Origin of the sequence: Comamonas sp. 4034, from assembly GCF_050434545.1 — a bacterium.
GTDB classification, from domain to species: domain Bacteria; phylum Pseudomonadota; class Gammaproteobacteria; order Burkholderiales; family Burkholderiaceae_C; genus Comamonas; species Comamonas odontotermitis.
In genome coordinates, this window is the sequence record NZ_JBNDIT010000005.1 from 1 (window position 1) to 57,671 (window position 57,671).

Annotated in this window: 41 protein-coding genes (1 of these 41 running past the window's edge); 22 read left to right on the plus strand and 19 right to left on the minus strand. The window is 60.8% G+C overall.

The features are described 5' to 3' along the window. The 7 genes from ABIE32_RS06825 to ABIE32_RS06855 all read left to right on the plus strand — a co-directional run. On the plus strand, positions 1–483 hold a 483-nt coding region (locus ABIE32_RS06825; RefSeq protein ID WP_429014886.1), incomplete at its 5' end, for a hypothetical protein. 244 nt (positions 484–727) lie between these two features. Then, complete coding sequence (locus tag ABIE32_RS06830; RefSeq protein ID WP_429014887.1) at positions 728–4,720, plus strand: Ig-like domain-containing protein; 3,993 nt, start codon at positions 728–730, stop codon at positions 4,718–4,720. A gap of 71 nt (positions 4,721–4,791) precedes the next feature. Further along, positions 4,792–9,009, plus strand: coding sequence for an RHS repeat-associated core domain-containing protein (locus tag ABIE32_RS06835; protein WP_429014889.1), 4,218 nt, complete (start codon positions 4,792–4,794; stop codon positions 9,007–9,009). Position 9,010: 1 nt separating this feature from the next. Then, positions 9,011–9,436: a hypothetical protein gene (locus ABIE32_RS06840; protein ID WP_429014891.1), complete on the plus strand. Its 426-nt coding sequence runs from the start codon at positions 9,011–9,013 to the stop codon at positions 9,434–9,436. Between the two features lie 688 nt (positions 9,437–10,124). Further along, positions 10,125–10,508 (plus strand): DUF7684 family protein, encoded by a 384-nt coding sequence (locus ABIE32_RS06845; protein ID WP_429014892.1) that lies wholly within the window; start codon positions 10,125–10,127, stop codon positions 10,506–10,508. Positions 10,509–10,839: 331 nt separating this feature from the next. After that, positions 10,840–11,598, plus strand: coding sequence for an RHS repeat-associated core domain-containing protein (locus tag ABIE32_RS06850; protein ID WP_429014893.1), 759 nt, complete (start codon positions 10,840–10,842; stop codon positions 11,596–11,598). Continuing rightward, on the plus strand, positions 11,595–12,062 hold the full coding sequence (locus ABIE32_RS06855) for a hypothetical protein (RefSeq protein ID WP_429014895.1): 468 nt from the start codon (positions 11,595–11,597) through the stop codon (positions 12,060–12,062). The genes ABIE32_RS06850 and ABIE32_RS06855 overlap by 4 nt, the downstream gene beginning before the upstream one ends. A 481-nt stretch (positions 12,063–12,543) precedes the next feature. Here the strand turns inward: ABIE32_RS06855 and ABIE32_RS06860 are convergent, their stop codons facing one another. Next, positions 12,544–13,053: a hypothetical protein gene (locus ABIE32_RS06860; protein WP_429014896.1), complete on the minus strand. Its 510-nt coding sequence runs from the start codon at positions 13,051–13,053 to the stop codon at positions 12,544–12,546. Between the two features lie 518 nt (positions 13,054–13,571). On the opposite strand from ABIE32_RS06860, the gene ABIE32_RS06865 reads away from it, so the two are divergent. The 10 genes from ABIE32_RS06865 (at position 13,572) to ABIE32_RS06910 (ending at position 27,821) form a co-directional block, all read left to right on the plus strand. After that, the gene (locus ABIE32_RS06865; protein WP_429014898.1) at positions 13,572–15,296 is read left to right on the plus strand and encodes a VRR-NUC domain-containing protein; all 1,725 of its coding nucleotides are present in this window, start codon (positions 13,572–13,574) and stop codon (positions 15,294–15,296) included. Further along, a complete protein-coding gene (locus ABIE32_RS06870) occupies positions 15,293–17,611 on the plus strand; it encodes an ATP-dependent DNA helicase (protein ID WP_429014900.1) in 2,319 nt (772 codons plus the stop codon). The genes ABIE32_RS06865 and ABIE32_RS06870 overlap by 4 nt, the downstream gene beginning before the upstream one ends. A gap of 373 nt (positions 17,612–17,984) precedes the next feature. Then, entirely contained in the window at positions 17,985–18,647 is a 663-nt protein-coding gene (locus ABIE32_RS06875) for a DUF2760 domain-containing protein (protein ID WP_429014902.1), read from the plus strand. Positions 18,648–18,649: 2 nt separating this feature from the next. Continuing rightward, positions 18,650–20,527, plus strand: a complete 1,878-nt coding sequence (locus ABIE32_RS06880) for an Hsp70 family protein (protein WP_429014903.1) — start codon at positions 18,650–18,652, stop codon at positions 20,525–20,527. A gap of 89 nt (positions 20,528–20,616) precedes the next feature. Next, the gene (locus ABIE32_RS06885) at positions 20,617–21,249 is read left to right on the plus strand and encodes an HNH endonuclease (RefSeq protein WP_429014905.1); all 633 of its coding nucleotides are present in this window, start codon (positions 20,617–20,619) and stop codon (positions 21,247–21,249) included. Between the two features lie 82 nt (positions 21,250–21,331). Next, positions 21,332–24,268, plus strand: a complete 2,937-nt coding sequence (locus tag ABIE32_RS06890; protein ID WP_429014907.1) for an Hsp70 family protein — start codon at positions 21,332–21,334, stop codon at positions 24,266–24,268. 100 nt (positions 24,269–24,368) lie between these two features. After that, positions 24,369–24,830, plus strand: coding sequence for a GNAT family N-acetyltransferase (locus tag ABIE32_RS06895; RefSeq protein ID WP_429014909.1), 462 nt, complete (start codon positions 24,369–24,371; stop codon positions 24,828–24,830). An 83-nt stretch (positions 24,831–24,913) separates the two neighbouring features. Further along, on the plus strand, positions 24,914–25,936 hold the full coding sequence (locus tag ABIE32_RS06900) for a Bug family tripartite tricarboxylate transporter substrate binding protein (RefSeq protein ID WP_429014910.1): 1,023 nt from the start codon (positions 24,914–24,916) through the stop codon (positions 25,934–25,936). Further along, positions 25,929–26,999, plus strand: a complete 1,071-nt coding sequence (locus ABIE32_RS06905) for a P1 family peptidase (protein WP_429014911.1) — start codon at positions 25,929–25,931, stop codon at positions 26,997–26,999. The genes ABIE32_RS06900 and ABIE32_RS06905 overlap by 8 nt, the downstream gene beginning before the upstream one ends. Before the next feature lie 3 nt (positions 27,000–27,002). Then, a complete protein-coding gene (locus tag ABIE32_RS06910; RefSeq protein WP_429014912.1) occupies positions 27,003–27,821 on the plus strand; it encodes a M55 family metallopeptidase in 819 nt (272 codons plus the stop codon). 42 nt (positions 27,822–27,863) lie between these two features. Here ABIE32_RS06910 and ABIE32_RS06915 read toward each other — a convergent pair whose 3' ends face one another. The 3 genes from ABIE32_RS06915 to cphA (ABIE32_RS06925) form a co-directional block, all read right to left on the minus strand. Then, positions 27,864–28,352, minus strand: a complete 489-nt coding sequence (locus ABIE32_RS06915; protein ID WP_429015131.1) for a CreA family protein — start codon at positions 28,350–28,352, stop codon at positions 27,864–27,866. A 133-nt stretch (positions 28,353–28,485) separates the two neighbouring features. Then, a complete protein-coding gene (gene cphA / locus ABIE32_RS06920; RefSeq protein WP_224150344.1) occupies positions 28,486–31,065 on the minus strand; it encodes a cyanophycin synthetase in 2,580 nt (859 codons plus the stop codon). Between the two features lie 95 nt (positions 31,066–31,160). Continuing rightward, positions 31,161–33,341, minus strand: coding sequence for a cyanophycin synthetase (gene cphA, locus ABIE32_RS06925; RefSeq protein WP_224150343.1), 2,181 nt, complete (start codon positions 33,339–33,341; stop codon positions 31,161–31,163). A 232-nt stretch (positions 33,342–33,573) separates the two neighbouring features. On the opposite strand from cphA (ABIE32_RS06925), the gene ABIE32_RS06930 reads away from it, so the two are divergent. From ABIE32_RS06930 to ABIE32_RS06945, 4 genes are all read left to right on the plus strand, one after another. Continuing rightward, positions 33,574–35,922, plus strand: a complete 2,349-nt coding sequence (locus ABIE32_RS06930) for an ABC transporter ATP-binding protein (RefSeq protein ID WP_429014913.1) — start codon at positions 33,574–33,576, stop codon at positions 35,920–35,922. A 24-nt stretch (positions 35,923–35,946) separates the two neighbouring features. Then, the gene (locus ABIE32_RS06935) at positions 35,947–36,444 is read left to right on the plus strand and encodes a DUF1854 domain-containing protein (RefSeq protein WP_224150341.1); all 498 of its coding nucleotides are present in this window, start codon (positions 35,947–35,949) and stop codon (positions 36,442–36,444) included. A gap of 119 nt (positions 36,445–36,563) precedes the next feature. Next, positions 36,564–37,124 (plus strand): hypothetical protein, encoded by a 561-nt coding sequence (locus ABIE32_RS06940; protein WP_429014916.1) that lies wholly within the window; start codon positions 36,564–36,566, stop codon positions 37,122–37,124. 226 nt (positions 37,125–37,350) lie between these two features. Next, a complete protein-coding gene (locus ABIE32_RS06945) occupies positions 37,351–39,471 on the plus strand; it encodes a TonB-dependent receptor domain-containing protein (protein ID WP_429014918.1) in 2,121 nt (706 codons plus the stop codon). Positions 39,472–39,590: 119 nt separating this feature from the next. Here the strand turns inward: ABIE32_RS06945 and ABIE32_RS06950 are convergent, their stop codons facing one another. The 7 genes from ABIE32_RS06950 to gcl all read right to left on the minus strand — a co-directional run bounded on the left by ABIE32_RS06950 (position 39,591) and on the right by gcl (position 47,151). Beyond that, complete coding sequence (locus ABIE32_RS06950) at positions 39,591–40,490, minus strand: 5'-nucleotidase (protein WP_224150338.1); 900 nt, start codon at positions 40,488–40,490, stop codon at positions 39,591–39,593. A gap of 69 nt (positions 40,491–40,559) precedes the next feature. Beyond that, entirely contained in the window at positions 40,560–41,777 is a 1,218-nt protein-coding gene (gene gspF, locus ABIE32_RS06955; RefSeq protein ID WP_429014920.1) for a type II secretion system inner membrane protein GspF, read from the minus strand. Between the two features lie 174 nt (positions 41,778–41,951). Next, entirely contained in the window at positions 41,952–42,605 is a 654-nt protein-coding gene (locus tag ABIE32_RS06960; protein WP_429014921.1) for a glutathione S-transferase family protein, read from the minus strand. 104 nt (positions 42,606–42,709) lie between these two features. Continuing rightward, positions 42,710–43,399: a helix-turn-helix transcriptional regulator gene (locus ABIE32_RS06965; RefSeq protein WP_429014922.1), complete on the minus strand. Its 690-nt coding sequence runs from the start codon at positions 43,397–43,399 to the stop codon at positions 42,710–42,712. A 159-nt stretch (positions 43,400–43,558) separates the two neighbouring features. Further along, positions 43,559–44,473: a 2-hydroxy-3-oxopropionate reductase gene (glxR, locus tag ABIE32_RS06970; RefSeq protein ID WP_429014923.1), complete on the minus strand. Its 915-nt coding sequence runs from the start codon at positions 44,471–44,473 to the stop codon at positions 43,559–43,561. A 54-nt stretch (positions 44,474–44,527) separates the two neighbouring features. Continuing rightward, positions 44,528–45,331, minus strand: coding sequence for a hydroxypyruvate isomerase (gene hyi, locus ABIE32_RS06975; RefSeq protein ID WP_429014924.1), 804 nt, complete (start codon positions 45,329–45,331; stop codon positions 44,528–44,530). 29 nt (positions 45,332–45,360) lie between these two features. Further along, complete coding sequence (gcl, locus tag ABIE32_RS06980) at positions 45,361–47,151, minus strand: glyoxylate carboligase (protein ID WP_224150332.1); 1,791 nt, start codon at positions 47,149–47,151, stop codon at positions 45,361–45,363. Positions 47,152–47,348: 197 nt separating this feature from the next. Between gcl and ABIE32_RS06985 the strand changes: the two genes are divergently transcribed. Next, entirely contained in the window at positions 47,349–48,266 is a 918-nt protein-coding gene (locus tag ABIE32_RS06985) for a LysR family transcriptional regulator (RefSeq protein ID WP_224150331.1), read from the plus strand. 71 nt (positions 48,267–48,337) lie between these two features. Here ABIE32_RS06985 and ABIE32_RS06990 read toward each other — a convergent pair whose 3' ends face one another. The 8 genes from ABIE32_RS06990 to ABIE32_RS07025 form a co-directional block, all read right to left on the minus strand. Beyond that, positions 48,338–49,672: a glycerate kinase type-2 family protein gene (locus ABIE32_RS06990; protein WP_429014925.1), complete on the minus strand. Its 1,335-nt coding sequence runs from the start codon at positions 49,670–49,672 to the stop codon at positions 48,338–48,340. 152 nt (positions 49,673–49,824) lie between these two features. After that, positions 49,825–50,382 (minus strand): hypothetical protein, encoded by a 558-nt coding sequence (locus ABIE32_RS06995; RefSeq protein ID WP_429014927.1) that lies wholly within the window; start codon positions 50,380–50,382, stop codon positions 49,825–49,827. A gap of 102 nt (positions 50,383–50,484) precedes the next feature. Further along, complete coding sequence (locus ABIE32_RS07000) at positions 50,485–51,495, minus strand: LLM class flavin-dependent oxidoreductase (protein WP_224150328.1); 1,011 nt, start codon at positions 51,493–51,495, stop codon at positions 50,485–50,487. Between the two features lie 65 nt (positions 51,496–51,560). Next, positions 51,561–52,745: an acetyl-CoA C-acyltransferase family protein gene (locus ABIE32_RS07005; RefSeq protein WP_429014929.1), complete on the minus strand. Its 1,185-nt coding sequence runs from the start codon at positions 52,743–52,745 to the stop codon at positions 51,561–51,563. Between the two features lie 36 nt (positions 52,746–52,781). Next, positions 52,782–53,564, minus strand: a complete 783-nt coding sequence (locus ABIE32_RS07010) for an enoyl-CoA hydratase/isomerase family protein (RefSeq protein ID WP_429014930.1) — start codon at positions 53,562–53,564, stop codon at positions 52,782–52,784. Positions 53,565–53,627: 63 nt separating this feature from the next. Next, complete coding sequence (locus ABIE32_RS07015; protein ID WP_429014931.1) at positions 53,628–55,451, minus strand: AMP-dependent synthetase/ligase; 1,824 nt, start codon at positions 55,449–55,451, stop codon at positions 53,628–53,630. Positions 55,452–55,620: 169 nt separating this feature from the next. Further along, positions 55,621–56,442, minus strand: coding sequence for an ABC transporter ATP-binding protein (locus ABIE32_RS07020; protein WP_429015133.1), 822 nt, complete (start codon positions 56,440–56,442; stop codon positions 55,621–55,623). Positions 56,443–56,613: 171 nt separating this feature from the next. Beyond that, positions 56,614–57,671: the 3' portion of an ABC transporter substrate-binding protein gene (locus ABIE32_RS07025; protein ID WP_429014932.1), read on the minus strand. 130 nt of this gene lie beyond the right edge of the window; 1,058 of the gene's 1,188 nt are visible here — the last part of the coding sequence; the start codon falls outside the window, past its right edge — the gene reads right to left on this strand; its stop codon occupies positions 56,614–56,616.

The window sequence follows — 57,671 nt, forward strand, 5'->3', positions numbered from 1 at the left end:
AACTTGCGCTGCGTAGCTGCTGAGGTGTGTAAGACACCGGCGACGGTGACAATTCCTGCGGGTCAAAGCAGCGTGAACTTTGTCGTGACGGGTGTGGACATCGGATCAACGCAGATTGAGGCAACCGGCAGCAGTCATGATGCAAGCTATCTCAATGCGGAGACGATCACGCCGACATTGCGCTTGCAAAATGTCCCTAGTGCAATAGCGGTGAGTAATAGCTATTCATCGATATATGTCGCCTCGGAGGTTCCCGGATCGTACTACTCCAGTAGCCAGGTACCAGCAGCGGCTCTTCCTATCACCTTCACCAGCTCCGTCCCATCAGTGGGCACGGTAACCAGCACGGTGAACTGGCCCGCTAATGCAGGCAATTCCAACTACGCGACCTTTACAGCCGTAGCCCCAGGCACCACCCAGATTACCGCAAGCAGTCCCGGCTTCACGCCAGCGACGAGCGGTACGATTACCGTCAACCCATAAGAAGGAGAAGACCATGCAACTCTCCCGAATCACCCAATCTTTCTCTCGCAGAGCGTGGTCGCCCGTCGCTCAACTTGCTAGGTCGACTTCCCAAGTCACCAGGCAGCACAGCAAAGCTGTTGCCGCTGTGGTGCTGGCTGGTACCGCACTAGCGGGCGGTGCAGTAGCGCTTGCCGCTGGCAACGCCAAACTCACCATCGCTGATGGCGTTGTTGTCAAATTCGGCGAAGGGGCAGGCATCAATGTGCGCGACCAGTTGCAAACTGGCTCCAACGTCATCTTTACCAGCCAGTTTGATGACACAGCGCTCGGCGCAACCAATCCACAATCGGAAGCACCGGAAGCGGGTGATTGGCTGGGCGTTCTCGTCGCAAAAGACGTGCCCACCACGGGGCTGAAAATCGATGGCCTTACCATTCGCTATGCAGGTGGTACCACAGGCTTGCCCAGCTATATGAACGGTGGGGCGGGCTTGGTTCTCAATGGCGGTGCCTACGGCTTCAACCGACTCCAGTTCTCCAGCAATACAGTTGGTATTCGCGTGATTGGTACTGGTAGCCCTTCCATTGCCAAAACTCGTCTTGTGCAAAATGGCGTAGGCCTGCTGGCAGAACAAGGCGCAACCCCGGTCATCTCGGAATCTGACATCTCGGCCAACACCCAGTTCGGTGTACGCAATACCAACCCTGCCAGCATTGTTCAGGCGCAAGGCAATTGGTGGGGCCATGCAAGTGGTCCCAAAGATGCGGTTGGCAACCCAGCGGGCCAGGGTAATGCCGTCAGCACGGGTGTGGACTACGGCAGCTACCTCACCGCAGAGCCAGTCCTCACCTGCACCATTGCGCCTACGCAAGGCTATATCACCCGGGTACGCAATATAGAGTTGAGCCTCGACTGCCCGCAAGCTGCGCAGTACCGGATCCAAGAATCCGAACAGTTCACCGATGCCCTTGCCTGGCAGAACATGGCGGGCAACCCCACCAAGGTAACTTACACCTTGTCCGCAGGTTCTGGCGACAAGATGCTGTATGTGCAGTTCCGCACTGCGCAAAACAAGATCAACCAATTTTCGCTGAGTCAACCCGTTGCCTATGCCCCAGAAGGCCCGGTCGTCCAGTTCACGCAGCCAGCTGCCAATGCTGTGCTTGAGCAAGACACCACCATTGCCGTGACCGCCACTGATGCAGAAGGTGTGCACGATGTGGAAATCCTCGTGGGAGACAACCGCTTGGCACTGCTCTCTGCTGCGCCATACCAGGCGCAATGGTCATTGGCCGGTGTGCCCAATGGCACCTATACCCTCAAAGCCAAAGCCACCAATACGGCGGGTCTGAACAACACAGTCACCCGCACTGTCCAGGTACAAAAGCAAGGCGGAAGTGGCCCAACCATCGCCACCAGCTTTGAGGGCCAACCACTGCAAGCCAATGCGGCAATTACCCAGCCGGGCCTCTTGGCCGTGACTGCGGAAAGTGCCGTGGGTGTGACCAATATCAAGGCTGCGGTCGATGGCGCGCCAATCTTTGATCGCAGCTATAGCAAGACCAGCCCAGTCACCTACAGCCAATTGGTGGATTTTGCCCAGCTTCCCAATGGCAATCACAAGTTCACCATTACTGCGACTGATGCGGACGGCATCGCTGCCGTGTTGGATATTCCCTTTACGCTCACCCTGAGCGCACCCGCAGCGCCTTCCATCACCCAGCCTGCTGCGGGTACCACTGTAGCCATTCCGCAACTGAGTGTGGCAGGGACTGCCATGCCCGGCTCTCAAGTGCAATTGTTCTTGAGTGGTCAAGCATCTGGCTCACCAGTTACTGCGGGTGCCAATGGCAGCTTTGGTGCAAGCATCACCTTGCCTGCAGAAGGGGTGCACCAAGTGGAAGCAACTGCCACCAACTCGCGTGGTACCAGCCCCAAGAGCGTTCCTGTTGGGATTACCTACACCAGCGCCGCGCCGACGGTGAGCTTTGTCGCACCTGCACCCAATGCCGTTCTCTCCAGCGCTACGACGGTCACCGTTGTGGCCTCTGCTCCCGCAGGTATTGCCAAGGTAGACATTTATGCGAATGACACCTTGATCGCATCGCCTGCACAAGCCCCTTATAGCGCGCAATGGGCCGCAAATACTGCGGCAGATGGCAGCTACACCTTGAAGGCGGTTGCAACCTCTTTGGCAGGTAAAACGGCGCAGGCGACCCGCGCTGTCTTGGTGCAAAACGCGCCCATCGCGCCGGAAGTTCCCAAAACGCCGTATACCGGTACCGTCAGCGGCATCACCCCTGCGGTCTCGTATGGCACCCAGCCCATCGTCATTACGGGGATGGCCGTGACTCGTGATACTGCGCAAGCCATCCCCAATGCTGCATTGCGCATGGTGCTCGATATTGCAGGTTTCAAACGCCGCATCAATATCGCCACCGATGCGAACGGCCAGTACCGCTATGAATTTGTGCCCGCGGCCAACGACAACGGCACCTATATTGTCTCTGTCATCCATCCAGAAGAGACGGTGACGGCAGAGCAAGGGCGCTTCACTATCAACCGCCTGAGCTTCGACATATCGGTCTACAACCTGACGGCAGCGCGCGACTTTGCATCAAGCATCACCGTGAATGCACGTGCCAGCGCAGGCACTGGGGCTACCGGTGTGCGTTGGGCTGTAGTACCGGCCAACCAGCCAAGCGGCAGCTTGCCGCCGGGTATCAGCATTGATGTTGGTCAATCTGTAAACATTGCCGCAGGGGCCTCTGTGCCTATGGTCATCAAGTTCACGGGCAGCTCCAGTGCTGGCGAGACGGGCACCGTCATCCTTACCGCCTTTGCGGCAGAGACGGGCGACACCCCACGCGGCACCTTCACCATCAACTACAAGCTGGTGCAGGCGCGCCCAGATCTGTTTGCCAAACCTACGTTCATTGAAACCGGTGTCCAACAAGAGAGCACCGTCACAGAAAGCGTCGTGATCGGCAACCGTGGCTTGGTGGCGGCGCAAAGCGTACAGGTCAAGCTGGTGGACAGCAATGGCAACCCGCCGCCAGCCTGGATGTTCCTTGCCAGCGGCAACCAGATCGGGGCCATTGATGTGGGCGGCGAAGTGCCGATCCAGGTGACGGCCAGCCCCGGTAAAACTGTCGCTGACGGTATCTACAACTTCAAGCTTTCCGTTACTGCCTCCAATAGTGGCGATGGCTCCATCCCCGTGTCGGTCGCCGTCACGCAAAGCGGGCAGGGTGGTGTCAGCTTCCATGTGACGGACATGTTTACGGAAACACTGAATACCCTAGGGCAACCTATTAAAGGCGTTGAGGGAGCACGCATTCGTTTGCAAAACGAGGCTGTACCTACAGATATCCGGACTATCACATCTGACGCTGAAGGACGTGCAATTGCTAGCGCAATTCCTCCGGGAACTTACCTCTATCGCGCATCTGGCCCAAGGCATACCGATAAAACAGGTCGCATCTTTGTGCGACCCGGTGTCACCATTACCGAGCAAATTCACCTCAAATATCAGACGATCAGTATCGACTTCAGCGTTAGTGAAACCACTATCCAGGATGTCTACAACATCAACCTCGAAGCCACCTTCCAGACCCAGGTGCCCGCCCCCGTTGTGCTTCTGGAACCGCTGTCGATCAATATCCCAGAGCTACAGGTCGGGGAAGAGCTGACAGGGGAATTGACTTTGACCAACTATGGATTAGTTCGGGCAGATAACGTCAAGTTCACTCCGCCTCAAAGTGATGAGTACTACAAGTACGAGTTTTTGGCGGATATTCCTAAGGCACTTGATGCAAAGAAGCGCATTGTAATTCCTTACAGAATCACGGCAATCAAGCTACATCCAAAGTTAATTGGATTTACAAAATCTCGAAATGACAATTGGACGAGCCTGGTACAAAAAAACGTGAGCGAGATTACAGCAACCAAAGCGGCAAGTTGCTCTAGCTATGCCAAATGGACAGAAGTAACGGGCGAATGGAAATGTGTCAATGGAGTCATGGAAGATTTCACCAGCACATCTACCTTCAGTCGCATGGTTGGAGGATCTTGTTCCGCTTCCAGCATTCCGTCACCGAGTGGCAGTGGCGGTTACGGTGGTGGTGGTTATGGCGGTTGGGGCGGAGGGTATGGGGGATGGGGTAGCGGCAGTGCAATGCCACTTACCCCAGCATGCACGCCGCACTGCGGAGGAAAGTGCTGCACATATGCGGGCCAAGGTGGCGGAGGGTAGGAAATAAGGGATTACATTGCGTGCCCGAAGAGTGGTTAAGTGTAAATAAAATATAAATATGAATGACCAATATGAAAAAATTACTTGCTAAAGCCCTGCGGATCCAATTGATTGTTGTGAGTGTTTGGTCGCTGAGCAGTATGCTCGCTCCGGCTTTGGGGCAAACATCGTCAGGTATTTCGATATATAGAGGCGCCTCTCAATTGGCTAGGCCGCCCTACACCTGCAACAGCTCCCAAGATCCAGAAAATGTTCCGCGCGTACGCTGGCCCAATGCGGAATACACGGAAACCAATATTGATCTCAAACTTAAGGTGCCGGGAGGCAGTGTTGATATTGCGCGCAGCTGGCAGCAAGGGCGTTGGTATTTGAACGCTGCGTGGGCGCCACTCGATTTTGAGTTCGATCCCTTGGGATCTGCTGTCAAAGTGATTGGCCGCGCTGGCGTATTGTATGAACGCACTGGTGGATCTGATGTCTATATTGCCAAGGCAGCGCAGCTTGAGCCTGTATATATCAAGAGTTCCGCGACTGGCTGGCAATGGTATGACCGGCTTGGTAACACTATCGATTACGACACAAAAGGCCGTATTGTAAGTTATTCTCGGCCTACCGGGCTTAAGGTCAAGTTTGCTTATGACAGCGCAAGTCAGGCTCGGATTCTAGATTCTGAAGGTACTACGCTTTACACCGTATCAATGTCTGATGGCGTTGCTACGGCGATTACAGACAGAGCTGGCCGCAGCGTTTCATACCAATGGTCTGGAACCAAAGATGCCAAGCGCTTAGATGCTGTCACTGATGCTCGCGGCAATATCTGGAAATACAAGTACGACGGAAATGGGCAGCTGACCAGTCGCACAGATCCTACAGGCGACATCACTACGATTAGCTACGCTCAGAGCATTCCAGCGCCCAAGGCTGCATTATCACTGGGCGCGGAAGGTTTCAAGATTGATCCTTCGACGGGCAGCACCCTTAAGCTCAAAGATGTGTGGAATGCCGCTCGTGTTGGCAATTTTGTTGATTGTTTGGGCACGATTACTGGTTCTGTGGAATGGATTCACAAGCTTCGGCTTTTCAAGGTCGTCATCACCGATAACAAGGGCAACTCCAAAACCTTCTATTACCCACCAGGCGTTGGTGTAGATATGGAAATGGGGAGCTCAGCCTACGATGCTTATGACAACCTGATTGCTCAGAGCTTGTGGGATGGCAAATACCAGCAGCGCTATACCAATGAGCGCGGCGAAATAACTACTACCAATTACAACTTCAACTACCAGCCCATCAGCATTGCTTATGCAGATGGCAGTGTAGAGAAAAATGATTACGAAGAGACCAAGGGTCTCAAGGTCAAAAACACCAACCAGCTTGGTGTCGTAACACAGTGGAAATACGACTCCAAGGGCTCGGTTATAGAGCAAATAGAGGCGTTGGGTACACCAGTTCAGCGTAAAACTGTCTGGGAATACGACCAGTGGGGCCAACCCACAAAGCACATGCTGGGTGAAGGCGCGGATGCAATTGTTTGGCAATATGCATACGACACATATGGCAATGTGGCCGAGATGACAGACCCGGTGGGTGACGTCTGGAGGTTTACGTACACCCCTGCTGGCGATGTAGCTACCGAAACAGACCCTTTAGGCCGCATCACCAAATACGAATATGACGCCGGCGGTAACCAAATCAAGGTTACCAGTCCTAAAGGCTATGAGGTTAAAACAGCTTACAACGGCATCAATCTGCCTTCAGAGCTAACGGATGCGCTGGGCCGTAAAAGCCAAATTGGCTATAACAATCAGGGGCAAATCACCAGTGTTACCAATGCCAAAGGCGAGGTTGCCAAGTACACCTTTAACGCTTTTGGTAACCCCACTTCAGAAACCACCCCTGCAGGCAACATCACCAAATTTGAGCACGATAAAAAAGGCCGTGTCACGGCAATCGTCGACCCGGCAGGTAACCGCATCAGCTTTGAACATGGCGAAAACGGTACTCCCCAGGCCGATGTCTTGACAGCCATGGTGTTGCCGGGCGGTACCAGGCAAGAGTTCAAATACGATCAGCGTGGGCGAACAACGCTCGTCACGCTCAAGGCGACGGGGCTGGAGCCAGTATCCGAAGGCACCACCTACGATGCATTGGGCCAAGTGGTCGCCAACACCAATGCAGCAGGGCAGACCTCGATTGCTGAATATGACGCACTAGGTCGCACCACCAAGGTGACCGATGCTGCGGGTAATTCCACGTTGGTCACCTACAACTTGCTCGACCAAGCTACCAGCGTAAAAGATGCACTGGGTAATTTGCACCGCTTTAGCTACGACAAAGCTGGCCAGTTGCTAGAAAAAACCAGACCGGAAGGTGGCAAAACCACCTACCAATACGACAAATCCGGTCAGCTAACGCTGGTCACCGATGCCGACGGCAACCAAACCGCATATGCGTATGACGAAGACGGCAACGTCACATTGCAGACCCGCACCAGCGCTGCAAGCAGCACGCTCAGCCAAACGGTTAGCTATGCGTATGACGCCAATGGCGACCTAACGGGCTATACCCAAAAAGACAGCCAAGGCAAAGTCGTCAGCAAGGCCGCCTATACCCTGGATGTGCTGGGGCGCGTTAGTCAAGAAACTGTAACGTACGGCGAAGGTGCCAGTGCCATCACCCGTAGCTTCACCCGCGAATGGGACGCCGATTGGAACACTACCAGCATTGGCTACGACAACCGAAAGACGGTGGCGGAGTACGCTAACGGACAGCTCAAAAACCTCAAAACCCCGGATGGCAAGCAGATCCAGATCACCAAATACAACTGGAACTATCCGCAAACCATTCAGTACCCAGGCAGCACGCGTACGCAAAGCTACGACGGTTTCTTCCGCCCGAGCGAAATTGATGTCAAAAGCAGCAAAAACCAAACCCTGCTCAAACTTGGCTACCAGTACACCAAGAACAGCAATATTGCTAGCCAAAATGTCGACCAACTGGGGCTGAGCGGAAAAATTGACTACCAGTACGACGTGCTAGACCGCTTAACCCAAGCGACGCCTAGCCAAGCGTTGGCGGATTTTGGCTTGCCCAATGAGGGCTTTAGCTACGACGCCGTAGGTAACCGTACGAGCAGTAGTCACCAAACGGGGTCTTGGCAGTATGCCACCGGCAATCGCTTAGTGCAAAAGGGTGACACAAGCTACACCTTCACCGGAAGCGGTCACATACAAACGGCTACGCGTGCGGGCATCACTCGCAATTATGTATACGACGGTGCTCAGCGTTTGGTGCACATCACAGAGGCCAGCAAAAACATTGCCAGCTACCAGTACGACCCGGCAGGTCGCCGCATCAGCAAAACAGTAGGTGAAGGCACATCAGCCCTGACTACTTGGTATGTCTATGATGCAGAAGGATTGGCAGCAGAAGTCAATGCCGCAGGCGAGACGGTGAAATCTTATGGCTGGGTGCCTGGTAGTTCTTGGGGCACAGGCCCCGCATGGCAACAAGACCATGTGGATGCGCTGAATCAACCCTATCACTTCTTGCATACGGATCATCTGGAGCGACCACTGGCCGCGAGTGATGAGGCAGGCAATCAAACTTGGCAGGCCTTGAGTGAGAGTTTTGGCCGCACCTATGTAGGCCAAGACAGCAGCACAGATATCAATCTACGCTTCCCGGGGCAGTATTGGGATGCAGAGACGGGCATGCACTACAACCAGCAGCGGGATTTTGATCCAGGGACTGGGCGGTATTTGCAGAGCGACCCATGGGACTTGTATGACGGAGTCAATACTTACGCTTACGCTCAAAATGAGCCAACTTACTTTACTGATCCAACAGGTGAGTGGGCATTTTTAATTCCTATTGCACAGCAATATGTTAGATGCGTAGCTTCATGTAAAGCTAAAGATGCTTTGATGGCTTTCATAAAGAGTGAATGCGATCCTCGCACCCTTGGTGATTGCATGAAGGAATGCTTGAATCCATTTAACTGGGCTGGCAAGAAAGGTGGGCGATTCGCGCATGGAAACACGAAAGATAAGCGTCCTGCTACTTTGTATAAAAAATATGATAAAGATGGAAACTTTTTAAAGCATGGAATTACCAAACATGAAAATCCTGCAAAAAGGTATACTAAAAAACAAATTGATGGAGGAAAGGTGGTCGCTCAAGAACGCGGGCCTCGTGACGAAATGCTTAAAAAAGAACGTGATTTGGTTGAGAGAAGCCCTGGGCCGGATAATCGTGAGCCTTGGGCGGGTAGAAAAACGGGGAAATAAAATGGTAATTGAAAAAATATCGTTGGGTGCCCAAATTGGAGGCCCTGATGTGCCAGAGAGAGTAAGCGATTCAATAATCGTACTTCGCAAAATTTTGACGGAAGAATGTCAGGGCGTTTATAGTTCTGTAATTAATGAATTTGCATTTGTGCTTCGAATTGATGGGGCAATTGAGTCCTGGGGAAAAGATGGGGTTGAGCGAGTTCGCGTACAATTGAAATCTGGTTATGTTTTTGCGGAGGTATTTTTTTCTAAAGATTCTTGGAGCGAAAATAAAGGGGAGAAATTTTTAAAAATTCTGGCATTGAATATTAGATTTGGATTTGAAAAAATGATTGAGGCTCTTAAAAAGAAAAAAATTGATATTTCTGGTGATGAGTTGCTGGCGAACGTTGATCGTGCGATTGGTAAATTTTTGTCTATCTAATCTTGCCTGTCAGTAAGACGGGGGGAGGTTAGAAACGTGACTTGGCTAGTGCTGAGTATGAGCTTTGGGTAGACATCAATCTACGCTTCTCTGACGAATTACAACCAATAGCGGGATTTTGATCCATGAACTGGGCGGTATTTGCAGGGCGCCCCATGGGATTTGTATGACGGTGTCAATACTTATGTGTATGCACAGGGTGAATCGACCTATTACATTGATTCAACGGGCGAATGGGAATTTTAATTCCTATTGGTCAAGCATACGCTAGGTGTGTTGTGTCATGCAAGGCAATGGACGCTGCAATGGCATTCATCAAGAGCGAATGTGATCCGCGCACGCTTGGCGATTGCATGAAGGAGTGCTTGAATCCATTTAATTGAGCTGGTAGTAAAAAAGCGAAAATGGTGACAAGAGGGAAGACGCCGATCCCTAACTTTAAGATTGGCGAGAATGTAAAGCATATGGTGCCCCCCCCTAACCAAGGAGCAAATAAAGGGTATAAAATCTCTCGAAAAACAAATTGCAGCACACGAAAAGAAATTAGAGGAATTTCGTCGCAATCCAACAATTAGGCCTGGGGTGGAGAATCTTCCTGTGGATGTTATTGCCAAACAACAGCAGCGACGTATAGATCATTTGCAGAAAGAAATAAATACTTTTAAGAATAATATAGATAAAATTAAAAATGACCGATAATAGTATTAAGAAAATCATATTTTCTTCTGATTTTGAAGAGGGATTGGTTCAATTCTCTTCAAGTCAATTTGCTGTTTTGCTTGATGTGCGATTTTTGGAAAATAATAAAAATTTTCTGGAAAAAGTCGTTAAATTATATGAATGTGGTGCGAGATACTTTGTTTGTTATGGCGATCAATCTGAGGTATTTCATGATGCAATCGACGATATTTTTATATGCGATGATGACTTGAATGATATTGTGACAACCTTTCATGTTGACGAATCCATAGAAGAGGTGGCAAATTTTTTTATGAAAATTGTGATGATGAATTTTAATTATGGGCTTGTTATTTCTAGTGATGAAGCTAGTTGGCGGATCGAACTGTACTAATAGAGGATAGGGGCAGGGGTACCGTTGTATAACTCGAATTTAGGCCGCTTCTTCCCCTACCCTAGGCGGAGTTATGCCGCGCGCTCATCATGTCACTCCGGGCGGCAACGCACGCGATTTTATTTTCTGGATTATGCAGATCGACAGGTGTATGTGGAAGTGTTAGCCGGGGGCAGGACTTTAATTGGGTCATTCCCGCGTATCGCCTTATGGGCAACCACTACCATCTGGTTATTGAAACGCCCGATGGCAACTTGTCCAAAGGTATGCGCCAGTTAAACGGGATCTACACTTCGCGAGTGATGATGCTGGCAATCAGCCTTGGCAGGCATTGAGTGAGCGCTTTGGCCGCACCTATGTAGGCCAAGACAGCAGCACAGATATCAATCTACGCTTCCCGGAGCAGCATTGGGACGCGGAGACAGGAATGCATTACAACCAACAGCGGGGTTTTTTTCCTGGTGCTGGGCGGTATTTGCAGAGCGACCCGATAGAACTGGCTGGAGGAGTCAATACCTACGAATATGCATATAGCAACTCACAACGTTTCACAGATCCAACCGGTGAAGTTGTACCTGTAGTGGCTGTTGTGGGGCTTTATGCTAAATGTGTCGCTGAGTGCAAAGCTACTGATGCATTGTTAGCAGCAATCAAAAGTGAGTGCGACCCCAGGACTTTAGGTGACTGTGCCAAGGAATGCATTAATCCATTTAATTGGGCGAAAATTCCAGGTTTGAAGTTTGCAAAAAAAGCACGAAAAACGGTACATCCTCCTATCAATAATAATAAACCGTTTGTTCCAGAGAGCTACTACAAGAAAAATATCAAACCTTCCGACGATGTGGCACCTGGGGTGCGGGATTCTGTAAAAATGAGAATAGGCTCTGACGGTCAAGAATACTTGCAAACTTCTCACTATGATCAGTATGGTCGATTAATTGCAAGAACAGATCATACCAGTCATCCCTCATCGAGGCCAATACATCCTGATCCACATCACTATCAGTTTAACTATGGGTCAGGTAATAATGGGGGTGCGGGGAAAAATCCAAATGGCGAAGGTAATATTTTTCCAGGAGTTTATAGGTGATTACAAATCGAGATTTATATTTTGCCTGCATCTACTCTGGATTGAATAGTAGATATTTAAGTGAATCCGAATGGAAGAATTGGGCTGATCTGTTGCTGGAGTTGTCATTGGTTCCAAAAAAATGGGTTATTGAACTGGCGAACTTTAGTTTTTATAATGAAAATAAATTAAATGAAGAGCTTTTCAATGAAATGCATTTGAATTCGACTTCAAACGAGATGTTGTTTCAGTGCCTGCATGAAATGATTTTTTCTTTTGTCTATATTAAATCATTTTTAAATGGTGGAGGAGATGAAAATGAATTTCTTAATGCTCTTGAGGAGATGGGTTTCTCCGAAGGGATGAGTTTTAATGAAATTAAAAAATTGGCTAGTAAAAATCTAGATGTTTGCTTAAATTTTTCTAATTCAATGAATGATGTGGATTTTTTAAGAAAAAATAAATGGATTTATGAGCAAAATTGAAAGCGATTGGGTCTGGATCTTGTTGCTCTATGGGGAAATGATGAATGGCTCGACGTGTCGCGCAATAATTGCGCATCAGCCCACTGGAGTCGGCACTCTTCTGTGTTTTGCCGGCCTCAGCGCAAGGCATATCCGGCATCGGCGCCTTTGCTCCCAACACCGAACTGGGCTTTGCCCCCGTCGCCGCTGCAGGCGAGCCACGCATCAATTGGATCAATGGCGAATACCAAGAAACCAACAAAGGCCTTCGCGTGTAAGCGTTGGGTGGGGCACGGGATATTGCTGTTCGTGGAGCCAGGGCCGCTGCTGGCTCAATCCAGCTTGGCTCAGATGGATTTTGAAATGGCGACTTAGTCTTGTGAGAGAAAAGGAGTGCCGATTACAGGATGCTTACAAGGGCATTCCGTAATTGGCGCCCTGTGTGAAGCTGTTCATTGAACTGGCCGCTCAGTGGTAGCGACAAGGACAGACATCACTCAAACTACTTGGCTTCGCGTCCCCTAATCCATAGCCAAGCCATGGCAGCCAAGCAAATGCTTGTACCCACCAAGCCAAAAAATCCAGCTATTCGCACATCGCTGCCAAGCACATTCCAGCGGCTAAAAATCTCTGTCCAGTCATGATCACCGCCACCAACTAGTGGTAGCAGCTGTGCACGTGCATCTTTCATGTAGCGAGCCACATTCAACAGACTTGCGCCAAACCACAGCCAGCTAGCGGCAAAACCCAGGCTTTGGCGCTGTCGCCAAAAGTGGTGCACAAACAAGAGCGGAAACAGCAGTTGGAAAAGGGTGCCGCCATACACGGCCAGATGGCTGGAAAAGATGCCCACGATGGGATGCCCGGCTTCATGGATGGCGAGGTTGGCGTGGTCCAGCAAGAACACCCAGCGACCCTCAGTAAACAGATGCTGCCATAGCACATACAGCGCTGCCACGGTGAGGGCAACGCATGCCTTGGTGCTGGTGGGTTGCCAGTCTTCTGTAGTCACTTCTTCCCAATAGTCCCTCAGCCACATACATTGCCTTCGTTGTCTATTCTTTAAACCCGCTAACACCACCCTTGATACGTCGTTGCTTTGCCGGTGGCGCCCAGCCGGTGGCGCCTAGCCGGGGGCGACTAGCCTTGTCGTACGTTTGTACTGCCTGCGGCTTCGTCTGACGCGGCCCGGCGCCTCGTCTCAACCGTAAATCTACAATTTGCTGGGTTGTGTTAGCGGCTCTTCATGTGTGGCGAGCGGGTATGTTTGTGCGGCGGGCACAGTCGACGCTCAACCACGGTGTCTATTCTTTTGAGTGTTCGCCACAGGCTCAGCCATGTCAACCAGGGGTGTTGCGTTATGTGCTTCTGAGTTGAAGTAGTTCGGTTTTGTATGGCGCAATAGGGCAGCCGCTTGCTTCGCCCAGCAAAGCCAGGGCGCCATGCACGCGCATGAATCCCTGCTTGCGTGTGACGGTGGAGTGACCGCAGTAAATGGTGCTGTATGAAAAAACAGTATCATTTGCGCAAATGCTGCCGCCCCACCGTTTCTACTACCTGCACAACTTTCAGCGTGCGCTCGACTGGATTGGCGAGCGCTATGCGGATTTGCTGGATGTGCGTGAGCAGGCGTTTCTGGCCGGTTTTTCCGGGCTGCCGCAGCCGTCGCAGGCGCTGCTGGTGCGCATGCTGATGCGGCGGGGCCCGTGGTTTCGGGCAGACAAGCTGGTGTACGAGGAAATCCCCGATGTTCGGGCGGCCGCAGGCCCGTTGCTCGCGCAAGGCTGGATCGATGCGGATGCCTCCATGGCGCTGGACGAGCTGTTTGTGCTGCATACCAAGCCAGAGTTGCTGCAGATACTGAATGATTTTGGGCTGCAGCGCTCGCTGGATAAGCGCGAAATGCTTCAAATTTTGCAGCAAACCGAACCAGAGGCGAAGCCCTACGCGGCATGGTTTCCTGCTGCTCCGCATGCGGCATGGCGCGTGGCGATCAGCGATCTGGCCGAGCGGCTGCGGCTGATGTTCTTTGGCAATCTTCACCAGGATTGGTCGGAGTTTGTGTTGGCCGATCTGGGCATCTTCCAATACGAATCGGTGGCGTTCGATGCGCAGTCGCGGGCCTTCCAATCGCGTGCCGACGTGGATGGGTATCTGGCCCTGCAGCAGCTGCGCCAGTTGCTGGACGAGAGCGGGGATGCGGCGGCAGTGCTGGCGGCCATTGGCGATGGCCGTGGCGAAGACTGCTGGCGCAACCCCTGGCTGGAGCGGCGCCGCGCCAAGCTGCTGCTGCGCGTGGGCCAGGCCTGTGAGCGTGCACAGGATTGGGCGCTTGCCAGCGAGGCGTATGCGCGGTGCAACTACCCGGGCGCGCGCCACCGGCGCATTCGGGTGCTGGAGCGGCAGGCGCTTTTTGGCGATGCGCTTGCTCTGGCGCGGACGGCGCAGGCTGCGCCGGAGAGCGACGAGGAAAGCCAGCGCATTGCGCGCATGTTGCCGCGCCTGCTGCGCAGCCTGGGCGAGGCCCGTCCTGGCCGCCGCGCCCATCTGCAGCCCGAGGTGGCGCAGATGCGCATCGATGTGGAGCTGGAGGCTCCACGGCCGCCCACAGCTGTGGAATACGCACTGCGTGACCACTGGCAGAGCGATGCGGCGCCGGTGTTCTATGTGGAGAACGCGCTCATCAACTCGCTGTTTGGCCTGCTGTGCTGGCCAGCCATTTTTGCGCCGCTGCCGGGGGCGTTTTTCCACCCTTTCCAAACCGGCCCGGCAGACCTGGGCGCGCCTGATTTTGCAGCGCGCAGAGCAGCGCTGTTTGATGAATGCCTGGCGCTGCTCGATGGCGATGGCTGGCGCGAGGTGATTCTGCAGCGGTTTGACGCCAAGGCGGGCACGCAGTCGCCCTTTGTGTTCTGGGGCACGCTGACGCCCGAGTTGCTGGCGCTGGCGCTGGCCTGCATTCCTGCGGCGCATCTGAAGCTGCTGTTTGCGCGGCTGCTGTGCAATGTGAAGGGCAACCGCAGCGGCTTTCCCGATCTGGTGCGCTTCTGGCCCGCAGAGCAGCGCTACGAGCTGGTAGAGGTGAAAGGCCCGGGCGACAAGCTGCAGGACAACCAGATCCGCTGGCTGGAATACTGCGCCGCGCATGGCATTGCGGTGCGCGTGTGCCATGTGCGCTGGCGCGATGGGGAGACGCTCTCTCGGGACGCGCCAGACGAGCCCAGCGTGGACACATCGGGTGGAGGCACTGCGTGAGCTACGCCGTTGCCGTGCGCGCGTTGTGCGAGTTCACGGCCCGCGCGGGCGATCTGGACTTGCGCTTCACCCCTGCGCCCACGGCTCTCGAAGGCACGGAAGGCCACGGCATCGTGCGCGCACGGCGCAACCAGGGGTACGAGGCGGAAATCAGCCTGTCCGGCCAGTGGGAGGATCTGCTGGTGCGAGGCCGGGCCGACGGGTTTGACCCGGATGCGCAGCAGCTGGAGGAAATCAAGACCTACCGTGGCCAGCTGGAACGGGTACCCGCCAACCACCGCGCGCTGCACTGGGCGCAGGCCAAGGTGTATGCGCACCTGCTGTGCCAGGCGCGTGGCTTGCCGCAGATACGGGTGGCGCTGGTGTATTTCAACATCGGCACGCAGCAGGAGGCAGTGTTGGCCGAAACCTGGGACGCCGCGCCGCTGCAGCAGTTTTTTGAAGGGCTTTGTCAGCGCTTTCTGGCCTGGGCGCGCAGCGAAGCGGCGCACCGCAGCGCACGCGATACGTCGCTGGCGACGCTGCGGTTTCCGTTTGCGCAGTTCCGCGCCGGGCAGCGCGAGCTGTCGGTGGCGGTGTACCGCACAGCCAGCACCGGCGAGGCGGGCGCCTGCCTGATGGCGCAGGCCCCCACAGGCATCGGCAAAACGCTGGGCACGGTGTTTCCCATGCTCAAGGCCTGTGCCACACAGGGGCTGGACAAGCTGTTCTTTCTGACGGCCAAGGGCACCGGCCATGGGCTGGCGCTGCAGGCGCTCGCCACAGTCAACGCACAGCTGCGCAGCCAGGGCGAGGCCGTGCAGCTGCGGGTGGTGGATTTGCAGGCGCGCGACAAAAGCTGCGAGCACCCGGACAAGGCCTGCCATGGCGATTCCTGCCCGCTGGCCCGTGGTTTTTACGACCGGCTGGCGGATGCGCGCGCCCAGGCGTTTGCCCACCACAGCGCGTTGGAGCCTGCGCAGGTACGGCAGGTGGCGTTGGCGCACCAGATCTGTCCCTACTATCTGACGCAGGAGCTGGCGCGGTGGAGCGACGTGGTGGTGGGCGATTACAACTACTTTTTCGACAGCGCGGCCATGCTGTATGCGTTGACGCAAGTCAACCAGTGGAAGGTGGGCGTGCTGGTGGACGAGGCGCACAACCTGCTCGAACGCGCTCGCCGCATGTACACCGCCGAGCTGCCGCAGTGGGCGCTGGTGGCCGCGCGTGCATCGGCTGCGGGCGCGGTCAAAAAGGCGCTCGATGGCCTGCAGCGCCAATGGGCCGCCATCAACCAGGCGCAGGAGCAGGGTTACGAGGTGCACGAGAGCGTGCCCGCAGGCTTGCTGGGCGCCCTGCAGCGCGTGGTGGGCGCGATTGCCGATGCCCAGGGCGACAGCCCGCTGCTGCCGGGCGACGCGGTGCTGGATTTTTACCTGGCAGCGCTGCAGTGGCTGGCGCTGGCCGAGCAGTTTGGTCCCCATGCGCTGTTTGATGTGAGCCGGCATGCCAGCGGGCAGGCTGCCATGGCCCGCACAGCAGGGCGCAGAAAGCCGCTGTCCACCCTGTGCATTCGCAATGTGGTGCCTGCACCGCACCTGGCGCCCCGCTATGCGGCAGCGCAGGCCGTGGTGCTGTTTTCGGGCACGCTCAGCCCGTCGCAGTTCTACCAGGATCTGCTGGGGCTGCCGCAGGCCTCGCGTTGCGTCGATGTGCCTGCGCCATTTGATGCGGCGCAGCTGCAGGTGCGGGTGGCGGGCCATATCTCCACCCGTTTCAAGGACCGCGAGCGGTCGCTGGCGCCAATTGCCGATCTGGTGGCAGCGCAGTACGCCCGCCTGCCGGGCAACTACCTGTGCTTCTTCAGCAGCTTTGACTACCTGCAGCGCGTGGCGGCCTGCATGCTGGAGCGACACCCCCACCTGCCCCTGTGGCAGCAGACGGCGGCAATGGACGAAGCCAGCCGCACGGCCTTTCTGGGCCGTTTTGTGGAAGACGGGCAGGGCATTGGCTTTGCCGTGCTGGGCGGCGCGTTTTCCGAAGGGGTGGATTTGCCGGGCAAGCGCCTGATTGGCGCCTTTGTGGCAACCCTGGGCTTGCCGCAGGTCAACCCCATCAACGAACACATGATGCAGGCCATGGCAGGGCGGTTTGGCGCTGCCCGGGCCTATGACTACACCTATTTCTATCCGGGCCTGCGCAAGGTGGTGCAGGCCGCAGGCCGGGTGATCCGCACCGAGCAGGACCGGGGTGTGGTGGTGCTGATCGACGACCGTTACCGGCGCGCCCAGGTGCGTGCCTTGCTGCCAGCCTGGTGGCACGTAGAGGGCCGTTAGCAGGCTTTTTGCTATGTTATTTGATGGCTTGGCGCGCATCCACCAAGCGTTGGGGGCCGGATTTGTATAAATTCTGGCGCAGCGCTGCCGTGCCATGGCCTGCAACGGCGTGGCAGCCTGCAAAGACGGTATGACGACCGTACTGGCGCATGGCGGGCCAGGGGCCTTGGCAAAGCCAACCAGCCCATCGCCAGATCGAGAGGCGCCATGAGCTGGGGCGTACTGCGGGGGCATAGGCACAACCCGTAAAATCACCGCTTTTGCAGATGCCCCTGTGGCCCTGCATGCCTGATTCTGAACCGCCCGATGTTCCTGGCGGTCCGGTGCGCTCTGCGCAGCCTGGGCCCCGGTGCGGGCGTATGTTGGTGCTTTCATGAACAACACCCCCCCATCTTTTTTCAGCCGTATCGCCATTGCGATCGGCAGTTTCTTCGCCATTCTCGGCAACGGCCGTCTGGCGGGCGATGTCAGCCGCCTGCGCGGCGGTGAGGCCCTGGCTGCCGATGTGCAGCCCCAAGAAGTGCGCGTTGAGGTCCCTGTCGAGAAGATCGTCGAAGTCCGCGTGGAAGTGCCCGTGGAAAAAATCGTCGAGAAGACCGTGGAAAAGCGCGTCGAGGTGCCGGTCGAGAAGCTGGTGGAGAAGACCGTCGAGGTGCCGACCGACACCGCAGCCCTGCAACTGCTGGGCCTGATGCAGCGCGAGGCGCGCTTTGTCGACTTCATCCAGGAAGAGGTCGCACCCTACACCGATGCCGAGATTGGCGCTGCCGCCCGCGTGGTGCACGAAGGCTGCCGCAAGGTGCTGCGCGAGCATTTCGCCATGGAGCCCGTGCGCCCTGAGGCCGAAGGCAGCCGCATCACCCTGCAGGCCGGTTTTGACGCCGCTGCCGTGCGGCTGACCGGCCATGTGGTGGGCCAGGCGCCCTTCACCGGCACGCTGGGGCATCGCGGCTGGCAAGTGACGCAAGTCAAGCTGCCGCAACTCACCGATACGCAAGCCGCCAAAATCATCGCGCAGGCCGAGGTGGAGCTGTGAGCATGGAGCACAACGCACAGTACAGCATCGGCATTGACCTGGGCACCACGCACTGCGCGCTGTCATGGGTGGACAGGTCCGCCAGCGACGGCGAGAAAGTGGTGCAGGGCGTGCTGGACATTCCCCAGCTGACCGGGCCGGCCAGCGTAGAGGCCAAGCCGCTGCTGCCATCCTTTCTGTACCTGCCGCACGAGAGCGAGCTGACGGCTGCCGACATGGCGCTGCCATGGGGCGCGCAGCAGGATTTTGTGGTGGGCGAGTTGGCGCGCACGCGCGGCGCTGCCACGCCGATCCGGCTGGTCTCCAGCGCCAAGAGCTGGCTGTGCCACCCTGGTGTGGACCGCCGCTCGCCGCTGCTGCCCGCCGATGCGCCACCCGAGGTGCACCGCGTATCGCCGCTCACCGCCTCCATCCGCTACCTCTCGCACCTGCGCTGGGCCTGGGAGCAGGCCCACCCCGAGGCGCCGTTTGACGCCCAGGACATTACCGTCACCATTCCCGCATCGTTCGACCCCGCGGCGCGCGAGCTCACGGCCGAGGCGTGCAAGGCGGCGGGTTTCCAGAACCTGACGCTGCTCGAAGAGCCCCAGGCCGCGCTGTACAGCTGGATTCAGGCCACGGGTGGCGACTGGCGCAAGCAGGTCAGCAACGGCGACGTGATCCTCGTCGTGGACGTGGGCGGCGGCACCACCGACCTGTCGCTGATCGCCGTGCTGGAGCGCGATGGCAATCTGGAACTGCAGCGCGTCGCCGTGGGCGAGCACATCCTGCTGGGCGGCGACAACATGGACCTGGCCCTGGCCTACGGCGTAGCGCGCAAGCTTGCACAAGAGGGCAAGCAGCTCGATGCCTGGCAGACCCGGGCGCTTGCCCATGGCTGTCGCGCCGCCAAGGAGCAGTTGCTGGCTGACGAAAACCTGCAGGCCGTGCCCGTGGTGGTGCCCAGCCGTGGCAGCAAGCTCATCGGCGGCAGCATCCGCACCGAGGTGACGCGCGCCGAAGTGCTCGCCATGCTGGTGGAAGGCTTCTTTCCACAGGTCGCCATCAGCGACAAACCCCAGACCCGTGCGCGCGGCGCGCTCACGCAGCTGGGCCTGCCCTATGCGCAGGACGCGGCCGTCACCCGCCACCTTGCGGCATTTCTGTCGCGCCAGGCCGGGGCGACCGAGCAGATCGAAGGCCTGCAAGGCACGCAGCCTGCGGGCGCGAGCTTCCTGCACCCCACGGCCATTCTGTTCAACGGCGGCGTACTCAAGGCCGGGCAGATCGAGCAGCGCATTCTCGCCGTTGTGAACGGCTGGCTCGCTGCCGAAGGTGCGCAGCCCGCGCGCCTGCTCGATGGCGCCAACCTCGATCTGGCCGTTGCGCGCGGCGCCGCCTACTACGGCCATATCGCAGCCCAAGGCCACGGCGTGCGCATCCGTGGTGGCACGGCGCAAAGCTATTACGTGGGCGTGGAATCGAACATGCCTGCCATCCCTGGCATGGAGCCGCCCATCTCGGCTCTGTGCCTGGCGCCCTTCGGCATGGAAGAGGGCACGGAAGTGGCGCTGGACGCGCAAGAGTTCGGCCTCGTCGTGGGCGAGCCGGTGCGCCTGCGCTTCTTCGGCTCCAGCGTGCGCCGCAGCGACGCCGTCGGCACCATGCTGGACTTCTGGGGCCCCGAAGAGCTGGTGGAACTGCAGGAGATTGAAGCGCACCTGCCCGCCGAGGGCCGCGCGAGCGGCGAAGTGGTGCCCGTCACCCTGCATGCCCGCGTGACCGACATCGGCACACTGGAGCTCAACGCCGTGCCCGTAGGCGGCAGTGAGCGCTGGAAGGTGGAGTTCGATGTGCGGGCGGAGACTACGGTCGCCGACGATAGTTTTGCTGTGCACTGAATTACATCGAGTCGGGAGTGGATATGAGGGGAAACGTAATCTCTTATATCGAGATGTGCCAGAAGGAAGGGACTAGCCTGCAGCGCGGAATGAATTTCCGCTTAAAGGGACGTCATTCGGTCATCTTGATGTCGGTACGGCCTAACTCTCCTTATCGAGACGAAGTGAGGGAGGGGGGAACGGTCTTGGTCTATGAAGGCCACGATGTGGCCAAAACACAAGGTATTTCGGATCCCAAGCTTTTAGATCAGCCCATGACTTCCAATCGTGGAGCGCTGACTGAGAATGGGAAATTTCATAGAGCTGCACAGCACTTTAAGTCTGGCGATAAAGGGCCCGATATCGTCCAGGTATATGAAAAAATCAAGGACGGTATCTGGGCCGACAATGGTTTTTTTCATTTAGTCGATTCTTGGGTAGAACACGACGGGTTTCGCAACGTCTGCAAGTTCAAGTTGGTTGCAATAGAAAGCGTTTCTGATGTTGCTGCAGCTGAAGAAATGTCGAACAAGATAGTTGAGCGCAGTCGAATTATTCCAACCCATGTGAAGTTGGAAGTTTGGAAACGTGATGGAGGCAAATGCGTCACTTGTGGTGCGACAGATGAACTTCATTTCGATCACATTCTTCCCTTTTCTAAGGGTGGAACTTCACTCAAAGCAGAGAATGTGCAATTGCTTTGCGTACGTCACAACTTGGGCAAGAGTGCAAAAATTCAGTAACCAGAGAGCAGCGCTTTTCTCATCGTTATGAGGCAAGCTCATCTCAATAGTTTTAATGTGAACCACCTGCCGCATGACTGCCGTGACTGAAAGCACTTCTTTTGGCTCCGCGCGTTATGTGGTGGGCATCGACCTGGGCACCAGCCACACCGTCGTCGCCAGCGTGCCTTTGAGCGGTGTGGCCGAACAGATTGCGTTGCTGAACATTCCCCAGCGCAGCACGGCTGGCGAAGTGCTTGCGCAGCCCCTGCTGCCTTCGGTGCGCTACCAGGCGGCACCCGGCGAGCTGGGAGACGCCTGGCGTGAGCCCTGGCCGCCGCAGGGTGCCGATGCGCAGGCGCCTGCCGTCATCGGCCGCTGGGCGCGTGATCTGGGCACGGCCGTGCCGGAGCGGCTGGTGGCTAGCGCCAAGAGCTGGCTGTCGCACACCGGCGTGGATCGCACGGCGCCCATCCTGCCCTGGGGCGCTGCTGAAGATGTGGCCAAGGTATCTCCGCTGGCGGCATCGAGCGCCTATCTGGCCCATGTTCGCGCCGCGTGGGACCGCGCACACCCCGAGGCCCCGCTGCACCAGCAGACCGTGGTGCTGACGGTGCCTGCCTCGTTCGACGAAGGCGCGCGTGCGCTGACGCTGGAGGCCGCGCAGCTGGCGGGCCTGCCCGGTGTGCATCTGCTCGAAGAGCCCAAGGCCGCCTTTCACGACTGGCTGGTGCTGCAGGGCGAACAGCTTGCCTCGCAATTGGCGGGCAGCCGGTTGGTGTTGGTCGTCGACGTGGGCGGCGGCACGACCGACCTGACGCTGATCCGCGTGGAGGCGTCGCCCGACGGCGGCCTGCCCGTGCTCACGCGTACGGCCGTGGGCGAGCACCTGATGCTGGGTGGCGACAACATGGATCTGGCGCTCGCCCACCAGCTGGAGGCGCAGTTTGCAGGGGAGGGCGAGCGGTTGCCAGCCCCAAGATTTGCCCAACTGGTGCAGCGCTGCCGCATCGCCAAGGAGCAATTGCTGGCTGCCGATGCGCCTGAGCGTGTGGCGGTGACGCTGCTGGGCGGCGGCAGCCGCCTGCTGGCCCAGGCCCGTAGCGCCACGCTCACGCGCGAGCAGGTGCGCCAATGGGTAGTCGATGGTTTTTTGCCGCCCGCGCAGATCAGCGATATTCCCGCCCGGCGCCAGGGCGCGCTGCGCGGCTTTGGCCTGCCGTATCCGGCCGATGCGGCGATTTCGCGGCATCTGGCGCAGTTTCTGTCGCAACACGCTGCTGGCGCTGATGCAGCCCATCTGCCCGATACCGTGCTGCTCAACGGCGGCGTCTTCCACGCCCATGCGGTGGTGGAGCGGCTGACCGAGCAGCTCTCGGCCTGGCGCGGCAGCCCGGTGCGCGTGCTGCACAACCCGCACCCTGACTGGGCCGTGGCGCGCGGCGCGGCAGCGTATGGACTGGCGCGTTTTCAGCCGGTTATTGAAGAAAAAGCGGATTCGGACGAGCAGGATCAGGCGCAGGCTGCTATCAAAATTGATAAGCCAGTGATTGCCGCGCGCCTGCCGCAGATCGGCGGCGGCTCGGCGCGTAGCTACTGGCTGCTGTTGCCCGCAAAATCCGGCGCCCGCCCGCAAGGCATCTGCCTGTTGCCGCGCGGCACGGAAGAGGGTGTGCGCATCGTGCTCTCGGGCCGGCGCTTTGCGCTGCGGCTGGGCGAGGCCGTGCGCTTCAATCTGCTGGCCAGCAGCCGCAGCGATATACCGGCGCAGGCGGGGCAGATTGCCGAGATCGGCGGCGAGGGCTGGGTGGAGCTGCCACCGCTATCCACGGTGCTGCCCGCACCGCAAGGGCGCGATAAGGCCCAGGTCGAAGTGCAGTTGCAGGCCAGCATGACCGAAGTGGGCACGTTGGAAGTGCGCTGCGTACCCGCGCAGAAGTCTGGCGATGCCTCCCCTTCCTGGCTGCTGCCATTTTCCGTGCGTGGTGCTGTACGTGGTGCCGTAAGCGATGCAGTGAGCGAAGGCATGAATGCTACTGATTTGGTAGCGAATGGTGCAGACGAGGTAAGCGCCAGAGGCCAAAATGGCTTGAATTCACACGATGCACGCCTGCCCGAGGCCGTGGCACTGATCGATCGCATCTTCGGCAACCAGGCGCAGGACGTGACGGCCAAGGAAGTGCGCCAGCTGCGCCAGTCGCTGGAAAAAGTGCTGGGCCCGCGCGAGGCCTGGGGCATTGCCCTGCTGCGCGCCTTGTTCGATGCCTTGCTGGCCCGCGCCCGGCGCCGGCGCCGCACCGTGGAGCATGAGCGCGTCTGGCTCAACCTCGCAGGCTGGTGCCTGCGGCCCGGCGTGGGGGCAGAACTCGATGCCTGGCGCATGGAGCAGGTCTGGGCGCTCTATCCCCATGGACTGGGCCATGGCAAGGAAGCAGGCAACTGGACCGAGTGGTGGGTGTTCTGGCGCCGCGTGGCGGCGGGCCTGAGCGAAGCGCAGCAGATGGAGCTGCTCGAAGACGTGGCTGGCCACATGCAAAAAGCCGTGCAGCAAACTGCCCGGGGCAAGAGCAGCCATGGCAGCTACGACGATATGCTGCGCCTGTTTGCTGCCATGGAGGCCGTGCCCTGGCAGTACCGCCAGGAAATGGGCCAGTGGATGCTGCAGCGCTTGAAGCGCCCCGAGGAAACCGTGCAGACCTGGTGGGCCATCGGCCGCCTTGCCGCGCGCCAGCCGTTGGCTGCCAACGCGCACCTCGTGATGCCACCCGAAGCTGCGCAGGAATTTCTGAACGCCACGCTCGCCCAGGACTGGCGCAGAAACGAAACCGCCATGTTCGCTGCCGTGCAGATGGCCCGCATGACCGGAGACCGCGCGCGCGATCTGGCGGATGCCGCGCGTGCCCAGGTGCTGGAGAAAATGCGCGCCGCAGGCGCCCCGCCGCGCTGGATCGCCATGGTGGAGCAGGTGGTGCAGATGGAAGCCGAAGACCAGAAGCGCAGCTTTGGCGACAGCCTGCCGCCGGGGCTGGTATTGCTGTAGCCGTAGCAGCTTTTGTCGCCAAGGCGGAACGGTTCGCGCGTGCTGTGGGCGCTTTGCCTGTAAATTGGCAGCTTCCGTGTCATCCGTGGGCCGCCGCGCCATGAAAGATTCCGTATTGCATATCCGGCCGCTTGTCGCTGGCGATTTGCAGGCGCTGCTGGCGCTCTACCAGCACTTGCATGCATCAGACGACTCTCTGCCGTCTCCTGCTCGCGTGGAGGCCATCTGGGCAGACCTGGTGGCCGATCCGCGCAATGTCTACCTGGGTGGCTTTGTGGGCGGCCAACTGGTGGCCAGTTGCGTGCTCACCACCATCCCCAACCTCACGCGCGGCTGCAGACCGTATGGTTTGATTGAGAACGTGGTGACGCACAGCGCATTCCGGCAGCGTGGGTTTGGCAAGGCTGTACTGCAGCACGCCTTGCAGCAGGCCTGGGCCCAGGGGTGCTACAAGGCCATGCTGATGACTGGCCGCAAGGACGAAGCGGTGATTCAGTTTTATGAAGGCGCGGGTTTTGACCGCCACGACAAGCAAGCCTTTGTCGCCCGGCCACCGGCGTGACCGGTGCAACAATGCACAGGCTCCATTGCGCAGCAACCGGGAGGGTGCTGCCAAAAAGTTCAAACCTACCGAAAGAGTTTGCTATGAAATTTGATGTTGTGGCGCGCACTGGCCGTTCGTCAGCAGCTGTTTTCTTCTTCAAGCGCAGGTGGCTGGTAGTGGCCGCTGGCGCCGCTGTGCTCGCTGGCGCGCCGCAGGCCTGGGCGCAGGCGGTGGGCAACTGGCCTGCCAAACCCATCACCTTCATCGTGCCCCAGGCGCCCGGTGGTGCCAACGATGTGATTGCCCGCGCGGTGGCGCAGGGCCTGGAGAACTCGCTGGGCCAGCCCGTGGTGGTGGAGAACCGGCCCGGTGCCAATGGCAACCTGGGCACCAGCCAGGTGGCGCGCGCTGCGGCAGACGGCTACACCTTCCTGGTGACGGCGCAAAGCGCCTACACCATCAACCCGGCGCTCTACACCACGGTGCCGTTTGATCCGCTCAAGGATTTCACGCCCATCATGCAACTGGCGGTGGCGCCATACCTGCTGGTAGTCAACCCCAGATTCCCCGCCAAAACGCTGGACGAGCTGGTGGCCTATGCCAAGGCCCACCCGGGCAAGGTGGAATATGCCTCGGCAGGCAACGGCACGCTCAACCACCTGCTGGGCGAAATGCTGAAAAAGCAGAAGAAGATCGAGCTGCTGCATGTGCCGTACAAGGGCGCATCGGCTGCGGCCACCGATGTGGTGGCGGGCCAGTTGCCCATGACGTTCGGCAGCTTTCCCGGTGTGATGCCCTTTGTGACCAGCGGCAAGCTGCGCGTGCTGGGCGTCGCCTCCGACAAGCCGACGCAGCTGGCCCCCGATATTGCGCCCCTGGGCAAGGATCTGGCGGTCACCAGCTGGTACGGCCTGTTTGCACCCGCTGGCACGCCTGATGCCATCGTCACCCGGCTGCACGCTGCCATCGCCAAGGTGATGGCAACGCCCGCCATGGCAGAGCGGTTGAAGGGGCTGGGCGCAGAGCCCGTGCAGTCCGATCCGCGCAGCTTCAAGGCAGCGCTGCCTGCCGAGTTGGCCTACTGGAAGCAGGTGGTGCAGGATTCGGGGGCGCACATTGACTGATGCACAACTGCTGGCAGCCTGCGCCGCTGTGCCCCGGGTAGGCCATTTGCCCGCCGGGCCGCGCAATGCCATCACCGATGTGGCGGGCCTGCGCGTGGGCCACTGCACCGTTGCCCAAGGCGACCTGCAAACCGGTGTGACGGTGGTGGTGCCGCCGGTGGCCAATCCCTTTTTGCACAAGCTGCCAGCGGGGCTGGCGGTGATCAATGGCTTTGGCAAGAGTGCGGGCCTGGTGCAACTGGCCGAGCTGGGCCAGATTGAAACGCCCATCGCACTCACCAATACCTTTGGCGTGCCGGCCGTGGTGCAGGCACAGATTGCCGAGTGCATTGCCGCCAACCCCGAATGCGGCCGCAGCCTGCCCACGGTGAATGCGCTGGTGCTGGAGTGCAATGACGGCTACCTGAGCGACATCCAGCGCATGGCGGTGACGGCAGACCACTACCGCCAGGCCGTGCAATCTGCCGCCTATGACGTGACCCAGGGCGCAGTGGGCGCGGGGCGCGGCATGTCGTGCTTTCAGCTCAAGGGCGGCATCGGTACGGCCTCGCGTGTGGTGGAAATAGCGCACCGCCACTACACCGTGGGGGCGCTGGTGCAGGCCAATATGGGCAAGCTCGCTGACCTGCGCTGGGGCGGTGTGCCGGTGGGGGCGGTACTGCAGCAGCGCCTGCAGGCCAAGGAGCAGCAGGCTGCGCCCGGCGATGGTGTGGACAAGGGGAGCATCATCATGCTGCTGGCCACCGATGCGCCGCTGGACAGCCGCCAGCTCAGCCGTGTGGCCCGGCGCGCTGCTGCGGGGCTGGCGAATACGGGCTCCTGCTATGGCCACGGCAGCGGCGATATTGCGCTGGCGTTCAGCTGTGCCTATACGCAGCCCGCCGATGTGAACGAACCCATGCCCGCCGTGGCAATGCTGCACGAGGCGCAGCTCGATCCGCTGTTCCGCGCCGCGTCCGACGCCGTGGAGCAGGCCATCTACCATGCGATGTGGCATGCGCAGACGGTGCAAGGGCGCGATGGCCATCGCCGCTGGGGCTGGCAGGATCTGTGGAAAGACTGAGCAATGAAAGTACTGATTTCTGTTGATATCGAAGGCGTGGCCGGTGTCTACCACGCCGAACAGGTGCGTGCGGGCAACCCCGAGTATGAGCGTGCCCGCCGCTGGATGGCCCAGGAGGCCAATGCGGCGATTGATGGCGCCTTTGCAGCCGGGGCCAACGAGGTGTTCGTCAACGATTCGCACGGCGGCTTTCGCAATATGCCGCCCGATCTGCTGGATGCGCGGGCGCAGGTGATTCAAGGCAAGCCGCGTTACCTGAGCATGGTGGCCGGTGTGGAGCTGGGCGTGGATGCGGTGTGCATGGTGGGCTACCACTCGCGCGCCCAGGGGCGCGGCATTCTGGCGCACACCATCAATGGTTTTGCGTTTGCGCGGGTCTGTATCAACGGCCAGCCAGCCAGCGAAGCCCATATCTACGGTGCGCTGGCCGGTGCCTATGGCGCGCCGGTGGTGATGCTGGCAGGCGATGATGTGCTGCGCGCAGAAAACGAGGCCCTCTTTCCCTGCGCCGTGTTTGTGCAGACCAAGCGCGCCACGGGCCACGCAAGCGGCATCAGCCTGTCGCCCGAGCAGTCTCAGGCCGCGATCCGTGAAGGGGTGGTGCTGGCGCTGACGCAACGCGCGCAGTGCGAGCCGCTCCTGGCCGCCAGCCCGGTGCGGGTGGAGATCACCGCCACCTCGCCCGGCATGGCCGACCTGTTCTGCCAGTGGCCGACGCTGGAGCGTGTGGATGGCTGCACCGTGCGCTTCAGCGCGCCCGAGATCGAGTCGGCCGTGCGCATGGTCAACTGCCTGTCAGCCATGTCGTCGATGCTGCGCTAGGCCAATGTACAAAGGTGTCTCGCGCAGCAGCTGCTGCGTTGGTCAGCGTATGGGTATCTGTACCGCAGCGGGTACCGGCACCGCCGTCACGCTGTTCTGGGGCGAGCCTTCGATCACGCGGTCGGAATAGGTCATGTAGACCAGCGCATGGCGGCTGGTGTCGACCATGCGCACCACGCGCAGGCGCTTGAAAAGCAGCGATGTGCGTTCGCTGAACACTTCATCCTGCTGCTTGATCGGCTTTTCAATGGTGATGGGGCCTACCTGTACACAGGCAATCGACGCTTCCGAGCGGTCTTCCGCCAGGCCCAGGCCGCCTTTGATGCCGCCGGTCTTGGCGCGCGAGACATAGCAGGTCACGCCCTTGACCTGGGGGTCGTCATAGGCTTCGACGACGATCTTGTGGTCGGGGCCGACCAGCTTGAAGACCGTATCCACCGATCCAATGGTCTCCGGGCTGGCCATGGCGTGGCCTGCTGCGGCGCAGGCACCGGCCACCAGCATGGTGCGCAGGCAAGGGGCAAATCGCATCATCGAATACTCCTGTAAAAAAATCCTTGAAATCTGCGCTATTGCGCATCTGTCAAGGATTTTGTATTTTATTTTTATAGCAGATGCCAGCCGGGCCGGCATCTTGGGGGCAGCGCGGTCGCTGCGCAGTTTTTCAGGCCAGTGCGGCTTCTGCCACGTGCTTGCGCAGATGTGCCAGCGCTTCTTCCACCTGGTCCACCAGCACCAGGCACAGGTCGTCCGGTTGCAGGCGCGAGAGCGCGTGGTCGATGGCGATGAATTCGCCGTGGATTTCGGTGACATAGCTGGTGCGCGGCGCACCTTGCAGGCCCTTTTGCAGCAGGGCCAGCACTTCGCCGTCTTCACGGCCACGCTGACAGGCATCCTGGTACAGGATCACGTCGTCGAACACCTTGCCCAGGATCTGGGTCTGCTCGATGATGTCCTGGTCGCGGCGGTCGCCCGCGCCGCTGATGACCACGCTGCGGCGCTTGGCGGGCATGGCTTCCACGGCCTGCACCAGGGCGCGCATGGCATCCGGGTTGTGGCCGTAGTCGGCAATGATGGTGGCGCCCTTGTAATCCATCACGTTGAAGCGGGCAGGCGCATTGTCGCTGTCGCTCAAGAAACCCGCGAGGCCGCGGCGGATGGTCTGCCAGGGCAGGCCCGTCGCCCAGGCGGCGCCGATGGATGCCATGATGTTTTCCACCTGGAAGGTGATGGTGCCGTTGCGGGTGAGCGGAATTTCGCGCAGCGGAATGGATTCGCGCCACGAGCCTTCGGCGGCCACGATGCTGTCGCCATCCACATAGACCACGCGGCTGCCCTGGGCGCGGTGCGTGGCCATGACGGGGTGGTGGCGGTCGGCCGCAAAGAAGATGACCTTGCCGGGGCAGACATGGGCCATGGCGGCCACGAGCGGATCGGCCGCGTTCAGCACGGCATAGCCGGTAGGCGCCACGTTCTGCACGATGACGCGCTTGAGCACGCCCACATCTTCCTTGGTGGTGATGTAGTTCAGGCCCAGATGGTCGCCTTCGCCCACGTTGGTGACGACCGCCACCTGGCAGCGGTCAAAGCCCAGGCCTTCGCGCAGGATGCCGCCGCGCGCGCATTCGAGCACGGCTGCATCGGTTTCGGGGTGGGCGAGGGCGTTGCGGGCGCTCTTGGGGCCGGAGCAATCGCCGCTGTCGATCTGGCGGCCATTGACCCACACACCATCGGTGTTGGTCATGGCGGTGCGCCAGCCGTGCGAGGTGAACAGGTGGGTGATCACGCGTGTGGTCGTGGTCTTGCCGTTGGTGCCGGTGACGGCCACCACGGGAATACGGCCATCGTCGCCCGGGGCGAACAGCTCGTCCACCATGGGCACGCCGACATTGCGCGGGCGGCCGAACGAGGGCGCCAGGTGCATGCGCAGGCCGGGGGCGGCATTGACTTCGACAATGCCGCCGCTTTGCTCTTCCAGTGGCTTGAGCATGGTTTCGCAGACCACATCCACGCCGCAGATGTGCAGGCCGATGGTCTGGGCGGCTTCAATGGCGCGTGCGGCGATCTCGGGATGCACATCGTCGGTCACATCGGTGGCGCTGCCGCCGGTGGACAGGTTGGCGTTGTTGCGCAGCACCACGCGCTGGCCTTGGGCGGGCACGCTGTCTGGTGTGAGGCCTTCGCTGGCGATGCGGGCGATGGCGATGTCATCGAGGCGAACCTTGGTGAGCGCCGTGCCATGGCCCGAGCCGCGGCGGGGGTCCTGGTTGACGATGTTCACCAGCTCGCGGATGGTGTGCTGGCCGTCGCCCAGCACCTGGGGCGGCTCGCGGCGGGCCGCTGCCACCAGCTGGCCGCCAACGACCAGCATGCGGAAGTCGTGGCCGGGCAGAAAGCGCTCGACCAGGATTTCATCGCCAAATTCGCTTGCCACCTTGTAGGCAGCTTCCAGGCCTTCGCGGGTGGTGATGTTGACCACCACGCCCTTGCCCTGGTTGCCGTCCTGGGGCTTGACCACGACAGGCAGGCCCACTTCCTGGGCCACGGCCCAGGCGTCTTCCACGTCGACCACGGGGCGACCCATGGGCACGGGCACGCCAGCGGCATGCAGCAGGCGTTTGGTCAGGTCCTTGTCCTGCGCAATCGATTCAGCCACGGCGCTCGTGGAGTCGAGCTCTGCCGCCTGGAAGCGGCGGGCCTTCGAGCCCCAGCCCAGCTGCACGAGCGAGCCGGTGGTCAGGCGCCGGAACGGAATGCCCCGGGCGACGGCGGCATCGACAATGGCACCCGTGGAGGGGCCAATGCGATCGTCTTCGTCCAACTCGCGCAATTGGGCAATCGTGGCATCCGCATCGAAGGCGGTGTCGTTCAGTGCGGCCTGGATCAGCGCCTCGGCCTTTTCCATGGCCAGCTTGCCCACGGCTTCTTCGGTGTATTCAACCACCACCTGGAAGGTGCCGCGTTCCACGGTCTCCTGGGTGCGGCTGAAGGTGACGGGGCAACCAGCCTGGGCTTGCAGCGACAGGGCAGCGCGCTCCAGCACATAGGCCAGCGACAGCTGCTGGGCCGCGCCATGCGGCTGCAGCGTGCCAATGGTGGGAAAGCGCGCGCGCAGCTTTTCTTCAAAGCCGGGCATGGCGGTGTACAGCAGTTCGCTGTCGTCACAGTGCACGACGGCTTCGATGGCGGTGCTGCGGGTCCAGAGGTTGGGGCCACGCAGGGCTCGGGTGCGGGTGATCTGCATAGTGTTCTTTCAGCTGAATATCAAGCTATTTATTGATTTTCGCTTATGGGGGAAGCGGTAACAGCTATATTTATAGGAGCAATTGAGGTGCAGCCTCAAACTTGGTATTCAAAGGTCTTGATGCCCGCGCCGATCAGATCGGGCGTGATATCGAGCGCCCAGGCCGTTGCAATCGCAGCCAGCAGCGCAGGGGTATCGGGCTTCTTGCCGCCGGGCAGCGACAGGGCATCGAGCGTGCCCAGCACGCGTTCCTGCGTGCCGGTGGCCAGCACCACGTTGTTGCCCTTGACGAACACGGCGCGGCCACCTTCGTGCTGGGCTTCGGTGTTGGCTCGGTGGGCGGCTACGGCTTCGTTGCCGGCATCGGTCGAATACAGGATCACTTCGCCATCGCACAGTTCGGCGAGGTCGGCCACTTCGGGCAGGTCGGCGTTCAGCACGCCTGCACCTTCGTCCAGCACCACATCGATCTGGGTGCGCATCACGCGGCGCATCTGGCCGGGCTCCAGCACATCGTGGTCGGCCAGTTGCTCGTAGCCATCCATGTCGGTGACCACACCGACCAGGCAGCGGTCGTAGGCGAGGCCTTCTTCGAGGATGGAACGGGCCGTGGTCTGGATGACGGCGGCCTGGGCCAGCCGGTTGGTGAGCAGACGGTGGGCACCGGCCCAGTTGCCGGTATCGGTCTTTTGCGTCTGGCGGTTGGCGATGAACATGCCTTCGCTGCTGGCAACGCCGGTGGCCTTGCCCGACAGTTGCAGCAGCCAGCCCACCAGGCGGGCGATGAAGGCGTTGTTGCGGGTGCCAACGATGCCTGCAATGGGAATGCGGCCAGCGCCAGGCCCGTCTTCACGCGGGAAGAGGTGATCGGCAATCGCCATGCCCACGGGGCGCGGCGCGCCGCTGGTGGGCTTGAGGTGCATGAGCAGGCCCGGGCCCGCGTTGACTTCCAGGATCGCGCCCTGGCCCTGCATGGGCTGGGAGACGTCCTTGAGGATCATGTCCATGCCGGCGATGTCGAGGCCCACGATCTTTGCCGCCAATACGGCGTAGTACGCCACGTCGGGGTGCACATCGTCCAGGCAATCGATCGCCATGTTGCCATTGCGCTGCAGCAGCACGCCCTGGCCCTGGGGAATCACGCTGTCCGGGGTGACATGCTGGCGGTTGAGTTCCAGCTTGACGGCGCCGGCTTCCAGGTTGATCCAGTCGAGCGGGTATTCCTGCTCGGGGCCGCGACGCGGGTCCTGGTTCAGCACGGCAACCAGCTCGCGCAGTGTGGCCTTGCCATTGCCGTACACGCTCACGGTTTCGCCCTTGGTGGCGGCGACGACCTTGTCGCCCACCACCAGCAGGCGGTGTTCCACGCCGTCGATGAATTTTTCGACAATGACATCCGAGCCTTCGGGCTCTGCCAGCGCGAAAGCGGCCTTGATGTCTGCTTCTTCAGACAGCTCCAGCGTCACGCCACGGGCGTGGTTGCCGTCCGATGGCTTGACGGTGACGGGGAAGCCGATGTCCTGTGCCACTTCCCAGGCTTCCTCGGGCGATGCGACGATCTGGCCTTCCGGCACAGGTACGCCGCAGGCGGTCAGCAGGCGCTTGGTGAAATCCTTGTCCTGGGCAATGCCTTCGGCAATCGCGCTGGTCTGGTCGGATTCAGCCGTCCAGATGCGACGCTGTGCAGCGCCATAGCCCAGCTGCACGAGGTTGCCATCGTTCAGGCGGATATGGGGAATGCGGCGCTCGCTGGCGGCATCGACGATGCAGCCGGTCGACGGGCCGAGGTAGCGGTCATTGATCGCCGTCTTGATGGCATGCACGGCAGGCTTGAGATCGAATGGCTCATCGTTGATGGCCGCCATCAGCAGCTTGTGGCCATGCTCCAACGCTACGCGGGCTACGGCTTCTTCGGGGCAGCGGAACACCATGCGGTACACGCCACGCCTGGAGATCTCGCGCGTCTGACCAAACTCGGCAGGCATGCCCGCCAGGTTCAGCAGTTCAATGACCACATGCTCCAGCACATGGCCCATCCAGGTGCCGCCCTCCAGGCGCTGAATGAAGCCGCCGCGCTCGCCGACACCGCAGGTGTGCTCGATCAGGTCGGGCAGCCAACTGGTCAGGCGTTCATTGAGGCCGGGAATCTTGTTGGACGGATAGTCTTCCAGCTCTCCCAGATCAAGCCAGACCTCGAGTACCGGGCGGTAGGTCCAGACGCTGGGGCCACGCAGGAAAGTTGTGCGCAAGAGTTGGATGTCGTTGAATTTCGCCATATCAATCAGCGGATAAACATTGGTAACAATTCTGGAGAATTGCCGTCGATGGGAATGCATTGTGCGCCCAAATCGGGCAAGGCGGTGGGCTGTCAGCCCAAATGCATGGTCATGCGTTAATGGGGAGATGGACGGGTGCCAACATCATTCCGTATCGCCGCAATAATAAGCGGCCTGCCGGCAGCAACGCCGGGCAGCTGCGACCGCCGAGGGCGGGGAAAAACAACGCTATATGCAAAATCACCAATCCGCGGATGCTTCAGCATTCTTTGCTGGCCCTTTGGGGGCCGAACTGCGAGCCAAGCTCAATAACCAAGAAAACGTCTTAGCCGTCGCTCCCGTTGACTTGGGGGCTGATTTGCGTTTTGCCAGCGGTCTGATCGCCCTGACGTCACAGCGGGTTCTGGTGGCCGATCCCACGACCCGGCAGTGGGGCGAGTGGGCGCTTGCTACGGATTTGAGCGTGCGCTTCTATGACCATGGCGGTGTAGGTAATCTGGAACTGCACGACACCACACAGCGCCTGGGCCTGTGGCGCATGACCCTGACCCACCAGACCGCCGTGCTGGGGCTGGTGCAGAAATTCGAGCAGCAGCGCGAGCGCCTGTTGCGCAATGAGGCTTACCAGCACCTGGAGGATGAACGCGCCCACTGCCAGGTATGCGGCACCCTGTTGCCCCCTGATGCCGAAGACTGCCCGGCCTGCGCCCGCCAGAACAACGCCCCCACCTCCAGCTGGGTGCTGCTGCGCCTGTGGCGGTTTGCCGAGCCCTACAAAATGCAATTGTTGTTGGGTTTTGTGTTGACCTTGCTGTCCACCGCCGCGCACATGGTGGCGCCGTACCTGACGATCCCTTTGATGGACAAGATCCTGATTCCGTTCCAGAACGGCGAAAAGATCGATAAAAGCCTGGTGATGTTCTACCTGGGGGCCTTGCTGGTGTCTGCTCTGGTGGCCTGGGTGCTGGGCTGGGCGCGCACCTTTGTGCTGGCGCGTGTGTCCGAGCGCATTGGCGCCAATCTGCGCACCACCACCTACAACCACCTGCTCAAGCTGTCGCTCGACTTCTACGGCAGCAAGCGCACGGGCGACCTGATGGCGCGCATTGGCGCAGAGACCGACCGCATCAACCTGTTCCTGTCGCTCAACGCTCTGGATTTCGCCACCGATGTGCTGATGATCGTGATGACCTCGGTCATTCTGTTCTCGATCAACCCCTGGCTGGCGCTGGTAACGCTGGTGCCGCTGCCTTTCATCGCCTGGATGATCCACACCGTGCGCGACAAGCTGCGCACCGGCTTCGAGAAGATTGATCGTGTCTGGTCCGAAGTGACCAATGTGCTGGCCGACACCATTCCGGGTATCCGCGTGGTCAAGGCCTTTGCCCAGGAACAGCGCGAAGCCGACCGCTTTGCCCACGCCAACCAGGTCAACCTGGAGGCCAACGACCGCGTCAACAAGACCTGGTCGCTGTTCACCCCCACGGTCACGCTGCTGACAGAGATCGGCCTGCTCATCGTTTGGGCATTCGGTATCTACCTGGTGGCCAACGAGCAGATCACGGTCGGTATCCTGACGGCCTTCATTGCCTACATCGGCCGCTTCTATACCCGGCTGGATTCGATGAGCCGCATTGTCTCCGTCACACAGAAGGCAGCCGCTGGCGCCAAGCGCATCTTCGACATTCTGGACCATGTGAGCAACGTGCCCGACCCGGCGAACCCGGTCAAGCTGGGCAAGGTGCAGGGCGCGATCACCATGGAGAACGTGGGCTTTCGCTATGGCAGCCGCTCGGTCATCAAGGATCTGAACCTGCAGATCAAGCCCGGCGAGATGATTGGCCTGGTGGGCCACAGCGGCTCGGGCAAGAGCACGCTGGTCAACCTGATCAGCCGTTTCTATGACGTGACCGATGGCTCGATCCAGCTCGATGGCGTGGATGTGCGCCGCATTGCGGTGTCGGATTACCGCAGCAACATCGGCCTGGTGCTGCAGGAGCCGTTCCTGTTCTTTGGCACGATTGCCGAAAACATTGCCTATGGCAAGCCGCACGCCACGCGCGAAGAGATCGTGGCTGCCGCCCGCGCTGCCCATGCGCACGAATTCATCCTGCGCCTGCCGCATGGTTACGACTCGCTCGTGGGTGAGCGCGGCCAGGGCCTGTCGGGTGGTGAGCGACAGCGTATCTCGATTGCACGGGCGCTGCTGATCGATCCGCGCATCCTGATCCTTGACGAGGCAACGTCTGCGGTCGATACCGAAACCGAAAAGGAAATCCAGCGTGCGCTGGACAACCTGGTGCAAGGTCGCACGACGATTGCGATTGCCCACCGCCTGTCCACCCTGCGCAAGGCCGACCGCCTGGTGGTGATGGACCGCGGCGAGATTGTGGAAGTGGGCCCGCACGACGAACTGATGGCCAAGGAAGGCGCCTATTGGCGCCTGTACATGGCCCAGGCCCGCCGCGCCGAAGAAGATGCCGAAGCCGCAGGCGTGGTGACGGTGCGCGCCGCTGGCGTAACCTACGACGTGCAGGCCATTCCCAAGACGAATGCCGAGTCGCTGAACGACAACGCCTGACCATCCGGCGCAGAAAGTACCCGTATGAATACGAACCTCACCCCTGCCGCTCAGGTGGCAGCACCAATGCCGCTCACGCGCAACCCCTTTGGGCGCCTGGTGCTGCAAAAGGAAGACGGAACCAGTGCCGTGGTCAACCCGGTACGCGCCTTTCCGCTGTCTGCCCCGGTGCATGGCATTTCGCTGATTGCCGAAGACGGCAAGGAAGCACTGTGGATTCCCGATCTGGACGCCGTTGATACTGCAGCGCGCGCCTTGCTCGATGAAGATCTGGCCGCGCGCGAGTTCCAGCCGCTGATCGAGCGCATCCTCAGTGTCTCTACCTTCTCCGTGCCCAGCATCTGGGAGGTCGAAACCGACCGTGGCCCGGTACGCATGACCTTGAAGGCGGAGGAAGACATCCGCAAGCTCGGCAGCCGACAGAACCTGTTGATCACGTCGGCAGACGGCATTCACTACAAACTGCCCGACACCACCAGGCTCGACAAGGCGTCGCGCAAGCTGCTGGAGCGCTTCTTGTAAGTGTTTGCCGCCGCTATATATCCACCCAGGCCTGCCATGCAGGCCTTTTTCATGCCCGCGATGTGGAATAATGCAACGATGTTGCAATAATTGTCGGTTTACATCGCGCAGTCCACCCCATGTTCCGCCTTCACCCAACCCGCTGCTTCATGGCTCGGCAGGCCAATGGACGGGTGCGTGCGGTCTGCGTGCGTTGGCTCTTGGCCTGCTGCGCCTTGCAGGTGTTCATGGCCATGCTTGGCCAGATGCACCAGGTGGCGCATGCCCCGCGCGCGGGGGCAGCGTTGGAGGCGTGGAAAAACGATGCCGGTGCGCCTAGCTTGCCCGTGCCTGGTATTGCCCAAGCCGCTGCAGATGGCTCCTGGCCCGCCGCAGATAAAAAGGTGGCCGGCAACCCGGTGGCCGACAGCCCGATCGCCGGCAATCTGGTGGACGGCGACTCGGTGGCAGGCAGCCCGGCGACAAGTGGTATCGAGCGCTGGTTTGGCGCGCACGGCAGCGCTGACTGCGAGCTTTTCCACCACTTGGCATTGGGGCCCGCCATGGCCGGTGTGGCCACGGCCTTGCATACCTTCCTGTTTGCACCCGTGCGCAATGCCTGCATGGGGGCCGTACTGTTGCGCCAGAGCCCGGCGCTGTTCTTTGCGCGTGGCCCGCCCACGGCGCTGTTCCATTTCTGAATCAGGTATCTGCGCTGCTGAATGCGCCAGCCGGGCCAGGCTTTTGCTGGGCCGCGGCAACGGGAGTGTGTTGTGTACCCGCGCGATCCTTCGATCTGAAATGGGTTGATGCTATTTAATTTGTAGCTTAAAGCGCTTCATTCATAGGCGCAACAGGCCGTTTCTTTCTATCTTTGGTTGCCTGCCCGCTGGCGTTGCATGCGGGCACGCAGCCCTTGGGCATGCCATGTCTTATTCTTCCAAATACTTTTCTTCCTTCACGGCGAGTCTGGCGCAACCGGCCATCGTTGCTGCAGTGGCTGCACTGTGCGCCAGTACGGCCGTGTTTGCACAAAACGCTGCGGACACGCAGCAAGCCCCCGAAGAGGTCACGCTGGGCCAGGTGACGGTGCAGGCCGATGCACTGGCGCGCAGCGTGGATGACCTGACCACGCCTGCCGATGTGCTGACCGGCGACGAGCTGGTACAACGCCGGGGCGCCAACCTGGGCGATACCTTGTCAGGGGAGCCGGGCATTCAGGCAACCCACTTTGGCGCAGGGGCGAGCCGTCCGGTGATCCGTGGCATGGACGGTGCGCGCGTCAAGGTGCTGCAAAGCGGCGCGGCGATCCAGGATGCCTCTACCGTCAGTCCAGACCATCTGGTGACCACCGAACCCATGCTGGCGCGGCAGATCGAGGTATTGCGCGGCCCATCGGCGCTGATCTATGGCGCGGGTGCCATTGGCGGCGTCGTCAATGTGCTGGACGACAAGATTCCTACCAGCGTGCCGAAAAAAGGCTATGAAGGCCAGGTTGAAATGCGCGCGGGCACAGGCGGTGCGGGTGCAGCAGGAGCTGTGTCGGTGACTGGCGGCAGCGGCAATTTCGCCATCCATGCCGAGGGCATGGCCCGCAATGCGCACGATTACCGCGTCGGCAGCGGCTGGGAAGGCGGGGGCAAGGTTGCAGGCAGCCGCTCGCGAGGCAATGATGGCAGCGTTGGCCTCTCCTGGATTGGAGACGACGGCAGCTATCTGGGCGCGGCCTACACGCGGCAGACGGCAAACTATGGCCTGCCTGGCCACAACCATAGTATTGAAGGCTGCCACCTGCATGGCCTGCACCTGCACTGCGGCGGGCATGACCATGGCGACGGCGACCATGAAGATCACGACCACGACCATGAAAGCGGCGATGTACCCGTGGTGCGCCTGAAGAGTGAGCGCTACGATCTGCGCGGCGAGTGGCGCAACCCTGTTGCAGGGATCAGTGCCGTGCGCCTGCGCGGTGGTGTCACGGACTATAAGCACGACGAGGTCGAGGATGGGGCAGTGGCCACCACCTTCCGCAACCGTGCGCACGATCTGCGCCTGGAAGCCGTGCACGAGCCCATTGCCGGATGGACGGGCGTGTTTGGCCTGGAAACCTCACGCCGGCGCTTTAGCGCCGTAGGAGAGGAAGCCTATCTCCAGCCTACCGTCACCCGCCAGAATGGCCTGTTCCTGATGGAGCAGCAGCGGTTTGGCGATGTCAGCGTTGAAGCCGCAGTGCGCCATGACTGGCAGAGTGTCGATGCCGACGAGGCTGGCGGTGGCGAGCGCCGCAGCCACCACGGCACTTCTGCGTCGATAGGAGCAGGCTGGCGCTTCGCCCCCGGCTGGCGCCTGACGAGTCATCTCACCACCGCGACCCGCATGCCGACCGCCGAAGAACTGTATGCCAATGGCCTGCACATGGCAACGGCCACCTACGAGCTGGGCAATTCGAGGCTGCGCGCCGAGCGCTCCAACAACATCGATCTGGGGCTGGAGCGCAAATTCGATCCCCAGGGCAATACCATTGCCAGTGTCAACCTCTACCGCAACCACATTGCCAACTACATCTACGGCAAGACGCTGGACGCGGTGGACGGTCTGCAACTGCTGCAATACAGCCAGCAGACGGCCACCTTTACCGGGCTGGAAGCCAAGGTGCAGCACAAGATCAATGCCAACTGGCGAGCCACGGTCTGGGGTGATATGGTGCATGCGAGACTGGATGACGGCAGCCACATCCCGCGCCTGTCTCCCGCACGCGTCGGCTTGCGGCTGGCGGGCCAGTGGGAGCATTGGCGCAGCGAGGCGGAATGGACGCTCGTCAAACGCCAGAACAAGGTGGCGGAATACGAAACCGAAACGCCCGGTTACGGCATGCTGGGCTGGCGCCTGAGCTACCACGACCGCGCCAGCGACGGCTCGCCATGGCAGGCTTACCTGAAGGTGGACAACCTGACCGACAAGCTCGCGTATGCGCACACCTCGTACATCAAGAACGCAGCGCCGCTGCGGGGCCGCTCGGTGACCGTGGGGTTCGTCAAACAGTTCTGATGGCTTGAATTGCCATTGAAAAGGAGCTGCCAGCGCCTTCTGTGAGGCTGCCGGTGGCTCTTTTCATTCATTCTCATGCGGGCAGAGCAGCAAGCCGAGGGCGGCGCCAGCTTCTGCCCTCAGGTGTTGGCAATCCCGCTGCTCACATGGCCGGCGGGCACATGGCGTGCGGCACTGTTGACGTGGCCGGTCTGGTCGTCAAAAAAGAAATCCGGCTCGAACTCGCGCAGGAACTCTCCCTTGGCCAGGCCTCCCAGAAACATCGCCTCGTCCACGCCAATGTTCCAGTCCATCAGAGTGCGGATCGCGCGTTCATGGGCTGGCGCGCTGCGCGCCGTCACCAGGGCCGTGCGGATGCGCATCTGGCTCTGCGTATCTTGCTGCAGGCGGTGCAGGGCGGCCAGCAGGGGTTTGAAAGGGCCATCGGGCAGCGGGTGCGAGGCGCGCTCGATCTCGTGACGCTGGAAAGCATCCAGGCCCTGGGCCTGGTAGACGCGCTCGGCTTCGTCGGAGAACAGCACGGCATCGCCGTCAAAGGCAATGCGTACTTCATGCGGATGGCCGTCGTGCGCCTGAACCGATTCGGTCAGCACGCGCGCCGCTGGAAAACCCAGCTGCAGCGCTTGCTGCACATCCACTGCATTGGCGGAGAGAAACAGGTGCGCGCCCAGCGGCTTGAGGTAGCTGAATGGATCACGCCCTTGTGTGAAAACTCCGCGCTGGATCGAGTCGAGCCCATGCGCCTTGCAGGAGCGGAACACGCGCATGCCGCTGACGGGATCGTTGCGCGACAGGAGTACCACTTCCACCTTCTGGTCGGTGCCGCTGTTGAAAGCCAGGAGCTTCTTGACCAGCGAAAACGCCACGCCCGGAGGTGCAGGTACGTCCAGCTTCTGCATCTGCAGCGCGACATAGGCGCGGTCGTCACCCTGCTCGAACACGAGGTTCTCTTCCTCAAAATTGAACAGCGCCCGTGATGAGATGGCAACGACGAGCTTGTTATCGAGCGTGACGGGCATAGGGTTCTCTACGGACTCAGGGGGCTAAAAATGCGGTGCGACAGACAAGGCCGCACAGCGCCGCATGCGCTAGCGCACAAACTGGTTGAGCTGGATGATGGGCATCAGCACTGCCATAACGATGATGCCGACAACGATGCCCATGCCGACGATGAGCAGCGGCTCCAGGATGGTCGCAAGGCGCATCGACCGGCGCTTGACATCGCCCGCCAGCTGGTTGGCCACGCGCTGCAGCATCTGCGGCAACTCGCCAGTCTGCTCGCCCAGGCGGGCAAACATGGACAGGAGCGCAGGGTAGCGCTTTTTCTGTGCCAGGGCCGATGCCAGTGGCGCGCCTTCGCGCACCATGTCCAGCGCGTCGATGGCATCCTGGCGCATGGCCCGGTTGTTCACGGTCTGCGCGGCAGCCTGCAGGGCTTTCAGAATGGGCACGCCAGCGTTGCTGAGCATGGCCAGCGTGGAGGCAAAACGCGCCGCGTTGTAATTGCGGGCCAGCTTGCCGACGATGGGCAGCTGCAGCCATGCTGCATCAAAACGTTGTCGAAAATGCGGCTGCCGCAGCGACAGGCGCAGCATCACCGTGCCTACGACTGCCACACCAGCTGCCAGCCACCACCAGTGGCGGATCAGTTCGCTGAAGGCCAGCATGATGCGGGTGAGGACTGGCAGCGCGTGCTTGGTGCCGGCAAATACCTCGGCGACCTGCGGCACTACATAGCTCATCAGCACCATCACCACCACAAAGGCAAAGCAGGTGACGATGGCTGGGTAGAGCGCTGCGCCCACCAGGCTGTTCTTGAGCTGTTCGCGCTCCTCCAGGTCGTCGGCCAGGCGCTCCAGCACACGGTCGAGGTGGCCGCTGTGCTCGCCTGCGTCGATCACGGCGCGGTAGATCTGCGAAAAATCGCGGGGGTATAGCCCCAGGGCGTTGGCAAAGGTTGATCCGCCATTCACCTCGGCCCGCAGGCTGGCCACCAATTGCCGCTGCGGTTCACTGTCGATCTCTTCCATCAGCGCGGTGAGCGCCCGCTCCAGCGGAAGGCCAGAACTGATGAGGCCTGCGAGCTGGCGCGTCCAGACCGCCAGCCCCGTGGCGTTGAAGACCGAACGGCGGCTGCGCGCCACGCCGGGCGTCGTGTCGTCGCTGCCGGAGGTGGGCTCGACCACGAGCGGCACCATGGCCTGGGCACGCAGCTGGTTGCGTGCTGCCTTGGCGCTGTCGGCCTCGATCATGCCCTTGCGGGTCTGGCCCTGGGCGTCTAGAACTTCGTACGAAAAAGCTGGCATGGGTGGCTGAGTGGAACAAGGTGGCACCGGCCACATCCGGTCTATTGTGCCTGATCCCCATGGCACGGCGATGGCATCGCTCCACATGCGCAGGTTGCATGGTCAAGCGATGCCGGTTGCTATCAATTTAGATGGTCTGGTGCGCACCAACCGGGCGGCGAAACCGCTTTTGCGTTAGACCGCAGCGGACGCTTCAGTCTCCATGGGACCGTCCAGCACGTCGCCGCGCTGCGAGGCCGGGCGCTGCAGCAGGGGATCGGCGTAGGTCTTGAACTCAGGCAGAGACGGAAGGCTGCCTTCCATCATGCCCCAGCCGATGTAGCTGGCAAGGCACAGGTCAGCAGCGGTGAAATGGTTGCCGCACACATAACGCTTGCCCTGGACGGCCAACTGCAGGCTGCGAACCACATCGTCAAAACGGCCAAAGCCGGCGCGTAGGGCCTGCTCGCTCGTCTGTTGGGCCAGCCAGCCTTCGGCCTTGGCGGTGATGGCGGCTTCCACCGGCCCCGCCACGAAAAACAGCCAACGGTAGTAGGTGCCGCGTGCCGGATCGCCGAGCGCTGGAGCCAATTGCTTTTGTGGAAACAGATCGGCCAGGTAGGCCAGGATGGCGGCGGTCTCGGTGATCACCGTGTCGCCATGCTGCAGTGCGGGTACCTTGCCCATGGGGTTGAGCGCCAGGTACTCCGGCGCCTTCATCGTGGTGCCGAACTCCAGTGGCACAGGCTCATAGGTGGCGCCGCATTCCTCCAGCATCCAGCGCACGATGCGGGCGCGCGATTGGGGGTGGTAGAAAAAGCGAAGTGGAGCGGGGTTGTGAGCGTTCACGGTATGTCCTTGTCGTCATGGCGAAGCTGCCATGCAGGCAATGTAGAAAGAGGCGCTGACAGTTTTTGTCAGCAGTGAACAGGTTCTCGGAGCCTAAGCGTCTTCTAATCCAGCGTGTAGCCCGTCTCGGCCAGCCAGCGCTGGATCAGGTGCTGGCGCGCCTCTGGGTAACGCTCACCCAGGTCTTGAAGGTGGTGCACGCGGTCGGCGCGGAAATGGCGAAACGCCTGGCGCAGCTCGCACCAGGCGGTGACGACCCGGCTGCGCTCAAAATAGGCCATGGCCACGGGCCATACCAGGCGCTCGGTCAAGGTGCCATGCTGGTCCTGGTAGTGCAGCACTACCTTGTGCTCGGCGCGGATGGCGCGGCGCAGCGCGGCCTGCCAAGCCTCTGGCGCAGGAGTCTCATGCATATTGGGCACCAGCAGTCCGCTGGTGTCGACGGCAATGCGCAAGTCCAGCGGCAGCGCGGTTCGGATGCGGGCCATGGCAGCTTCGGCGGCCCGGGCAAGGTGAGGATCTGCCTGCAGGCTGGCCCAGCGTGCGCCCAGCAGCAAGGCCTCCAGCTCATCGGCGTTGAACATCAAGGGCGGCAGCAGAAAACCGGGTCGCATCTCGAATCCCACGCCAGGGTCACCTTCAATGGCAGCGCCTTGTTCACGCAGGCTGGCGATATCGCGGTAGAGCGTGCGCAGGCTGACGTCCAGGGTCTGGGCCAATGCTGGCCCGGTTTGTGGCTGGCGCGCGCGGCGCAGCAGATCGAGCAGTTGCAGTAGACGGGCAGAACGGGACATGGCGCAAGCATAGCGCGCCAGTGCCGAGGGGCTGTGGAGAGAGGTGCAAAAAAACCTGGTCAGCACTCGTCGAAGAAGCGGTTTCCTTCCGGGCAACGCTTGCCATAAAAAAGGCCGACTCTGTCAGCCGGCCTTTCACTCGCAATGCCAACGGGTGTTTTATGCGGGCGCTTTCTGCCCGATCTCGAAGTTGGCCTGGATCTCCAGTGCGCGCACCAGGCCCGAATGGTCCCAGCCTGCGCCGCCATGTGCCACGCAGCTGTTGAACAGCTCCTGCGCCTGTGCCGTGTTGGGCAGCGATACACCCAGCTGTCGTGCGCTGGAGAGCGCCAGGTTCAGATCCTTCTGGTGCAGCGCGATGCGGAAACCCGGGTCGAAGGTGCGCTTGATCATGCGCTCGGCGTGCACTTCCAGAATCTTCGAAGAAGCGAAGCCACCCAGCAGCGCTTCGCGCACGCGGGCAGGGTCGGCGCCAGCGCGCGATGCGAACAGCAATGCCTCGGCCACGGCCTCGATGTTCAATGCCACGATGATCTGATTGGCGACTTTGGCGGTCTGGCCGTCGCCATTGCCGCCCACGAGCGTGATGTTCTTGCCCATCTTCTCAAAGAGCGGCTTGACGCGCTCGAAGGCGGCGTCCGGGCCACCGACCATGATGGACAGCGTGGCATTCTTGGCACCGACTTCGCCACCGGAGACGGGCGCGTCCAGGTACTGAACACTCAGGGCCTGGATGCGCTTGGCAAATTCCTTGGTGGCGACAGGCGAGATGGAGGACATGTCGACGACGATCTTGCCTGTGCTGCCCTTGAGGCCTGCAGCCAGGCCGTCTTCGGCGAACAGGACTTCTTCGACATCAGGCGTGTCGGGCACCATCACGAAGATGATGTCCGCCCGCTCGGCCACACCGCGCACGGTGGTGCATTGGGTCGCGCTGCTTTCAGCGATGTTCGCAGGCATCTTGCCTCGGGTATTGACGAACAGCTGGTGGCCGGCCGCGATCAGGTGGCTGCACATGGGTGCGCCCATGATGCCCAGGCCGATGAAACCGAGCTTGAGGGGCGTTGCATTCATGAAGAGATCTCCTTGGTTTTCTTGAATATCAATTTCTATAGTGGATGGCGCTTATCAGGCGGCCACGGCAGAGCATTTCTGGCCTGCAACGGTCTCGATCCAGCGCAGCCCGGATTCGGTGTCTATGGCGGGCTTGTACTCGCAGCCGACCCAGCCGGTGTAGCCGATGCGGTCCAGGTGCGAGAACAGGAAGGGGTAGTTGATCTCGCCCGAGCCCGGCTCGTTGCGGCCCGGGTTGTCGGCCAACTGCACGTGGCCGATGCGGGCCAGATGCTTTTGCAGGGTGGCTGCCAGTTCGCCTTCGGTGCGCTGGGCATGGTAGATGTCGTACTGCACAAAGGCGTTTGCGGCGCCCACTTCGTCCAGAATGTCCAGCGCCTGGTCCGTGCGGTTCAGGTAGAAGCCGGGAATGTCGAACGGGTTGATGGGTTCGACCAGCAGGCGCAGGTTGGCCATCTTGAGCGCGGCGGCGGCAAAGCGCAGGTTTTCGACGAAGGTGCGGCGCAGCGTGGTTGCGTCCACACCTGCCGGTACCTTGCCGGCCAGGCAGTTGAGCTGAGGCACGCCCAGTGCGTGGGCATAGGTCACGGCCTTGGCCACACCGGCGCGGAATTCATCCACGCGCCTGGGGTCACAGGCGATGCCGCGCTCACCCGCATCCCAGTCGCCCGCAGGCAGGTTGTGCAGCACGATCTGCAGGCCCGTGGCGTTGAGCCGCTCCTGGATCTCTTCGACCGTGTGGGCATAGGGAAACAGAAATTCGACAGCTTCAAAGCCTGCATTGGCGGCGCGCTCGAAACGCTCGAGGAAGGGTGCCTCGGTAAACAGCATGCTGAGATTGGCAGCAAAACGGGGCATGGCAAAACTCCAGTGAAAAAGGGGAACGTTCAATCCAGCAGGGCGAGCGCGCTGGGGGCATCGGCCTTGCCTGCGGCCAGACCCTCGAACTCGACCACGTTGTCGATTTCGGTGCCCATGGCGATATTGGTCACGCGCTCCAGAATGCATTCGATGACGACCGGTGTCTGGTGCTCGGCCATCCAGGCTTCGGCCTGTTGCATGGCGGGGGCGAAGTCTTCGGGACGGTGCACGCGGATGGCCTTGCACCCCAGGCCCTCGACGACCTTGACGTGGTCCACGCCATAACCGCGCGCGGCCTCATCCTCGCTCATGTTGATGTTGTCGAAGGCGAGCTGCACGCAGTAGTCGATGCTGAAGGCGCGCTGCGCCTGGCGGATCAGACCCAGGTAGCTGTTGTTGACCAGCACATGGACGTAGGGCAGCTTGAACTGCGCTCCCACGGCCAGCTCCTCGATCATGAACTGGAAGTCGTAGTCGCCGGACAGGGCCACGATCTTGCGCTTGGGATCGGCCACGCGCACACCCAGGGCGGCAGGCGTGGTCCAGCCCAGTGGGCCTGCCTGGCCGCAGTTGATCCAGTTGCGGGGCTTGTACACGTGCAGGAACTGGGCGCCAGCAATCTGTGACAGGCCGATGGTGGATACATAGGTGGTGTCGCGGTCCAGCGAGCGATTCATGCATTGGTACACGCGCTGGGGCTTCATCGGCACATTGTCGAAGTTGGTCTTGCGCAGGTATTCGACGCTGTTCTTGCGGCCCTGGCACTCGGAGACCCAGGCGCTGCGGTCCTTGAGCTTGCCCGCAGCTTTCCATTCGCGGGCCACGGCAACGAATTGCTCCAGCGCCGCCTTAGCGTCGGAGACGATGCCATAGTCTGGCGCGAACACGCGGCCGATTTGGGTGGGTTCAATGTCCACGTGGATGAATTTGCGGCCCTTGGTGTACACATCGACCGAGCCAGTGTGGCGGTTGGCCCAGCGGTTGCCGATGCCGAACACGAAGTCCGATGCCAGCATGGTGGCATTGCCATAGCGGTGGCTGGTTTGCAGGCCGCACATGCCTGCCATCAATGGGTGGTCGTCGGGGATGGTGCCCCAGCCCATCAGTGTGGGGATTACGGGCACGTTCAGCGTTTCTGCCAGCTCCACGAGCAGATCGGCTGCGTCGGCATTGATGACACCGCCGCCGGAGACGATCAAGGGACGCTCGGATGTGTTGAGCATTTCGATGGCCTTCTCGGCCTGCTTGCGCGAGGCAGCAGGCTTGTAGGCAGGCAGTGGCTCGTAGGTGTCGATGTCGAATTCGATCTCTGCCAGTTGCACGTCGATGGGCAGATCGATCAGCACGGGGCCGGGGCGGCCGGAGCGCATCAGATGGAACGCCTGCTGGAAGGCGCGTGGCACCTGGGCGGGCTCCAGCACAGTGGTGGCCCACTTGGTGACGGACTTGGCAATGGAGGCGATATCTACAGCCTGAAAGTCTTCCTTGTGCAGGCGGGCACGTGGTGCCTGGCCGGTGATGCACAGGATCGGGATGGAATCGGCACTGGCCGAATACAGGCCGGTGATCATGTCGGTACCAGCCGGGCCGCTGGTGCCGATGCACACACCGATGTTGCCCGCGACGGCGCGGGTATAGCCTTCGGCCATGTGGCTCGCGCCCTCGACGTGGCGGGCCAGGATGTGGCCGATTCCGCCGTGGTCCTTCATTGCTGCGTACAGCGGATTGATTGCAGCGCCGGGCACGCCGAATGCAACGGTCACACCTTCTTTTTCGAGCACGCGGACTGCGGCTTCGATCGCTTTCATTTTGGCCATGAGGTCTCCTTTACAACTGGGATTGACTGTATTGAAGACAAACGCTTGCCGGAAGGCGCATGCAGACCATAAAATTTATTCCACTCAAGAATAGATAAGAGCGTTTCGCTTGGAGCGCCGTGCCGCCAGCATCTGCGTTCAGGTGCAACGGCGGCATTGCGCGCGGTTCGGGCAGAACACTTCAAGGAGACAAAATCATGGACAGACTCGATGCCATGCACATGTTTGTGCGCGTGGTGGAAACCGGCAGCTTCACCAAGGTGGCGCAGGAGTTCTCCACCACCCAACCCACCGTGACCAAGCAGGTTGCGGCCATGGAGGCGCGGTTGAAGGTACGCCTGCTCAACCGCAATACGCGCGGCGTGAGCCTGACCGAGGCTGGCGCGCTTTACTACGAAAAATGCAAGCTCATCGTGAGTGATGTGGCCGAGGCCGAGAACGTGGTCAAGGTGCGGCAGACGCAGGTGCAAGGCCAGTTGCGCATTGGCAGCTCGGTCGCCTTCGGGAGACGCGTGTTGATTCCGCTGGCGATGGAATTCATGAAGCACAACCCCCAGGTGCAGGTGGACCTGAGCTTTGAGGACCGCTACACCGATCTGGTGGCCAATGGCATTGATGTAGCACTGCGCCTGGGCAAGCTGGCAGATTCTTCGCTGGGCGCGCGCATGCTGGGCGTGAACCCCTGGACGCTGGTGGCGTCGCCATCGTATCTGCGCAAGCATGGAACGCCACGCAGGCCATCCGATCTGAAAGAGCACTCCGCGCTGATCTACAGCAGCGTGCAGGGCAACGATATCTGGCGGCTGCGCAATGCCAGTGGTGAGCCGGTCTCGGTACCTGTGACGGGGCGCTTGCGCTCCAACAACCTATCGGCCTTGCTGGCTGCCGCGCGCTCGCACATGGGTATCGCGGCATTGCCGCGTTATGTGGCGCATGAATCGCTGAAAGACGGCCGTGTGGTCGAGGTGCTCAAGACCTGCCGCCTGCCCGAGCAGGAGATCCACGCCGTCTACCCGTCGCCGCGCCTTGTACCGCAGAAGGTGCAGTCGTTCATCGCGTTTCTGCAAGGCACCTTCGATGCTGCCTGGTGGGAGAATCTGCCCAATGGTGGCTAGCGGGATTTGAAGGGCGTGATGCCTTGAGGCGCTTTTCAATCAAGCGCTCATTGCTATAAAAATTAAAGCAATCAAAGCACCAGAATTGCCCGGAAATCGTTGACGTTGGTATGCGTGGGGCCGGTCACCACGAGGTCATTGAGGGCCAGAAAATAACCATAGGCATCGTTGCGGTCCAGATGGTCGCTGATGCGCAGACTCATGGCTGCTGCGCGTTGCAGGGTGTCTGGTGCCACGCGTGCGCCGGCATTGTCTTCCACGCCGTCGATGCCGTCGGTATCGGCGGCCAGGGCCCAGACCTTTTCCTGGCCCTGTAGTGCTTGCGCCAGACCCATGCAGAATTCCCCCGCGCGGCCGCCGCGCCCCTTGGCGGCGCCAGGCTGGCGGGGGCGGATGGTCACCGTTGTTTCGCCACCCGAGAGAATGACGCAGGGCCGTGCAAATGGCATGCCATGGCGGGCTACGGCGCGCGCCATGGCGGCATGCACCTTGCCTACTTCGCGCGATTCGCCTTCGATCTCGTCCGACAGCACATGGGCGGCGATACCGGACGAGCGCGCGGCTGCGGCTGCGGCGTCCAGCGATTGCTGGGGCGTGGCGATCAGGTGGACTTCATGGCCTGCAAAGCGTGGATCGCCAGGCTTGGGCGTTTCCAGTGTTCCATCTTCCAACGCGGCACGTACGGAGTCGGGCACGCTGATCTGGTAACGGTTCAGGACGGCCAGAGCATCTGCGCAGGTCGATGCATCGGGCACCGTGGGGCCGCTGGCGATGATCGAGGGATCGTCACCGGGCACGTCGCTGATGGTCAGCGTTACCACCTTGGCCGGGTGGCAGGCGGCAGCGAGGCGACCGCCTTTGATACGTGAGAGGTGTTTGCGCACGCAGTTCATCTCGCTGATGGCGGCACCGCTCTCGAGCAGGGCCTTGTTGATGCGCTGCTTTTCCTGCAGATCAATGCCTTCGGCTGGGAGTGTCAGCAGGGCCGATCCACCGCCTGAGATGAGACACAGCACCAGATCATCCGCCGTCAATCCTTCGGTCAGCGCCAGTATGCGCTCGGCTGCGGCAAGGCCTGCCGCATCGGGTACGGGGTGCGCAGCTTCCACGATTTCCAGACGCTGGGGCAATCCTCGCGGGCGCGGCGGAATATGGTCGTAACGCGTAACCACCAGGCCTGACAGCGGTGCATCTTTTGGCCACAGCGCTTCAAGTGCCTGGGCCATGGAGCCGCCCGCCTTGCCCGCGCCCAGCACCACCGTGCGGCCCTTGGGTGGCTTTGGCAGATGCTGCGCCATGCTGTGCAGGGGCTGCGCGCGCTGCACAGCGGTGCAGTACAGGTCCAGAAGAAACTGCTGGGGATCGCGGCGGGGATCGGCCAGCACGGGGTGCGGTGCGTTGTTCATGGTGTGGTGTCTCCACTGGCCATTATGAAAGCAGCCATCAGCCATGGGCGGAATATGCATTATTCCTGCCAGGGCTTGTACACACGGGGCAGCAAGTCCTGCGGGCGTGTCAGCCTGGAGTGACCTGATGCGTCGTATGAGCAGGTATTTGACTAGCCAAGCGGCGGTGTGCGGTTGCCCCAGTCGGTGTAGTACACACCGTCTGTGCCTTTTCGGATGTAGGCATAGGCAGGGCCGGCGTGTGTATCCCCATGGGCGTTGGCCTTGTCAGGAATGCGCCAGTAGTACACCGTGCCATCCGGTTCAGGGTAGTTGCCCATGTACTCCAGATCCTGGGCCTGGACGGCATGGGCGTCTTGCAGAGACTGGCCCAGTTCCATGCGCACATATCGCGGTAGCGCGCGCTCCTGTGCATCGCTCAGGCCCGTGTGTCCCAGCCAGGGAGCGCTTTCCTGGATCTGTGCTTCGTTCTGCAGTTGTTCCTGCTTGGTGCGGTATTCGCGGCGGAACTCCGGCGTCTTCATGTGCGCAGCGAGCTGAGGGTCTTCGTTGGCAATGGGGGATGCTGGCAAAGCCGCCGCCTGTGGCTGGGCAGGCGCGGATGCGGAGGGCGGGTCTTCGGGCGGCTGCTGAATGCAGCCAGCCAGCAGGGTACTGAGCGCACAGGCGCTCAGTACCCCGGTCAGGGCAATTCGTGGGGAGACGGACATGCCCCAAGCATAGCGCGGCTGTACACCCTTGCCGTGTGCTTTAAGTGAAAAGACGCAGCAGCGCACGAATAATGGGCGCTAATAGCTATCAAAATGATAGTTTTAACCCCAGGAACGCACGGCTTGTGCGGCAATATCCAGCGAGCGCAGGCGCAGTTCTCCGTCGTAGACGTCACTCACCAGCATCAGCTCATCGGCGCCGGTGGAGTCGGCCAACTGCCGCATGCGCTGTTGCACACGATCAGGCCCGCCAATCGATGCAACGGCGAGAAAGCCTTCAATGGCCTGGCGCTCGGCGTCGTTCAGTTTTTCCATGAAGCCTTCCACCGGACGCGGCAGCAAGCCGCGCTGGCCCGTCAGGATGCCGAGCACGCGTTGGTAGGTGCTGCTGGCCAAGTACTCAGCCTCGGCGTCGGTGGGCGCGGCGATCACGGGTGCGCCAACGATCACATAGGGCTTGGCGAGAGCGGCAGACGGTTTGAACAGGTCGCGGTACAGCTGCACTGCCTGGTACAGCATGCGCGGCGCAAAATGTGATGCAAACGCATAAGGCAGGCCGAGGTGCGCGGCCAACTGGGCAGAAAAGAGGCTGGAGCCCAGCAGCCAGATCGGCACACGGGTGCCTGCGCCTGGTGTGGCAATGAGCTTTTGGCCCGGCTCTGCATCGGCCAGCAGGCGTTGCAGCTCCATCACATCGCGGGGAAAGTCTTCTTCGCTCTCGACTCGGTCGCGGCGCAGGGCGCGCATGGTCATGCCGTCGGTACCAGGGGCACGGCCCAGGCCCAGATCGATGCGGCCCGGGTACAGCTCTGCCAGGGTGCCAAAGGCTTCGGCCACCACCAGTGGGGCATGGTTGGGCAGCATGATGCCGCCCGAGCCCACGCGGATGTGCTGCGTAGCCCCGGCGATATGGCCAATCAGCACGGCGGTGGATGAGCTGGCAATACCCGGCATGTTGTGGTGCTCCGCCAGCCAGTACCGTGCAAAGCCGAGGGATTCGACATGCTGCGCGGTGCGCACCGCCAGTTGCAGCGCCTGGGCGACCGTGCCGCCTTCGCGCACGGCCACCAGATCCAACATCGAAAGGGCGGGTCGTTTGTGTGTCTCAGTCATGCAGATATTCTTGCCTAGGCAAATATCCTTTGCTGACTGTGGATATCGATAGCAGGTACAGCCGTTTACACCCGTTCGAAAATCGCCGATATGCCCTGGCCTCCACCAATGCACATGGTCACCAGGGCGTAGCGGCCACCGGTGCGATGCAACTCATAGATCGCCTTGGTGGTGATGATGGCGCCGGTGGCGCCCACCGGGTGGCCGAGCGAAATGCCTGACCCATTAGGGTTGACCTTGGCAGGGTCCAGCGCCAGTTCCTGAATCACTGCGCAGGCCTGGGCAGCAAAGGCTTCATTGGCTTCGATCACATCCATGTCGCCCACGGTGAGCCCGGTGCGCTGCATGAGCTTTTGTGTGGCTGGTACGGGGCCGATACCCATGTACGCAGGCTCCACACCCGCATGCGCCCAGCCTACCAGGCGCGCCAGCGGCTGGATACCCAGCGCAGCCAACCGGTCGCCAGCCACCAGGGTGACGGCTGCCGCGCCGTCGTTGATGCCCGAGGCATTGCCCGCGGTCACTGTGCCGCCATCCTGTTTGAAGGCGGGCTTCATGCCTGCCAGCACCTCTGGGCTGGTACTTCCACGGACATGCTCATCGGTGTCGAACACGGTGCCCTTGCGGGTTTCCAGCCGCACGGGCGTGATCTGCTCCTTGAAATACCCTGCAGCAATGGCTGCAGCGGCACGCTGCTGGCTTTGCGCAGCCAGTGCATCCTGCATGGTGCGGCTGATGCGGTAGCGCTCGGCCACGTTTTCGGCGGTGATGCCCATGTGCATCTTCTGCCATGGGTCATGCAGGATGCCCAGCATGTAGTCGATGCTTCTGGCATCGCCCATGCGTTGGCCCCAGCGCGCAGCCTGGTCAAAATAGGGGCCCCGGCTCATGCTTTCACTGCCGCCCGCGACGGCCACATCGCAGTCGCCATAACCAATGGCCTGCGCTGCCGACACGATCGCCTGCAGGCCCGAGCCGCACAGGCGGTTCACGTTCATCGCGGGCGTCTCGATCGGGCAGCCTGCATCGATGGCCGCCACGCGCGCGAGATAGGCATCCTTGGTGTCGGTGGGGATCACATTGCCCATCACTACGTGGCCGACCGCATCGGCGGCGATGCCCGCACGCTCAATGGCTGCCTTGACGGCGATGGTGGCCAACTGGCTGTTGGGCACGTCCTTGAGGCTGCCGCCAAAGGTGCCGATGGCGGTGCGGGCACAACTGGCGACGAATACATCACGATGGTGCATGGGGAACTCCGAGGATATGCAAAAGGACGGGATGACTCAGGCGCCGATGAACTGTGGCTGGCGTTTGGCAAAAAAGGCGTTGATGCCTTCGGGCAGGTCATGCGTTTGGGCACAGTGCAAAAAGGCTTCACCTTCGGCACGCAATTGCGTGGGCAGATCGCGCTCGAAACCACTGCGCATCAGGCGCCGCATTTGCGCATAGGCCTGTGTAGGGCCATTGGCCAGCCGCTCTGCCAGGGCGTTGGTGGCGGCCTGCAGCTCCGCAGCAGGCACCACGCGGTTGACCAGGCCCAGGCGCAGGGCTTCATCGGCGTCGAGGTTTTCGCCCAGCATCGCGATTTCCAGCGCGCGGCGCAGGCCCACGATGCGCGGCAAGGTCCACGATGCGCCAATGTCGCAGCTGGCGCCGATATTGATGTAGGCCAGATTCATGCGTGTTCCTTGCGCGGCAAGCACAAAATCGCACAGCATCATCAGAGACAGGCCAGCGCCTGCCACGGCGCCATGTACCTGGGCGATGATGGGGGCGTGCAGCTGGTGCATCAGGGTGGCCGCTTCGATCAAGGGCTCCAGCAAATCCTTGGCGCCTTGCGTGGGGTTGGCCTGCAGGGTGGCCAGGTCGCCGCCTGCGATGAAAGCCTTGCCTGCGCCTTGCAGCACCAGAGCGCGCAGTCCCTGGTCGGCAGACAGTGAGCGCATTGCGGCGGCAAATTCCTGAGCCAATTCCACATTCAGTGCATTGAATGCTTCAGGGCGGTTGAACTGCAGGGTGACGGTGCCTGCCTGCCGTTGGATGAGCAAGGGCGCGGTGGATGTCATGTTTTGCTCCTGAATCAATAGCTAGATGCGCTTTTGGGAGTGGCGCTGTAGCCATCCATGAGATTATTGGTACAGTGCCTCGATCTCTTGCGCATAGGTCTTGTAGATACTGGTGCGGCGCACCTTCATGGTGGCGGTCACTTCGCCGTCGTCGTGATCCAGCTCCTTCTGCAAGAGGTGGAACTTGCGGATCTGCGAGACCTGGGCGAGTCGGTGGTTGCCATGGCTGATTTCTGCATCGATCAGTGCGCGTACCTCCGGCGCATCGACCAGCGAGCGGAAGTGGGTGAATGGCAGGCGCTGGGCCTCGGCCCATTTGCCGACGGTTTCATAGTCGATCTGCACCAGCGCTGCAACAAACTTGCGGCCTTCGGCCACGATGATGCATTCCTTGATGTAGGGGCTGCCCTTCATCGTGTTCTCGATCTCGGATGGCGTCAGGTTCTTGCCGCCAGCAGTGATCATGATGTCTTTGAGACGATCGACGATCTTGAGTTGGCCTTGCACCTCGCGCACCACATCGCCCGTGTGCAGCCAGCCATCCTGGATGGATTGGGCGGTAGCCTCGGGGTTCTTGTAATAACCGGCAAACACCATATCGCCCTTGATCTGCAGTTCACCCTGGCTGCTGTCGTCCGCAGCGCCCGCCTGGCCAAGACGGTATTCCACGCCTTGCGTGACTGGCCCCACGGTGCCCACTATGACATCGTCCAGCCGGTGGCCGGTGATCATGCCGGTCGATTCGGTGAGTCCATAGACCTCGATCAGCGGCACACCCAGCACGCGAAAGTACCGCACGACATCGGGTGGAATAGGGGCGGCACCGGTGAGCGCTACCTTGGCTTCGCGCAGGCCGATGAAGTTCTGCAGCGCCCGGAAGACCAGCCAGTAGCTGGCGGCAAAGCGCAGCCGCTCGCCACCGGTCCAGCGGCTGCGGGGCTTTTCGGCCAACGGCGCGCAGGCCGCATAGGCCTTGGCGTACAGCGCTCTGCGCAGGCGGCCAGTCTCCATCATCTTGATGGTGATGGCGGCATGGAGCTTTTCCCAGATGCGAGGTACACCCAGGAACATGCTGGGCGCGACCTCGCGCAGGTCTTCCTGCACGGTGCGGATGGATTCGCCGAAATTGACCTGCGAGCCCAGATAGATGGGGCAGAAGGTGGTGAGCATCTGCTCTGCCACATGGCACAGCGGCAGGTAGGACAGGTGCGTCGTGCGCATATCGAGCTGCAGGCGCTCGATGATGCCGGGCGCCACACCACGCATGTTGCGCCACGAGATCATCGCGCCCTTGGGCTTGCCAGTGGAGCCCGAGGTGTAGATCATCAGCCCGATGTCATCGAGCGCCTGCCGCGCCAGGGCGTCGTCGATGATGTGGTACTGGCGGTTGGCGGCGCCGAGCTTCTCCACCTCGTCAAACGTGGTGATCAGCGCGCGCACCTCAGGAGCAAAGCTGCGCAGGCCCTTGGTTTCCATCACGATGATTTTTTTCAGCAGCGGCAGGTTGGGCAGTGCTTCCAGCACCTTGTCCGTCTGCTCCTGGTCTTCGCAGACCATGATCTCGATATCGGCGTGGCCAATCACATAGGCCACTTCGGTCGTGGGGCTGGTGGGGTAGACCCCCACGGTGATGGCCCCGATCAACCCTGCGCCCATCTGGGCCAGCACCCATTCGATGCGGTTCTCCGCAATCACGCCGACATGGCCGCGCTCCGTCATGCCCAGGGCAGCCAGACCCAGGCCGAAGTGGCAGGCGCGCTCGTGGTACCGCGCCCAGCTGATGGGCTTCCAGATGCCAAAATCCTTTTGTCGGATGGCGATACGCTGCGCATCGGTGCGGGCGCGCTGGCGCAGCATCTGTGGCAAGGTGAGTTCAGGAAGATTCATAGCGCTCATCCAGTACGCCGTGCCTGGCGTACTCCTAAAAACTGGCACGGCCCAGGTGCACGGCACCGAGAAAGGGCCGCTCCGCACCGAGGGCTCCGTCCGCCTGTCCCCATCGTTTTGCGATGCGGGTGTGGAGGGAAGGCGCGTAGCGCTTGAGGGGTGTGTTCTTTCAAGACAGCCACCTTTTCCTGCGCTTGTAGTGCTTGATGTCCTTGAAGCTCTTTGCCTCGCCTCCGCCGCCCATGCCCAGATAGAACTCGCGCACATCCGGGTCGCTGGCCAGGCGCTCGGCCGTCCCGTCGATCACGATCTTGCCGTTTTCCATGATGTAGCCGCTGTGCGCCACGGCCAGCGCGACAGTGGCGTTCTGCTCCACCAGCAGCATGGAGGTACCGCGTTCGGCGTTGATGCGGGCGATGATGCTGAAGATATCCTCGGTCAGCTTGGGAGAGAGGCCGAGCGAGGGCTCGTCCAGCAGAATCAGCTCAGGCTGTGCGATCAGCGCGCGGCCAATGGCAAGCATCTGCTGCTCTCCGCCCGACAGGTAGCCGGCCAGGCCCTTGCGCCGCTCGTGCAGACGCGGAAAGTAGGTGTAGACCAGGTCAAAGTCCGGCTTGGCGGCCTGCGGGCGGCCAGAAAGCGCATAGGTGGACGCCACCAGGTTTTCTTCCACCGTCAGGTCTTCAAACACCCGGCGGCCTTCCATCACATGGCTCAATCCCTGGCGCACCAACTGCTGTGGCGCAATACCGGCGGTGCTGGCGCCGTTGAAGCGAACGGTGCCTGATTCAAGCGCGCCATTCTCCAGCGCCAGCAAGCCCGATACGGCCTTGAGCGTGGTGCTCTTGCCTGCGCCGTTGCTGCCCAGCAGAGCCACGATCTGCCCACGCGGCACTGCCAGCGACAGGCCACGCAAGGCCTGCACCACCTTGTTGTAGATGACCTCGATGTTGTTCACTTCGAGGACATAGTCTGAGCCAGCTTCGGTCATGGTCATGGGCAGAACGTCACAGTGCATGCTGGATCTGCGATGCGAGCACCCGCAGGGCCTGAGCGTGGGGCGCCGAGCAAGGGCCCCGCCGCAGCAAGGGTGCCGTTCTCCTTCCCGCCACGCGAAGCGGTGCGTGAGAAAGGGAAGCGGCGCAGCCGCTCAGCGGGGAGTTCACAGCTTGATCCAATCAGAGGCAGCCACCATTTTTTGGGCCTTCATATCGGCTTGGTAGACGCGGCCAACCGGAATCGAATTGCCGCTGATGGTGATGGGCACGCCAATCAGGCCGCCGGTGTCGAAGTCCTTGAGGCTGTTGAGCGCAGCCTTCAGGTTGGGGCCCGACAGCGGCTTGCCGGCATCGAGGCAGCGCTTGGCGGATTCGAGGAACAGCATGGCCGCCAGAAAGCCCTGGACGTAGGCGGTGCTCTGGTATTCGGGCCGCATGGCGCGAATCTTCTCCAGCATCGGGGCTTTCTCGGTGTCGTAGTAGTAGCGGAAAGGCATGACACCCATGAAGCCGTCGGCGGCCTCGCCCATCTTCATGACGGTGGAGCTGTCCATCGTCCAGAAGGTACCCATCCACTTGCTCTTCATGCCTTGCTGCTTGCCCTGGTTGATGAACTCGGGAATGGGCGCAAGGATATAGCCGTGAAAGATGGTGTAGTCGGGCGCAGCACGGCGCAGCTTGATGACTTCGGTGGAGACATCCACGCTGCCAGCGGGTGTCATGATCTTGATCGGCACCGACAGGCCGAGCTTTTTGGCCGCGGCTTCGCTCGCTTCGATCGGGTCACGGCCGAATTCCGAATCCGAGTAGACGAAGGCGACCTTGGCCCCTGGCTTTTCCTTGGCGATGTGCTTGAGCAGAATGCCGAACATCTCGGTGTAATCCGGCCCGACGAGGAACTGGTTGGGATATTTCTTGGGATCGTTCAGCTCGGATGCGAACGAGGCGCCAGCCATCAGAATCTGGCCATTGCGATCCAGCTCCGGGTTGATGGTCTTGGCAAAGCCGGTGCTGTCACCGTAATACAGATTGATCTTGTTCTGGCTCGTGAGTTTCTTGAAGGTGGCGACCGAGACATCGACCTTGTAACCCGTGTCCTCGGGTACATACCTGATCTTGCGGCCCTTGATGCCGCCTGCGTCGTTGATGATTTTCACGTAATCCTGCATGCCGGCATTGATGCCCACCCCGGCAAAAGCGAACACGCCGGTCATTGGAATCG

Coding starts and splice junctions, on each gene's coding strand:
- ABIE32_RS06845 (WP_429014892.1), top strand. CDS start 10,125: ATGACCGATAATAGTATTAAGAAAATCATATTTTCTTCTGATTTTGAA.
- ABIE32_RS06880 (WP_429014903.1), top strand. CDS start 18,650: ATGGAGCACAACGCACAGTACAGCATCGGCATTGACCTGGGCACCACG.
- ABIE32_RS06990 (WP_429014925.1), bottom strand. CDS start 49,672: ATGAACAACGCACCGCACCCCGTGCTGGCCGATCCCCGCCGCGATCCC.
- ABIE32_RS07010 (WP_429014930.1), bottom strand. CDS start 53,564: ATGACATCCACCGCGCCCTTGCTCATCCAACGGCAGGCAGGCACCGTC.
- ABIE32_RS07020 (WP_429015133.1), bottom strand. CDS start 56,442: ATGACCGAAGCTGGCTCAGACTATGTCCTCGAAGTGAACAACATCGAG.
- ABIE32_RS06910 (WP_429014912.1), top strand. CDS start 27,003: ATGAAAGTACTGATTTCTGTTGATATCGAAGGCGTGGCCGGTGTCTAC.
- ABIE32_RS06985 (WP_224150331.1), top strand. CDS start 47,349: ATGGACAGACTCGATGCCATGCACATGTTTGTGCGCGTGGTGGAAACC.
- gcl (WP_224150332.1), bottom strand. CDS start 47,151: ATGGCCAAAATGAAAGCGATCGAAGCCGCAGTCCGCGTGCTCGAAAAA.
- ABIE32_RS07000 (WP_224150328.1), bottom strand. CDS start 51,495: ATGACTGAGACACACAAACGACCCGCCCTTTCGATGTTGGATCTGGTG.
- ABIE32_RS06965 (WP_429014922.1), bottom strand. CDS start 43,399: ATGTCCCGTTCTGCCCGTCTACTGCAACTGCTCGATCTGCTGCGCCGC.
- ABIE32_RS06950 (WP_224150338.1), bottom strand. CDS start 40,490: ATGCCCGTCACGCTCGATAACAAGCTCGTCGTTGCCATCTCATCACGG.
- hyi (WP_429014924.1), bottom strand. CDS start 45,331: ATGCCCCGTTTTGCTGCCAATCTCAGCATGCTGTTTACCGAGGCACCC.
- gspF (WP_429014920.1), bottom strand. CDS start 41,777: ATGCCAGCTTTTTCGTACGAAGTTCTAGACGCCCAGGGCCAGACCCGC.
- ABIE32_RS06895 (WP_429014909.1), top strand. CDS start 24,369: ATGAAAGATTCCGTATTGCATATCCGGCCGCTTGTCGCTGGCGATTTG.
- ABIE32_RS06930 (WP_429014913.1), top strand. CDS start 33,574: ATGCAAAATCACCAATCCGCGGATGCTTCAGCATTCTTTGCTGGCCCT.
- glxR (WP_429014923.1), bottom strand. CDS start 44,473: ATGAATGCAACGCCCCTCAAGCTCGGTTTCATCGGCCTGGGCATCATG.
- cphA (WP_224150343.1), bottom strand. CDS start 33,341: ATGGCGAAATTCAACGACATCCAACTCTTGCGCACAACTTTCCTGCGT.
- ABIE32_RS06915 (WP_429015131.1), bottom strand. CDS start 28,352: ATGCGATTTGCCCCTTGCCTGCGCACCATGCTGGTGGCCGGTGCCTGC.
- ABIE32_RS07015 (WP_429014931.1), bottom strand. CDS start 55,451: ATGAATCTTCCTGAACTCACCTTGCCACAGATGCTGCGCCAGCGCGCC.
- ABIE32_RS07005 (WP_429014929.1), bottom strand. CDS start 52,745: ATGCACCATCGTGATGTATTCGTCGCCAGTTGTGCCCGCACCGCCATC.
- ABIE32_RS06835 (WP_429014889.1), top strand. CDS start 4,792: ATGAAAAAATTACTTGCTAAAGCCCTGCGGATCCAATTGATTGTTGTG.
- ABIE32_RS06945 (WP_429014918.1), top strand. CDS start 37,351: ATGTCTTATTCTTCCAAATACTTTTCTTCCTTCACGGCGAGTCTGGCG.
- ABIE32_RS06900 (WP_429014910.1), top strand. CDS start 24,914: ATGAAATTTGATGTTGTGGCGCGCACTGGCCGTTCGTCAGCAGCTGTT.
- ABIE32_RS06840 (WP_429014891.1), top strand. CDS start 9,011: ATGGTAATTGAAAAAATATCGTTGGGTGCCCAAATTGGAGGCCCTGAT.
- ABIE32_RS06865 (WP_429014898.1), top strand. CDS start 13,572: ATGCTGCCGCCCCACCGTTTCTACTACCTGCACAACTTTCAGCGTGCG.
- cphA (WP_224150344.1), bottom strand. CDS start 31,065: ATGCAGATCACCCGCACCCGAGCCCTGCGTGGCCCCAACCTCTGGACC.
- ABIE32_RS06875 (WP_429014902.1), top strand. CDS start 17,985: ATGAACAACACCCCCCCATCTTTTTTCAGCCGTATCGCCATTGCGATC.
- ABIE32_RS06885 (WP_429014905.1), top strand. CDS start 20,617: ATGAATTTCCGCTTAAAGGGACGTCATTCGGTCATCTTGATGTCGGTA.
- ABIE32_RS06940 (WP_429014916.1), top strand. CDS start 36,564: ATGTTCCGCCTTCACCCAACCCGCTGCTTCATGGCTCGGCAGGCCAAT.
- ABIE32_RS06935 (WP_224150341.1), top strand. CDS start 35,947: ATGAATACGAACCTCACCCCTGCCGCTCAGGTGGCAGCACCAATGCCG.
- ABIE32_RS06995 (WP_429014927.1), bottom strand. CDS start 50,382: ATGTCCGTCTCCCCACGAATTGCCCTGACCGGGGTACTGAGCGCCTGT.